This window comes from Bacteroides sp. 41_26 (assembly GCF_949740115.1).
Lineage (GTDB): Bacteria > Bacteroidota > Bacteroidia > Bacteroidales > Bacteroidaceae > Bacteroides > Bacteroides nordii.
In genome coordinates, this window is the sequence record NZ_CATJGZ010000083.1 from 1 (window position 1) to 57,671 (window position 57,671).

At 41.6% G+C, this 57,671-nt stretch carries 36 protein-coding genes and 1 pseudogene (1 of these 37 running past the window's edge); 21 read left to right on the plus strand and 16 right to left on the minus strand.

Annotated features, from left to right (window positions below):
* Both QX565_RS11830 and QX565_RS11835 read left to right on the plus strand, forming a co-directional pair.
* Positions 1-183 (plus strand): annotated as a pseudogene (locus QX565_RS11830) (hypothetical protein); the annotation flags it as partial.
* Positions 184-356: 173 nt separating this feature from the next.
* The gene (locus tag QX565_RS11835; RefSeq protein ID WP_122201236.1) at positions 357-686 is read left to right on the plus strand and encodes a nucleotidyltransferase domain-containing protein; all 330 of its coding nucleotides are present in this window, start codon (positions 357-359) and stop codon (positions 684-686) included.
* On the opposite strand, the gene QX565_RS11840 is transcribed toward QX565_RS11835, so the two are convergent.
* From QX565_RS11840 to QX565_RS11870, 7 genes are all read right to left on the minus strand, one after another.
* Positions 640-1,050, minus strand: coding sequence for a hypothetical protein (locus QX565_RS11840; protein WP_289292852.1), 411 nt, complete (start codon positions 1,048-1,050; stop codon positions 640-642). The genes QX565_RS11835 and QX565_RS11840 overlap by 47 nt on opposite strands.
* Complete coding sequence (locus tag QX565_RS11845) at positions 1,047-1,541, minus strand: N-acetylmuramoyl-L-alanine amidase (RefSeq protein WP_221648353.1); 495 nt, start codon at positions 1,539-1,541, stop codon at positions 1,047-1,049. The genes QX565_RS11840 and QX565_RS11845 overlap by 4 nt, the downstream gene beginning before the upstream one ends.
* Before the next feature lie 63 nt (positions 1,542-1,604).
* Complete coding sequence (locus QX565_RS11850) at positions 1,605-1,976, minus strand: hypothetical protein (protein ID WP_221648352.1); 372 nt, start codon at positions 1,974-1,976, stop codon at positions 1,605-1,607.
* Positions 1,977-2,024: 48 nt separating this feature from the next.
* Positions 2,025-4,292, minus strand: a complete 2,268-nt coding sequence (locus QX565_RS11855) for a hypothetical protein (RefSeq protein WP_289292853.1) — start codon at positions 4,290-4,292, stop codon at positions 2,025-2,027.
* Positions 4,293-4,302: 10 nt separating this feature from the next.
* Positions 4,303-10,209: a leucine-rich repeat domain-containing protein gene (locus QX565_RS11860; protein ID WP_289292854.1), complete on the minus strand. Its 5,907-nt coding sequence runs from the start codon at positions 10,207-10,209 to the stop codon at positions 4,303-4,305.
* A complete protein-coding gene (locus QX565_RS11865; RefSeq protein WP_289292855.1) occupies positions 10,193-12,403 on the minus strand; it encodes a hypothetical protein in 2,211 nt (736 codons plus the stop codon). The genes QX565_RS11860 and QX565_RS11865 overlap by 17 nt, the downstream gene beginning before the upstream one ends.
* Before the next feature lies 1 nt (position 12,404).
* Complete coding sequence (locus QX565_RS11870) at positions 12,405-14,396, minus strand: hypothetical protein (RefSeq protein WP_289292856.1); 1,992 nt, start codon at positions 14,394-14,396, stop codon at positions 12,405-12,407.
* A gap of 265 nt (positions 14,397-14,661) precedes the next feature.
* On the opposite strand from QX565_RS11870, the gene QX565_RS11875 reads away from it, so the two are divergent.
* Positions 14,662-14,862 carry a hypothetical protein gene (locus QX565_RS11875; protein ID WP_221648347.1) on the plus strand — a complete coding sequence of 67 codons (201 nt, stop codon included), beginning with the start codon at positions 14,662-14,664 and terminating at the stop codon, positions 14,860-14,862.
* A 315-nt stretch (positions 14,863-15,177) separates the two neighbouring features.
* Here QX565_RS11875 and QX565_RS11880 read toward each other — a convergent pair whose 3' ends face one another.
* Positions 15,178-15,471, minus strand: coding sequence for a hypothetical protein (locus tag QX565_RS11880; protein WP_007483094.1), 294 nt, complete (start codon positions 15,469-15,471; stop codon positions 15,178-15,180).
* A gap of 14 nt (positions 15,472-15,485) precedes the next feature.
* Positions 15,486-15,950, minus strand: a complete 465-nt coding sequence (locus QX565_RS11885; RefSeq protein WP_251234436.1) for a phage tail tube protein — start codon at positions 15,948-15,950, stop codon at positions 15,486-15,488.
* Positions 15,951-16,196: 246 nt separating this feature from the next.
* Between QX565_RS11885 and QX565_RS11890 the strand changes: the two genes are divergently transcribed.
* From QX565_RS11890 to QX565_RS11950, 12 genes are all read left to right on the plus strand, one after another.
* Entirely contained in the window at positions 16,197-16,616 is a 420-nt protein-coding gene (locus QX565_RS11890) for a hypothetical protein (RefSeq protein WP_007483089.1), read from the plus strand.
* A 676-nt stretch (positions 16,617-17,292) separates the two neighbouring features.
* Positions 17,293-18,006 carry a hypothetical protein gene (locus tag QX565_RS11900; protein ID WP_221648346.1) on the plus strand — a complete coding sequence of 238 codons (714 nt, stop codon included), beginning with the start codon at positions 17,293-17,295 and terminating at the stop codon, positions 18,004-18,006.
* 116 nt (positions 18,007-18,122) lie between these two features.
* Positions 18,123-18,725, plus strand: a complete 603-nt coding sequence (locus QX565_RS11905) for an ORF6N domain-containing protein (RefSeq protein ID WP_122201249.1) — start codon at positions 18,123-18,125, stop codon at positions 18,723-18,725.
* Positions 18,726-19,978: 1,253 nt separating this feature from the next.
* A complete protein-coding gene (locus QX565_RS11910) occupies positions 19,979-20,548 on the plus strand; it encodes an RNA polymerase sigma-70 factor (RefSeq protein WP_289292857.1) in 570 nt (189 codons plus the stop codon).
* 90 nt (positions 20,549-20,638) lie between these two features.
* Positions 20,639-21,607 (plus strand): FecR family protein, encoded by a 969-nt coding sequence (locus tag QX565_RS11915; RefSeq protein WP_122201252.1) that lies wholly within the window; start codon positions 20,639-20,641, stop codon positions 21,605-21,607.
* Between the two features lie 200 nt (positions 21,608-21,807).
* Positions 21,808-23,679, plus strand: a complete 1,872-nt coding sequence (locus QX565_RS11920; RefSeq protein WP_289292858.1) for a DUF4838 domain-containing protein — start codon at positions 21,808-21,810, stop codon at positions 23,677-23,679.
* Entirely contained in the window at positions 23,676-25,553 is a 1,878-nt protein-coding gene (locus QX565_RS11925) for a beta-N-acetylhexosaminidase (RefSeq protein ID WP_289292859.1), read from the plus strand. Before QX565_RS11920 ends, QX565_RS11925 begins: the two co-directional genes overlap by 4 nt.
* Before the next feature lie 156 nt (positions 25,554-25,709).
* The gene (locus QX565_RS11930; RefSeq protein WP_289292860.1) at positions 25,710-29,015 is read left to right on the plus strand and encodes a TonB-dependent receptor; all 3,306 of its coding nucleotides are present in this window, start codon (positions 25,710-25,712) and stop codon (positions 29,013-29,015) included.
* 11 nt (positions 29,016-29,026) lie between these two features.
* Positions 29,027-30,454 carry a RagB/SusD family nutrient uptake outer membrane protein gene (locus QX565_RS11935; RefSeq protein WP_221648342.1) on the plus strand — a complete coding sequence of 476 codons (1,428 nt, stop codon included), beginning with the start codon at positions 29,027-29,029 and terminating at the stop codon, positions 30,452-30,454.
* Between the two features lie 7 nt (positions 30,455-30,461).
* A complete protein-coding gene (locus QX565_RS11940) occupies positions 30,462-30,965 on the plus strand; it encodes a hypothetical protein (protein WP_007483069.1) in 504 nt (167 codons plus the stop codon).
* Between the two features lie 28 nt (positions 30,966-30,993).
* Entirely contained in the window at positions 30,994-33,489 is a 2,496-nt protein-coding gene (locus QX565_RS11945) for a glycosyl hydrolase family 18 protein (RefSeq protein ID WP_221648341.1), read from the plus strand.
* A gap of 278 nt (positions 33,490-33,767) precedes the next feature.
* Positions 33,768-36,200 carry a glycoside hydrolase family 95 protein gene (locus QX565_RS11950; protein ID WP_221648340.1) on the plus strand — a complete coding sequence of 811 codons (2,433 nt, stop codon included), beginning with the start codon at positions 33,768-33,770 and terminating at the stop codon, positions 36,198-36,200.
* On the opposite strand, the gene dacB is transcribed toward QX565_RS11950, so the two are convergent.
* The 3 genes from dacB to QX565_RS11965 form a co-directional block, all read right to left on the minus strand.
* Complete coding sequence (gene dacB, locus QX565_RS11955; protein ID WP_221648339.1) at positions 36,167-37,567, minus strand: D-alanyl-D-alanine carboxypeptidase/D-alanyl-D-alanine endopeptidase; 1,401 nt, start codon at positions 37,565-37,567, stop codon at positions 36,167-36,169. The two genes, QX565_RS11950 and dacB, sit on opposite strands and share 34 nt — an antisense overlap.
* A 16-nt stretch (positions 37,568-37,583) precedes the next feature.
* On the minus strand, positions 37,584-38,927 hold the full coding sequence (gene lpdA, locus QX565_RS11960; RefSeq protein ID WP_221648338.1) for a dihydrolipoyl dehydrogenase: 1,344 nt from the start codon (positions 38,925-38,927) through the stop codon (positions 37,584-37,586).
* Positions 38,928-39,016: 89 nt separating this feature from the next.
* On the minus strand, positions 39,017-39,415 hold the full coding sequence (locus tag QX565_RS11965; protein WP_221648337.1) for a PH domain-containing protein: 399 nt from the start codon (positions 39,413-39,415) through the stop codon (positions 39,017-39,019).
* Positions 39,416-39,521: 106 nt separating this feature from the next.
* On the opposite strand from QX565_RS11965, the gene nadB reads away from it, so the two are divergent.
* Positions 39,522-41,093, plus strand: a complete 1,572-nt coding sequence (gene nadB / locus QX565_RS11970) for an L-aspartate oxidase (RefSeq protein ID WP_221648336.1) — start codon at positions 39,522-39,524, stop codon at positions 41,091-41,093.
* Positions 41,094-41,637: 544 nt separating this feature from the next.
* On the opposite strand, the gene QX565_RS11975 is transcribed toward nadB, so the two are convergent.
* The 4 genes from QX565_RS11975 to QX565_RS11990 all read right to left on the minus strand — a co-directional run bounded on the left by QX565_RS11975 (position 41,638) and on the right by QX565_RS11990 (position 47,444).
* Positions 41,638-43,920 (minus strand): alpha-N-acetylglucosaminidase, encoded by a 2,283-nt coding sequence (locus tag QX565_RS11975; protein ID WP_221648334.1) that lies wholly within the window; start codon positions 43,918-43,920, stop codon positions 41,638-41,640.
* 148 nt (positions 43,921-44,068) lie between these two features.
* Complete coding sequence (locus QX565_RS11980) at positions 44,069-44,935, minus strand: T9SS type A sorting domain-containing protein (protein ID WP_221648333.1); 867 nt, start codon at positions 44,933-44,935, stop codon at positions 44,069-44,071.
* Positions 44,936-44,975: 40 nt separating this feature from the next.
* Positions 44,976-46,211 carry a glycoside hydrolase family 88 protein gene (locus QX565_RS11985; RefSeq protein WP_221648332.1) on the minus strand — a complete coding sequence of 412 codons (1,236 nt, stop codon included), beginning with the start codon at positions 46,209-46,211 and terminating at the stop codon, positions 44,976-44,978.
* A gap of 123 nt (positions 46,212-46,334) precedes the next feature.
* On the minus strand, positions 46,335-47,444 hold the full coding sequence (locus QX565_RS11990) for an alginate lyase family protein (RefSeq protein ID WP_221648331.1): 1,110 nt from the start codon (positions 47,442-47,444) through the stop codon (positions 46,335-46,337).
* Positions 47,445-47,807: 363 nt separating this feature from the next.
* On the opposite strand from QX565_RS11990, the gene QX565_RS11995 reads away from it, so the two are divergent.
* The 5 genes from QX565_RS11995 to QX565_RS12015 form a co-directional block, all read left to right on the plus strand.
* The gene (locus tag QX565_RS11995; RefSeq protein ID WP_221648330.1) at positions 47,808-48,746 is read left to right on the plus strand and encodes a hypothetical protein; all 939 of its coding nucleotides are present in this window, start codon (positions 47,808-47,810) and stop codon (positions 48,744-48,746) included.
* On the plus strand, positions 48,743-51,130 hold the full coding sequence (locus QX565_RS12000; RefSeq protein WP_221648329.1) for a polysaccharide lyase family 8 super-sandwich domain-containing protein: 2,388 nt from the start codon (positions 48,743-48,745) through the stop codon (positions 51,128-51,130). The genes QX565_RS11995 and QX565_RS12000 overlap by 4 nt, the downstream gene beginning before the upstream one ends.
* A 328-nt stretch (positions 51,131-51,458) precedes the next feature.
* A complete protein-coding gene (locus tag QX565_RS12005; protein ID WP_221648328.1) occupies positions 51,459-53,276 on the plus strand; it encodes a glycoside hydrolase family 35 protein in 1,818 nt (605 codons plus the stop codon).
* A 219-nt stretch (positions 53,277-53,495) separates the two neighbouring features.
* The gene (locus QX565_RS12010) at positions 53,496-56,582 is read left to right on the plus strand and encodes a SusC/RagA family TonB-linked outer membrane protein (protein ID WP_221648327.1); all 3,087 of its coding nucleotides are present in this window, start codon (positions 53,496-53,498) and stop codon (positions 56,580-56,582) included.
* Between the two features lie 6 nt (positions 56,583-56,588).
* A protein-coding gene (locus tag QX565_RS12015) for a RagB/SusD family nutrient uptake outer membrane protein (RefSeq protein WP_221648326.1) crosses the window boundary here: on the plus strand, positions 56,589-57,671 show its 5' portion. Its footprint extends 621 nt past the window's final position; 1,083 of the gene's 1,704 nt are visible here — the first part of the coding sequence; it begins with the start codon at positions 56,589-56,591; its stop codon lies off the right edge, out of view.

The following is a 57,671-nucleotide window of genomic DNA, read 5'->3' on the forward strand; positions in this document are numbered from 1 at the left end:
GCACTCGAAAAATACGATCACTCATGGAATGAGTATCGCCAACTGAAAGAAAATAACGGGGATTGTGCCACACTCTATTATGATCAGCACGTTAAATTCAATGTGGGTGGTGATCGTACTAAAATCGGATTTGTAGATGGTATGGGAGCAACCGTTAACAAGTACCGCGCAATGGTAGAATAACAGAGATTCAAATTAACATTATTAACAGAGTCTCTTAACTACCATTGTTAAGCTTACAAAAGTACGTACTTTATGCCTATAAAAGTACGTACTTTTGGTATATAAAGAATACTAATTAACACAGAGTTAAATACGTATCTTTATAATACTCCTGATTAATAAATAAAGTATCTATGAAATACGGATTAGAAGAACAAACCCTACAAACCATCTTTCTTATATTCGGCAAATACCCGGAAGTAGAGGAAGTAATACTCTATGGTTCAAGAGCTAAAGGGAATTTCAAGCCTTTCTCTGACATAGACATCACTTTAAAAGGGAAGATCTCACCAGAGACCTTACTTTCCATCAATTGTGCATTCTCCGAATCCTCACTGCCATATCTGTTTGATATTTCAATATTTAATGATTTAAATAATCAGAATTTGATTGATCATATCAACCGTTGGGGAAAAGTTATTTATACCGCCGCCTCAACCGATATATCAGCCAACCAGCCATAATCAAAGCAAGTCCGATTACAATACCAAAGGCCCATCCTCCAAGCTCCATTTTAATAGACTCCCAACGAGATAACTGCTTCTCAATGGGATAAGGTACACAAATACTATCCGTCCGATTGATATAAGTCGTATCATATACAAGTTTATTTCTATATTCAACATGCCAACGGTCACGAAAAACAGTATCCCCTTTCATAAACATAAAAATACTATCATGTACGTGGATAGAATCACGTAACCAGCGATCGCGATATTCTGTATTTATCTTAACCGTTTCTATCGGAACATATTTAATGCTGCTGCAAGATACCAACCATGCCCCGATGGATAGGAGCATGGTCAGTATATAAATAAACCGTTTCATGGTTTCACAATTGTGTTACGCAAAAAGTTATTAAACTCGCTTCGCACATCGAAGCACGGGCAGCTTTTGATATATTCTCCCGGTTCAACTTCACCACTGTCATCAAGATCAGGAGAAGTATCGCGATGTCCAAGCAACTCAATGATATCATATTCTTTACATAACTTTGCAACCAGATCACGAAGAGAGTTCTTCTGCGCTTCTGTCCGGGTATCTGCCGGACGTCCATTCACATCGAGCCCACCAATGTAGCAGATACCAATACTGTGTTTATTGTATGACACCCCGGAAAATCCTTTTGTATTGCAATGAGCTCCATCAAAAGAGAGTGGGCGTCCGTTCTCTACAGTACCATCAAGATCAATTACAAAGTTATAACCGATCCGGATGAACCCTCTTTGTCTGTGCATATAGTCAATATCTTTTGCACGTAAATCCAGTCCGGTACGTGTGGCCGAACAGTGAATAATAATTGAATCAATTTTATTCATACATTTTTCTTTTATTTATTATAGAAAAGCATAACAGAATTATCAATAAGTATTTTATAGGACTCAATAATCAGAAGGTGGTACACGGTCGGTACATCCACGAACATTACACTTCTTCATTTCAGCCTCTTTAAGACACATCTCTAATTCATGCTTTTCACTAGTCACCTTAAGAGCCTTCTCTTCTGATTTTCTAAGCTCTATATACAAATAGTCCACTTTCTCATCTCTTTTTATTTTTTCAGACATAACGCGTGCTATTTCATCTTTCAACGTATTGATAACGATAAGAAGATTCTGCATTTCCACCCCATCTGCTGAAGCATTCTCTTTTCGGGCATTCGTCCTATGGTTAACAAAGAAATTAACAATCCACTTTATGGCCTCCAAACCTCCTAATGCACCAATTATGGTTAGCCAATCATTCAAGTTCATCCTTACCTGTTTATTATTCCTCTATCTATTAAAAAGAACTGTTCACTATTATGTATTCTCTCCTATTACAGTAAAGAAAAACGCGGACCTCACATGTTTATTGGCAGTGTCGGCGTCATTAAAGAATACACCAAAATTATTCCCATTTAAATAGCTGACAATCGGTGTCACATTATTCTCGGAACTATTCGGCCGATATGGAGTTATCTGTACTGTATAGTTAGCATGCCCCAAATCGTGTATTATCTCATAATCATTTCCGGAAATATTCACACCGAAAGCATAAGCGGCACTAAGTCTGCCACGTCCTTTGCGCCCATATTGGTATTCGACCTCTCCATTATACCCGATTCGTCCGACAAGAATAATGCCGGGAACATCCATCAGATTTCCGGGAGAAACTCTTACTGTTCCGTTGGGAATACTAACAGCTATATTTTTATCACGCGGATCACCTAAGCCCCCTTGTATAGATGAAGGAACTGCGTTGAGAATTACAAGTGTCTTTGCCATATTGCCCGTACTTTTATCTTCCAACCACAATGCCCCCCTCGATCCGGAAGTTCCAGGTAGAACTCCCGTCCCGAGTGCAACATAATAGTTATCATCAGAATATCTTAAGAAACCATTATACACAGACATCTTACCGATTTGAGATCCGTCTTCTATAGTTACATTTTTGAATGTACCTTCGTCAGCGTCAACTTTTCCTTTAAACTTATACTTTTTATTAATCGGATCCAACTCAAAAACAGGCTCATTATCTACAAGAGCAAAAATACCTGTACGTGTAGTTCCATCTGAAGCTGTGATACAATCTTTACCTTGTGCAATACCTGTCAATAAACGAGTTCCACTCTCATCAGTCTCAACTTTGCCGGAAAACATTTTTGGAGTAACAATATAATCACCGCCCAATTCGGTAGCATAGCCATTCCATTTTTCTATCCATGGAAGTAAATTGGCATCAGCGCCAGGATTACCTTGTTCTCCCTGCTGACCATCTAAAACTTTATGTATGGTTGCCAGAGCAATAACTGTATTTACATCATCATACGCTGCTACTGTATAAGACTGTATAGATGAATCTCCGTAATCAATAGAAATTGTATGAAGCGGACCTCCCCCCATCGGAGGAATTACTTCCCAAATTTGACTACCTGCTGAAATTGTAAATCTTCTTACACCACATAATTCTTTCTTCCCAGAAGTTATTTTATAAAGGGAAGCTTTTAATGACTTTCCTTTAGGTACTCCATCTGCTATTGCCGAAATAGATTGAACCGTATTTCCATCCTCATTGAACTCGATTAAGTAAAAAACAGCATCTTCACCCTTATCCCCTTTCAGATTCTCTTTCGCTTCCTCCGAAAGGTTATCCCAGGTCAAAACTACATCCTGCATTGTACATACATACTTCCCCTTCGACTCATCCCATTTCCAAGAAATTGTACCTCCGGCAATGCACCCGGATTTGTCAGCGTTAAATTGTGCAGAGCCATCACCGAACATGGCTGAACCGTCCGGTTTGATCTGATAAACAACGTGGTTATCTACAGTTCCTTTTATCATACCATTCTCACAATAGAATCCTTTCATGTCGCCTTCACCCGGTATGCTTCCTCCCATTCTCATATTAAGGCAGCCCTCAAAGCTTTTCGAGTTTATATTAAAGAGGATATCAATAGCAGGTTGCCCTCCTTCGTCTGCATGTAAATAAATAGCAGATTGCCTGTCTTTGTTTATTCGATTACCAAACTGAATAATTTCATCGCCCGGCTCCGGGATATTCATTTCCCCACTACCAGCAACATACTCAATTCCATCTTTATACTCAAGCGACCCCATAAATTCTGTAGCAGGAATAATAAGAGTAGTGTTATCATTAATAATATCAGTTATTTCTACCCAATAGAATTTCGCCATATTACTAAAATGCTGACAACGGATAATATCATGGGCAACAAATGACATTTCATCCTCAATTGTGATATACCAATTACCATCTTCCTTCAATTCCGCTGTTTTAATCTTACCATTACCCTGTGAGATATTTAATGCACCTTTTATACAACGTATTTTACTAATCAGCATTTCAAACACAATCATTGTCCTTCGAACTACCAGTTCATCCGTTTCTATTCGCCATATGCCGGACACACGTTCCCAGATTTTCCAACCATGCCCGGCAAAGCCGGACACAAAATCTTCTATATACTCCGGGATTAGCTTTCCCGCCTTATTCAATATTTGTTTTCCCGTAGCTTTTGCCGACGAGAGGAAACCGGATACTCCGGTTGATGATAATATAGCCATAATTAATCTTTTATATTTTTTCTGATAATGGATAAATTTTATTTGCATATTGACTCCAGTTGGAAGCTGTTTTATAAACATCCACAGAAGTATCGGGAACATAAAACTTACATGTTGGTTCTATCATCTGAAACGATTTTACAACCATAGGAGGAACAACAGCTCTGATTATTACTTCATTCAAAGGGGAATGCTGAAATTCATAGTTTATTAATTTAATCGAATTTCCGAGGTCTACATTTGTCAGAGAGGTGCACTGCCAGAAGCAATTACTTAGAGTCTCGCATCTGTTCCCTATCCTGACAAAAGATAAACGCTGACAAGTGGAAAAGATACTTGCCCCCAATGTTACGACATTATCTAAAATAACTGTTTCTAATCCTGATTTATAAAATGCTGATCTCTGAACTTCTTCAATATTTTCCAGATTAATGCTATTTAATGCTTCGCATCCATAAAACATACATCCAGATACTATTTTTAATTGCAAAGGAAGTTTTACAGACCGTAATGACAGGCAACCACTAAACACATCCCATGCACCAGTTGTATATCCTATAAATAACTCAAATTCATCAAAAGATTTTATTTCCGTTCGGTCCCTAAAGATCCCATCAAATGAAGAAACAATCTTTATCTGTTCTATTTTCGTACCTATACCGTCTCCATAGTGAGTGGCAATAAGGTTTTGTACAAAACTATCCTTAAACCTAGTATAGTATTCACCCGTTATATTCAATACCAACTTCTTAAACGTATTTTTCAAAGCCTCAATAGAATCTTCATAGCAATTTGCATTGATATTCAACGTACCGTCCAACACCGGATAGTCGTCCTCTCCGGAAAGTCCTTCACTACTCAAACCAGAATAGGAGCCATCCGCCAGTTGTGCCAGTTTATCCAACATCTCCGAACTCTCATAGTTCTCATCAAATCCAACGGCACGTATGCGCTTCAAAGCATGTGCTCCTCCCTGATCATCTTGTGTATTCATTATATCTACAAGCAGCCTCATCGGATCAATGCGTGGACAATCGACCACAAAGAAGTCAGTGATAATCCCTTTACACAAGTCAATTCCCACACCTTCATTGGTCATCAAAGGATAGTTTGCCAGCGTCAGATATTGATTGTATGCACTAAACTCCACCGTACGCAAACCACCACCAGCAGGAAGAATAACTTGTACAAGCGATGTTCCATCCGCATGTACCTCCTGCAAATGTGTACAAGCTGCCAGATTCAACGTACCGGCCAATGTAGATATATTCGACAATAGCAGCCGTTGTAAGGATACGCAATTAGAAATAGTCAACGACGAAATAGAGATGACAATAGGTTCTGTCTTACTACCCAATCGGATATCACGTAACATCTGTCCCTGAATTATCATCGATCCCTGTACATTCTTATTATGCCAGTCACCTATATCCTGCAGATAAGAGGCCCCCTGAATAGCATTCTGCTGATCACCGGACCCGGACAGTTCTATCTCCATTTCACAAACATCACCGGACTTCGTACGTGTCCCCCGGATAATTGACGTACCATTGGCTATTGCCGGATACATATCCATAGCCGGAGTCAACTCATACTTTATGGTATTTCCGGCAGCACGAACAGTGATTGTATCTGTCCCTCCGGCACTGAAAGTCCCAAAACTATATTTAGACATCATATACAAGATGCGCTTGGTTATCCACCTCTGTTCTGCCAGATAATGATCGCCAAGACTCTGTGTGATAGGATCGGTATCATTGGAGTATTTTCCCGCATTATAAGCAAGCTTACCATTCTCATAACAATACTTTGCATCCGCATTATAAGCGTTCTCCGGGAAATATTCCTGTGCATTGTCAAAAAAATACTTCTGATAAAATGCGTAAATCTTCTCCAGGTCATTACCGCTCTTCAAGCCACCAAGTGTTTGCATGGCTGTCATCATTTTGCGCATACTTGTTACCTTCTCATCCGGAAAAGCCAGTTCCATCAGATTAAAGAAGTTGTTTGTCTCACCGTTCCAGATGGAAGCTCCCGTTTTGTCCACATCATGTGTTTCTACACTATATTCTTTGTCCGGCAATCCCCGGTTGGTAGTATCAAAGCGGGTATCAGCATCATCTACACGCCATCTCCACTTCGATGTTTCCGTTCCAAAACAGTAAGGATACGTATTCTTTGCACGCTCATCCGTACCTGCATTAAATTCTACATTATTCATAAAGAACAACGTATCCTCCACATCCCAATACAGCGAAACTTCTTTCCTAAACTTAGCAATACGGGCATTGGCAAAAAGCATATTCAGTTCATCGCCCGTTTTGTTTTCCAGATCGGCAGTTCCCAATCCATACCCTTTATCCACAAGCTGAGAGACAAGATTTATCGTGCCATTACCTATATCGGAAGGAATAAATTTATTTTGTGAGGACTCAAAATAGTACACATTATATAGGTTTACATCCCCTTCTTTGGCTATCCAAAATTCACAAGGCTCATTGCGGTACGTTATCACTTGGGCATTCAGCTCATCCAATGTGCCATTAAAGGGTTTCAGACGTGGAGAACACTGATAAACCATATTATAAGCAGGAATGAATTTAGAGATTTTATCCAGTTCCCCCTCACCGAAGTTCCATGAATTTGCACCATTATACTGCCATGCCTCTTTGTCTTCGTTGTAAAACACGTTGTTATTCCACGGGACGCGAAACAAAGTACACAATGGAGAGTTATCCGATCCTTCAATGCTCAAAAGATCCGGGAACAGATCCGTATCAAATCCAAACGTATATTTATCCCCTTTATCCGGTCCGAAAGTATACAACCCTCTGAATATATAAATCGTTTCGCCCTCATCATTTACCTGTTTTTCAAAGCATACAAATGGAATCTGATAAACGGCCACACGTGCATTTGCATATTTCTCTGTCTTCATCGCCTCATTCAACAAGCCCACTTCCCGATACAGGTCCTCATAGGAATTCACCGAACCGATCTTATGTGAATGCATAGAAGAAGCAAAATTCTTCTTTGCCGTGAACTTCTGCCCTGCAGGAAGAAAAGGCGTCATCTGCCACTTCTTTGCAGAGGTAGTCCCATCGGCATGTGTCACCACAGAATTCACTTTATCAAGCTGATAACGGGTATTCCATATCCAGTACTTCATAGAAGAAGTTCCCTGTCCTTTGGCTGTCACATTACTGATTGACACATTCCAGTCGGGATGATCGTAGAAAAACACCTCCAGTGTACCTACCCGCGAGGTCTGGTCGGCCATAGAAGGAATCGTGTTGTCATATACTATCACATTAAACTGATCTTTCGTATTTTCAAAGTCGATCTCCGAACCATTTGAGTCAAAAATATCATTATTTGCTTTGGCAGCCGTTTTATCATTTATATCGGGCAACCAGTTGATATAGTTGGTCATCACCCCCTGTGAGGTTAATCCGGAGTCGTAAACACGTATTCCATAAATATCCACATCCGCATATTCAGATCCAATAACAATACCGCCACTATGCGCAAAGTAATCATTACTTTCATAGGTAAACTCACGATTCTTCACCCCGTTTACATAGAGAATACACAGATTGAATCCGGAGTTCCCGTATGCATCCGGAAGAATAGTCAGTGCCAGACGTGTACGTTTTCCTTCAAATGTATGCAAGCTCTGTATATCCTCATTTTTGAGTGACTGAGAATGCATAATAATCTCATCGGCATATATATTAAGCCCCACAAAGGAATCTCCCGAAGCAGATGAAATCGTAATAACAGGCTCCGTATAATCCGTCACATTATCAATCCTGTAATCCACTTCAATGGTTTTACCCTTGCGTGCGCACTCTACCTCAAAAGGTTTGTAGTCCATTGTCAGCATAGATCCTGCAAGTAGCCGGAGGGTTTTATTTCCATCCATATCCGTCATCCAACCATCATTACCCCAGTTCAGATTTTTCCAGACTCCGGTTATACCGGAACCATCTACCTCATTGATGATCGACTTATAGTTTTCCTGCCTGTTGGAACGTGTCTTCGGATTCATATAAAACACCGAACCTGCCACAGCAGAATATCCCAAAGAATTGTTCACAGAGAAAGAGATCGGACTTACCAGCTCCGTTTCCCCATCCAGAATATGAGTCACAATTTCAAAATCTGTGTTATCCATCGTTTCAATTTCCATCGGAAAAGAGAAAGTATGTTTAGTCGAATAGGCAATATTATCCTCGGTTGAGGTAAATACAGACATATTATCCTGCTTCACTACAAACTGTGCAGAAGTAGTCACATTATCACCATCGTACATGGCATACTCAAACAGAGTATTCTCGGACCAGTTGATAGCTTTGACCAATGCATTATTCACTGCCACCAACTTGACTTGTTCGCCCGGAACAGCACAAATTACATTGAAAGACAGCGTCTTCGTCTTTATACTCCCATCAGAATTTGACACATAAGCAGATATCCGGAACACTCCGGTCTTTCCGGGATGAGGAATGGCATAATTGTAAGCAGTTTCCACATATACACTTGTACCTAAAGCCACCTCATAAGATTCATTATAATCTGTACCGGATATATTTACATACAGAGTTTTAGATACATTGCCACCAATATAAAGAGGAAGTGTCACGTTGCCGGTGTAAGCTGTCCACCATTTAAAGTTACCGGCATCAACAGACAATGAAGTGAGCTGAACCGTGTACACAAATGCCGGTGTAGTAACCTCCGTCACTGTTCCCGTCACTTTAATCATCACATTATTAACTCCGGAAGTCAAAAACTCAGCTACATCAATAGTAGTTGGAACTGCAGAATTAACAGATAGCTGTTTGACCACTGCATATTCATCACTATTACTGCTCTTCACTGATATCAGACACACTCCACGTTCTCCCGTATCTTCATAAGCTTCACCGGAGTCATAGCGCTCCTGAGAAACAAAGGTGAACTTCAAAAGGCAAGGTTCCCCTTTACTTGCCGAGATATTCTTGCTATCAAGGTTATTCGTAATACGTACATTACGTTGTATCCCGGTAGAGCCTCCTCCGCCTAACTCTTTCTTTTCCCAGGCAGTTCCTGTCCACTTATATAGTGCATCCTCATTAAATACATAACATACGCATCCTTTGAGCAGATAAGAGGTATTAAGTGCATCTCTTTCGGAAGTTGTATTAACGGGAATCCAGCCGCTACGTATCAATCTCTCTACAGCCCACTCTTTCGTACCGGCTTTACGAACCAGAATATCATCCGTATCCGAAAATGCATCGGCAGTATCGTCTACATTGCGTAACCCGCCAAGCGTGGTGGCTCCGTCACTTGCCGGAACTTCTATCAATGCAACAGAAAGGGGCTGTGAATCATCATCACTCTCTTCGATGATATTGGCTGACATACCCATGTTACTCTCTTCTATTAATCCATCAGATAGTACAGAATGAAATTGCGATGCTGTCTTTGATGAACGTACAATAATTCCTCCGTTAAGTTCCAATAAATAATCAGTACCATCTGCCTGATCTTTACGTAAAAATCGTTCATTAACCGGACTATCTATATCCAAATCATATGCTATATCCGCATAGGCTGCTTTATTAGCATGAGCGGCTTCATCAGAATAAGCAGCAGCATCAGAATAGCCAGCTTTTACTTTCTCATCAATATTCACTACCTCCCCACTATCATCATCAAGAACAGAAGTCTTCAAATGCAAATAATTATCATCATCAATAGATATCTTATCCAATGTTAACAAATTTTCATGAGTATGTCCATCTCCTGATACCGAAGAAGTGTTCATATTAACGTTAACACTTCCACCACTAATTCCGACTTTTTGTAACCTTTTACTCCGTGCTTTTGCTTCTCTGGTTACTGTTAGAACATTATATTGTTTTTTCATAATCTATCCCCTCAAAATAATCTGGTTCTACCTGTACTAATTTCACTTCACTTTCTTCAGTTATTACATGCTGCACATCACTAACTATCATATAATTACCCGGCTCACTAAGATCTGTATACAATCCAAAATCATTAAGTAATCGAACCGTACCGGTCAACATATTCATTCGATGACTGTATTGGCTGTATACAGTTCCCATGAGTAACTTTTCTATATAATCTGTAACTCCTGCACGGCTAAATTTTACTACAGGATTATAATCTTCTTTCCGTAACAGTATCCCCAATCCACACACCTTCAAATCTCCACTATTTCCTAAAAAGGTGTCTATATCCAAGTCCTCTTTTGCAGAAGTATTTACCCATGAGGAATATTCTATATCCTTAGTTTCAATTTCTTTGCCATAACCATCAACTATATCCAAAGTAGGTGTTTTATAAAGCAACCAACGAACTTTTTCTGCAAAGCCATCAAATACCGGATGCTGTGCTATATCACTATTAGAGTAGCCCGATGAACCTTGATTAAATATTCCTGTACCTATTTCTACTTCTATCGTGCCTTGTACATTTTTCGGTATAGAGATATATTCACCTGCCCCCATTATATCGTATAAATGACATAAAGAAAAATGTGGATATTGTACACATTGATGGTTTTCCATCCATCCTCCCGGATATTCAGCCTTAGTCAATTTATCTTCACGCGGAGGAGTATAATAAGAGAGTACAGCATACGGTCTATTAGGTTTATTAGTTTCCGGATAATCTCCATCTACCCAACGTTGGTTACCACCATAAGAAACGCCAATTTCCTTATCATAAGAAACATTTGCATAATGTTTCATTACAATTCCCTCTGCATTTCTTATACGCATTCTAAAAGGAATATGTACACATCTGATTTTACTTCGCATATTTTCATAATCCCCTTGCTCATTATAATCTCCGGATGTTTCAAATGGATTATAACGGACATCAAGTAATACTCCCATCTTAAGTCGCAACAAACGTTGCCTTTTCTTACCGTAAGATACTGATGAAAGAACATTAGGAACATCTATTTTTTTATCTATTTTTATCAACGTTTCATAATTAGTGAATAGTGAATTATTCACTATCGTATTATACAGACCATATTGATTAGCTCTAATTTTTACAATCCAGGCCACTCCTTCACCTTCATAATTGGAGAAAACCGGATCTATTTTGAAAAGCATCGCATATTTATGTATAAAAAGCCCCTTTGGTGCCGGTACAGATTGAAAAAGATCCATATAGAAACCTTCCGAAGCATTCATAAGGTCATCACTACCCACAGAATAATCCGTACGCACAAGCAGATCAGTAGCAAAAGGAGATAAACCCTCTGTTATGACTTCTTGCTTCATAAGTTCTGTCTTATCATACGGACTAAAAGATACCTTCGCACTTTTATATACAGCATCTACTCCAAGCACAGCATCCTTTCCTTCCCAATGTATTAATTCCGGTTCAAAGGTATCTTGTATAGCATTCAAATCATATATAAACACATCTCCGGATCGCTGTATCATCCTCATTGCAAATGGCCTCAATGTTTCATCCAATACGGTTCTCCATGTCATTGGCTCTCCATCTTCATCATAAAAATTACCACAGTTAATACAAGTATGAGAAAGAAGAGTTTCTGATGAAGTATCTCCTGCTCGAGAAGTAGAAATATATTGTTGTATACCCCGGATATTTATAAAAGAATTATGTAATGCTTTCTGAAAAAGCTCTAAAAGAGTCAGAAATCCGTCCTCTTGAAATTTCAATCGGTCTAATACAGCAAAATCACTAAATGTTAATGTAACCTCATACTCCTTTTCATAGGAAAAAGGTTCTTCATAAAGTTCCGTATCCAGTGTTCCACTCCAATAAAGTGTATTGTCACGATATACATCCATGCGGATACTACCCGTATCAACAGTATACAGGTCTTTATACTGTCTATCTACCCGGCTTACAACAGTTAAAGTAGCCTTACTACTTTGAACCGGCTCTAATTTGTCTGTTTCTCCCCACTCTATTACCAATGGATCATCTGCCGGAAAATCCAAACGCCCGATAGTTGCATATTTTTCCTCGGCATCCTGCCATATCTCAGCTCGCCATAAAACACCAGCTATACTGAAGAATTCACCTTTATATCTAAGATATTTTTCCATATTATTTTGTACGTTGATTAATCCTATCTACTTTATTCAATATTCCACGAAGAACCCGTCCGTCTATTACAAACTCAACTTCCCCCCCTATACCTCCGGCAGGTTGTAACATATTACGCAATCGATTGAGCGGAGCCACTACTTCCGGATTATTTTGTGCTCCGGAATATTCGCCAAAAAGCCCGAGAGTAGGACCATAAGCTAAACCGCCTGCCGCAAATTTTGGAATAGAAGCCAATGCAGCCAAAACACTAGCAACAGCGGCAATGGCTAAGATCGGTCCAACAAATGGAATACTAGCCATAGCCGATGCTGCACCCGTACCTGCCGCTGCTGTATTTGCTGCAACCTGTGTCCCTTGTGCTGTACATAATGCCAAAATTTGTGGTATAGCCGCTCCTATCGCTTGAACACAATTGGCTCCCCAATCAAGCCATTGCCCGGCTGCCCCTCCAATAAGATCACCAATACTTCCCATGGCTGTACCCATAGATCCCAGCCCATCAATCATATTAGCATTTCTCTCTCCCATTTCATCCACTGCCATATTCCACCTCTCCATATTGGAAAGTGGTTTTTCCATATTTGGCACCTCCGGCTCCGGCAATTTCATATCCTTAAACCCTTCTTGTGTCAACATGGAAGATCTCATTCCCGGATTGTCTTTTATGGAATCATTCTGTAAGCGCTCTACCATCCCACTAATACTACCCCCTACAGGTGTAAAATCTATCGGAATAGATATCTCACCATACTCTTTTTTGAAGGTTTCTCTTTCAATCCAGTCTTCTGCACCTGCTATTTGTTTTTTCAGGCTATCAATTTTCAACTGAATATCTATAGAAGCCGTACCAACTGTAGTATTTGACAAACTTTTTTCCAATTCGGAAAGTTCCTTTTTCATAGCCGCAATACTTCCTTTAGCAGGAGTATCCGACTCTGAAGAGAAGACTGATTTTGGTTTCTCTGTTATCGTATTCGTATCAGGTTTTTGAAGTGGACAGCCTAAAACCGCATTTATCCGTTTCACTTCTTTTTCATAATCCTTTCGGGCAGACTGCATACTATATATATAAAGCGTAATCGGATTGTCAACATAAGAAGAAACCTGGCCGGCGATTCCATAACTCTGTACAACTGTTTTATTCAACTTACGGACAAATTGCATCCATCGTTCCGGAATTTCTTTATCTCCTCTCCGAATACTGGCAGCTATACCCTCAAATACCCGGTTACCAGTCTCTTCACCATATTCTTCCGTAAGTACCTGACGCATTTTTGTGAGATTCTGACCTTCTTTATCAGCCAATGCATCTCCTGCCGAGGATAAAGCACGTTCGCTGGCACGGGCACGGGCTGTTTCAAGAATAGCTGTACTCAGTTTACTATAGGCTACACGTGCAGTGTCTACATTGGTTATCTCTATTCCCAACTGACTTAGATAATCTCCATACTTTTCCTGAATTTTATCTTTTGCTCGTTTCCATTCATTTGTTCCTTCCTTAGCTTTATACAAACTACCAAAAAGTGTATCCAAAGAATTCTGCTCCGTAGATACCTCTTTATTCATGTCGGTCATTGCTTCATCTAAGCGCTTCTGTGCTTTTGCTGTTTCGCTATTACCTAATGCTAATTTGTATATTGCAATTCCAAGAGTTGCAGCAGCGGCAGCAGCTATAAGATAAGGACTGGAAGCTATGGCAATATTCATGGCTTTCGTTGCACCGGTAGTGGTGGCGATGGCAGCACGCGCTGTCAACATCTGCATCTGATAGATGTATAAAGCACGTTGACCTAAAGTCATAACATTATTAAAACCCGCTTGAATTAAAGTAGTAAGTTTAGTGACTTTTGTCAATTTAGATAAAACAGCAATAGTCGAATTAATTAAAGGAATATACCCTGCTATCAATCCAATATATGGTGACATAGCACCACCAAAATCAATCATTTTAACCTTCAGTCCTTCAACTTCAGATCGAAATTGTTTCAACTTATTCGATGTGTTATCAACGCTAGTTGAGAAAAATAGCATTCCATTTGTTGTATCAATTAAAATATTACTTACACTTGCCATTAATGTAAAGGATTGAATAGTCTCTTGAATATAGGAACGATTTGCTTCAGTAACATTTTTCAATGTTTTTTGAAATTCGCCTAATATAGATATACTATCCTTCATATTCTCTTTTATTGTAAGATATATTTGGTATTCAGCATTATTATTCATATTTTTGTCATATAAATTATTTAATAATATGGAAGTTCTTATAATTATCGTACTAGTATTATTTATTGGTTATTGCAATTATAGTTTTCGTAAAGAAACTATTGCAGACGGTATAGAAAAAGCCCAAAAACGAGAAAATGAAAAGAAAAAGAAAGAAGATGAAGAATTAAAACAGCGTCTACGCGATGAAGATAAATACGATGGTAACTACCACAAGCGCCATTCATAATATCTCATCTATCCCATAATTTTGCAATCTCGTCAAACCGATCTTTCGTACTAATAGATTCTTCCTTTTCATCTTGTGGTTGATTTTCCCATGAAAACCTACAAATATCAGTAGGAAGTAACTTTCTCTTACTATGAGGTTGCAACATACAGCAAGCTAAAAAGCGGGTTTGTTCCCATGACTCCCGTTCTAATCGTTGTTCCTTTTCTTGCCAGACTTTATAAGCTATAGAAAATTCAGATGGGGTACACCGGCTAAAGTCGTTCATACTCATTCCCATGCACCCCATTGCAATGCCCAACAGTTCCTCTGCTGTTACGCTTTCATCTTCTTTTTTTTTGAGCCTTCAGCACCTTCCGATAAGTTTTCCTGGAACTGTGCAAAGTCCTCCAGATTAATGCCATCGGCAAAGTGATCAAACTCCATGTCAAATGCTATTCCATCGGCACGACAAGCACTACGTACACAACAAAACATAAATAGAGTCAGCAGTTCGAGCTCAGCACCGATGTCATTTACATCCTTGCCGGTTTGACGTTTAAAGTCAATCATAGCACCCATAGTCATGCGACTGGGATACTCTTTTCCGTAAAGTTTCACTTTGTGCATATCTGTGTGAAGATTTACTTTTCAGCAGGTATTAGTTTCAATTCTACCTGACCACTGTTTTCCATTGAAATAGTGTAGCTGGCATCATCATCACCTGGATCTTGTTCTTCGAGACTGGTGATAATGAAATTTCCTTCACGATATTTCGTAGCCTCTTCACCACGCAACGCATAGCGCACTTTCACAGCTTTGCCTGCTTCCCACAATTCGAACAACTTATCGTATCCCAACTCATCACCATAAAACTTAAAACCTTCGGCACTAATACTGACAGACAGGCCACTGACAGACTTCTCTTTCCACATACCGGGATTGTCGGCTTTCGCTTTTTCAGTAAGAGTAGGTTTCACAGCCCGTTCCTTTGTTTCTGCACTGTTAGTAATTGTACACGTTTTACTGTGTCCCAGTGGAGTGAATGTGTTTTCGCCGGTTACAATGCCCACAAGCATATCACTTCCATGTTGATATCCAGTTTCCATAATTTAAAAAATTAAATTTGTTAATAATTTACCGTTTTATCATTAAAACGAACAGAAACAGTAACGGCTACCTGTACTGTCCGTATCGCTTCGATGATGCAAACATAACGGGGTAAAATTTCAAAAACAAATAACAGTGTAATGGTTACACAAAAGTATGTAACTGTTACACTGTTATTTCTCTTATTAGCGATTAATAGGCACCTTTACAGTGAAATATTAAAAACAATTTAAACATAAATTATTATGAGAAAAAAACTTTTCGAGACAGTGACAGACTGTCTAAAGACACTAACCGATTCGGAAACAGGAAAAAAAGTAGTGAAACACATTGATCTTTGGCAGACTTCCATTACCGAATCCGGTAACGAAGCCTCATTTCCAACACCAGCTGTATTTATTGAATTCCTACCAGCTACCTGGAAAACACTTTGTGGAAACAAACAAACGTGTGAAGTGCAGTTACGCCTGCACATAATAGAATATACCGCAGAAAACGACACACAAGTTGCATTACATGGATTTGAACTGGCAGACAGGATCGCCAGTTTACTAACTGAATGGCAATTGGAAAACCGAAGTAGATTCCTGCGAACAGAAAGCCTGACAAATCATGAAAGTGAAAAGGTGAAAGATTGTATGGAAACATTCAAGTTAACAATCTAATAAGTTGTTTCAACTAATCGTGCATTAAAAACAGACACTACTATTATTAATTTTCAGAATATTCATAAAATGAAAAAAAAATGCACAGGCTTCAGCTATATTAATAAAGTCAGAGATGTTAACAATATATATGACACATATGCACGATCGGGGTTATCAAACAGAGAAATCCTGAGACGATACATTTGGCCAAAGCATCTAATTTCAGAAAAAACGTTCTACAACTACTTGAACGCTTATGCGGATCCTAATTTTTTGGAAAGGCTAAAAGAAATGGAACATTCACTATCTATTAAATAATACTTCCCACAACTCAGATATAGATAGCATCACCCAATTAATAGAAGTTCATATGAGCTGCCTACAACAACTTGAATGAACTTCTATTTTCATAAATTTTTAGTGTGGTTACCTCACCTGATAATTAAGAAACACAAAAATATTAAGGAACATCCTAACGAAACCTATTCAAACATTTATAAAAAAGTTTGTACATTGTTGTATTTTTTATTACATTTGCACAATATTAATCAAAACACACAAACTTATGAAACAATCCTCATTATTCCTTATCAATTACTCTCACTTCTTGTTCCAAAGATTAGAATGATACAGTAAACAACTACAATAGTTTAAAGAAACAGGAATAAATATCAAACTTATTAACATGCAAACAATGAAAAAGATTTTATTATTAATGATGACTACATTGGCGATAGCCGGATGCAGTAATGAAGAACAGGACAACCTCGTTCCAGAAGAAGTAACAGTAAACATTGATTATGATTTTTGGGAAAGTGGAAGCATGTCAAGATCCGGAGCAGATCTATACACTAACTTCTATAATAAATATGTAAAAACCAAGTTATTGACTCCGACAACTTATTCATTATCCCTAAGTACAAAAGATACGCCTAAACCAACAACTATTAATGGGTATTGGGGAAATAAGGATGGAATTAGATTAGTAGAGGGAACCTATAATATATATGGTACATCTATTCCTACAAGTTCTGAAGCGTCTATTGATACGCTGTCTATGTCATTTAATGAAAAAGTTACGATAACAAAAGAAACTACTTCAATAACATTGACAGCTAAACACTCATCATTCATGCTGATATTTGACGCAAGCAATACCACATCAATAGAATACTCAGGATATCTTGGTAATATACACAGCACTTGTAGCCTTAATAAAAAAGATGAAATCTATTACATATTTCTAAGTAAGGACATTGAAGCATCCGATCAAATTGTTGTAACAAGAAAAAACAAAAAGAAAGTTATTATTAATCTTTATGGATTATCTTTCGAAAAAGGAAAATACTATTACTTTAATGACGTGACAAACTCATTTGATATACCACCAATGACTGAAGGGAACTAATTAATCGAGGTTCAAGGTTGATTTCGATAAGTTGAAACATTCTTACTCACCCCTGATCAAAGTAAATATCTGAGACGAATGAATAAAAATCTCTGATCAATAATAAGTGGTAATAAATGGAACTACAAGTAATTCAAAGTAAGATCTACGAGATACGAGGAAGTAGAGTTATGTTAGACTTTGATCTAGCAAAATTGTATAGTACAGAAACGAGTTTATTAAAACGTGCTGTCAGACGAAACATGGAACGTTTTCCGGAAGATTTTATGTTTCAATTAACGAAAGAAGAAGCTAATAGTCTGTATTCCAGTGGGGTATTCCAAGCTGGCACACCCCAATATAACTTTAGTGCCTATGCTCCTTTTGCTTTTACAGAACAAGGTGTAGCTATGCTAAGTAGCGTATTAAGATCTCCCATTGCTGTAAAGGTGAACATTAATATCATGCGCGCATTTGTTAGTGTTCGACAATTCGTCTTAACCAATGAAAGTAATACCAAAGAGATAGAGTACCTTAAACATCGTATTGAGGAACTGGAACATCAAGGAGTGAAAGCATTTGCTATGATAGAAAGGCTGGGAGAAGAAACGTTAGAAGCCATCAATGATTTATCTGAGGATAACCGTAAAGAATTCGATAACGTTTACCTTGCACTCTCACAGTTGGCAGACAAGAAGAAACAATCTAAACCTCGTAATCCTATTGGTTTTAGGAAGTAATTCTATAATTGACCAATAGAAATAAAACAAATTTTACAAATCAATGAATATGAGAATTAGAAACAATAGCCAGAGGTATATTGTTCTTTCATGAATAGGTAAAGGAAACGAATTAAAATAAAAAGACACTGAAAGACATACACCACTTCATCTACTTTACAAGGCCACGAACTTGCAACAGACTGATAATCAACACTTATAAGATTGTACACTTTTGTTATACAAGAATGTACAATCTTATATGACAAGAGTGTACAATATTGCATGGTAAAAGTGTACAATCTTATAGTTCGTTGGCTATTTAGGTTAAAAACGGAATTCGAATGGACTGATGAGCCGGTATTGGTGGCATTGAATGCAATATCGTGATGGGACTAATAAAGGTTTCGAAAAATGTAGTTATCCTGTCTTTTTGTTCCTATATGGCTGATTTTCATGACACCCTTATTCTAATTATTACTGCAATTAGAGAATAAAATGCATAATAATATCAATTATTATGCGTATTCTATCGCATAATCTTTCTTTAGTTGGATAATCATGCACATTTATTCGGCGTGTTATCCTAATTTTCCCGGTATGATAAATTCGGTTCCTCTACGAGAAACAACTCAAACCTCGTAGAGAAACGACTCGAGACTCTACGAGAAAAAATAAAACTGCCTAAAAAGACGTTTTCAGACGCTAACTGATGGCTAAATTCACTCCAATCTTAACTATTAAAAGTATATCAAAGAATTTCATAAAGTTGAATTATGTAATAAATATCAAAAAAACAAGATGTTTTTGTCATGCAATTCTCCAAAAAAACATACAATAGGAATAATAGAAGCCAGAAATGCCGAAGATTTTTATTACTTGCAAGAAACCTTCCCTTAATTAGAGGATTCTAAAGGATCAGGAATGTCACTTTGTCAAATTGTAAGTAAGTATGTACTTTGAATAGACACGAACTAATTATTATTTTTCAGACATAAGAACAAAAGAACACATTTTCTGTATAACCTCCATAAACAGCTTATTTGTTCTTATGTTCTTATGTCTAATCTCCATCTATACTGATAGGATAAAACTATCCTAAATATGTTGCCAGTCTGGACAAATTTAACATAGAAAATGAGGTAACCGACAGTATACACCTGTATCAATTCGATTTTTTAATGCGAGCAACATTATAATTCTCAATCGAATTTATTTCCTTTATAATATATTTCCATAACTTTGGCCCGTACTATCAAAAACACTCTCTGTATATGGATAAAAAATACATTATAGGCTTACAGAAGGGCTCATACTCCGATTTTAATAAATTATATGACCTTTATGCAGATAGATTGTATGGCTTTGCTTACAACCTGACACATTCGTCGGAGATGGCAGAGGAAATTGTGCAGGAAGTCTTTTTAAAAATCTGGCAGATGCGGGAACACTTATCTCCCGAATATTCTTTTCGTTCTTTTCTCTTCACGATTGCCAAAAATAAGTTTCTGAACGATTTGAGAAACCGGCTCACCTTGCTTTCTTATGACGAATACATAACTCAACTGGATGATGCGGCGGAAAGAGGAGAAAACTCCACAGAAAGTGAGTTTAACTTCAATGAGTTGAATGAACAGGTCCTCCAGTCCAAAGATAAACTGAGTAAGCGGCAAAAGATGATATTCGAAATGAGTAAAGAAGAAGGATTGTCAAATCAGGAAATTGCTTTGAAACTTGGTATCTCCGAACAATCTGTCAGAAATCAATTAAGTAGCGCACTCAAAGTACTTAGAGAAGAACTCATTAAAATCGGCTTTTCTTTCGCTCTCTTTTTTATGAGTTAGTGATAAACCTAAAAAAAGTTAATAACAAAGGATACATATGTTACATGATTCGTATTTCTGTGTATCACTTATAAACGGACAGGATTGATTATGGAGAAACAGAATAATATACTTGAAAAATATATTCGCGGCAGCATCAGCGAAGAAGAATATAATGAATTGCAACAGCAGATTCAGAATGATTCTGATAACAGTGTCGGGGATATGCTAAATGAGTGTTGGCAAAAAGACCTGAATATCCACGTTATGCCCCGGGCTGCGAAAGAACGGACCCGGAGACTGGTTAACGAAAAGATAAAGAAGGATATGAGACGCGTCTGGTTCAAACGGGCGTCGACCATTGCAGCTTCTATTCTGGTACCCGTATTAATCATCTCTACGGTTTATTTCTATAAGGAAATGGACCATTACAAGCAGATACCCAATATCGTATCTGTCAACAAAGGACAACGAGCCGGTATTACACTGCCTGATGGAACAATTGTTCATTTGAACAGTGAATCTAAACTGACTTATACTCCGGACTTTAATGGTAAGTTGCGAGAGGTGGTTCTGGAAGGAGAAGCCTTTTTTGAGGTCACTCCCAATAAGGAGAAGCCTTTCATTGTGAAAACGTCCGTTTTCGATGTAGAGGTATTGGGAACTTCTTTTAATGTCTCGGTTTACAATGATGAGAATATTGTAGAAACCGCACTTATGGAAGGAAAAGTGAAACTGACGATGCAGGGCTGTCCGTCTAAGCCTGTTTATCTGACGCCTTCACAGAAGTTTATCTATTCCAGAAGCGATCGGCAAGGTACTATCTCCATCATGGAGGGAGATACCGAACTGGCCTGGAAACAAGGTATACTTGCATTCAATGCAGAACCGTTGGAAGAGGTTTTCCGGAAAATAGAACGCTGGTACGGAGTAACGATGCACTACGACAAAGAAAGTTTAGTGAACGACAACTTCACAGGACAATTCAAGATGATTTCCATCCAGGAAATGATGAATATATTGCGCATGCACTATAACCTGAAATTTAAAATAGAGAATAATGACATATACATAATCTAAAAACAAAAAAGCATATGAAAAATACCGATTAAAAAAATCCTTTCGTCCTCCACCGTTCCGTCCTTTTTTTAAGAAGCTGATAAAAATAATCAAAACAGTTTCTTAATATCCAAATTCATTTTAATCAATTCAATTGACAGGGAGCCTTCTCAGGGTGGCTCCAAGCCATTGCTATGCCCTTTTTTAAACAAAAAATGCTTATGAAGAAAATAATAATGTATATCGCCTTACTGATGTTGCCGATCCTTTGTTCAGCGCGGAAAGCCTTTGTGATAGAAGAAGGCCGAACCGTGATACTGACGGGTAAACATGCTTCATCACCGGCACTGCTTGCAGCACACGAACTGCAATATTTCGTAAAACAATCATTGGGGATACACGTACCCATAGTGAATGAATTACCATCGAAACCCACCGGGATTATCTATGTGGGTAACAGTGAATATACGGATAAAATACACTTTGAACCACAGGAATATCTGATACAAATCACTCCGGAAACAATCGTTCTGATGGGACAGGACGAAAACTCTGACAGTGATGGGGGACGCGATAACAACGGTATAACACCCTCAAAAGACCGGTTAAAAATTAACTACTCAAAGCTGACAGGTAATTCATCGGCCAACGTAGAGTTGACGCTGCCGTCTATTTATGATGCACAAGGAACTTGTTATGCTGTATATGACTTCGTTGAGAACTATCTGGGTGTCCGTTTCTATGGTCCGGCTCCGCTAAATGTGATTGTCCCCAAACAGAAGCAACTGAAACTGGCTCCAACCCGAGTGATGCGTTCTCCTGCAATCAAATACAGAGACAGTAGCTATTCTTTTGATTGGCCGATGATGAAAGAACAATATTTTGAAGCTACGCCGGAGATGACCCAGCTATTCCTCAGAAGAATCCGGTTCGGCGGAGAGAAATGGGCTGCCAATCATGCTTTCACAGCTTATCAGGACCGTTTCCTTCAAAAGAACCCGGATCGTCCGGAACTCTTCGAAGGTTACCATCCCGAATATTTTGCCGTCGGACGTACCGGAGGACCTCACGAACGCCAGTTCTGTTATACCAATCAGGCATTTATCAAACAGGTGGCCAAAGATGCCTGCGACTATTTTGACGGGCAGCCCCTGAAAGGTGAACAAATAGCTTTAGGAGACTATTTTGCAGTGGTTCCGCTTGACAATGCCAACTGGTGCCAATGTGAAGAATGCAGCCGGCAACTGGCTATTGATAAAGATAATATCCGGGGAGAACACTTCAATTGCGGTACTGCCACCCATTACCTGTGGACCTTCGTCAACAATGTGGCTAAAGAGGTAAAGAAAACGCATCCCGGAAAAAAGATAGCCGCCCTCGCCTATCATGTATATGCTTATCTGCCTGAGGATATAGAACTGGAAGATAACATATCGGTAGCCCCCTGCCTTCACCCACGCAACTATTGGGCACCAAAGATGAAAGAGAATGAAACTGATTTCTACAAAGACTGGATTGAAGAAAGCAGGAAGAGCCATCGCCCCGTCTATCTGTGGAATTACCTGTGTTTCCCAACCGAACGCGGACTGGTACAGGGGTTCAACGTATTTCCCGGATTCAGTATCCACCAGGTGGCCGAAGAAACAAAAATGTACGCCCGGGATGGTGTACGAGGCATATTCCTTTGTGGAATAGGAGAGCAGTTTGATTTCTATGCCACCATGAAACTCTATGATAATCCGACATTAGACATAGACCACCTGCTAAATGAATTCTTCACCTCTTATTTTGGTAAAGCAGCCCGCCCCATGCGCAACTTCTATGACAAAATAGAACAGGTATACAGTGATTCCAAAAATTATCCGTTGGACATTCAGACTAAAGATGCACAGTTTCACCAGACAGAAGCAATAGCATGGGAATACCTCGGAACAGACCGGGTAATGAAGGAACTGGAAGGGTATATCCGTAAAGCACAATCGCTGGCAGATAGTCCGGCAGAAAAAGCACGCGTGGATTCATGGGTGAAAGGAGTCTGGGAATATATGCAAACAGGTAAAGCCAAATACATATCTAAAAAAGCAAAAGAATGAAACTTATCAATCTCTTTCTGTTCCTCTTCCTGCTGGGATGCGTAAGTTGCAAAAGCCCGGAAGAGAACATACCCAACGAGTCTATACAGATTATTCCTCTGCCAAACTCGTATGAACTCAAACCGGGCAGTTTCTGTATGACCGGACAAACAACGATCGGAATAGATACTTCTGACCCGGCAATGGTAGCCCTGGCAGAATACTTCAACGAAAAGACAAGTGATGCTACCGGATTCTCTTTACCGATTGGTGACTCCGGAACAATCGTCTTTCAATTAGGCGATTATAAAGAGTTGGGAGAGGAGGGATATCAGTTGTCCGTATCCTCCGGGAAACTCGTGCTGAGTGCATACAGGCATCATGGTATATTCAACGGCATACAATCTGTTCTTCAACTACTCCCTCCGGAAATAAAATCGAAAACAGTACAGCCACAGAAAACATGGTACATCAATTGTGTGGAAATCACCGATAAACCTCAGTTCGCATGGCGCGGGCTGATGCTTGACGTCAGCCGGCACTTCTTTACCAAACAGGAAGTGAAGCGGTTCATAGACCAAATGGCAGAATACAAATATAATGTGTTTCACTGGCATCTGACCGATGATCAGGGGTGGAGACTTGAAATAAAATCACTGCCTGAACTGACCAATATCGGTGCATGGAGAGCTCCCCGGGTAGGTAACTGGTGGGAGAGAGAACCCCAACTTTCTACCGACTCTTTGAGCTATGGAGGGTTTTATACTCCGGAAGACATCCGGGAGGTCGTAGACTATGCCCGGAAACGCTATATTACGATAGTGCCCGAAATAGATATACCCGGACACAGTATGGCTGCTCTATCGGCATATCCGGAAATCTCTTGTACGGGTGGCCCTTTTCATGTGAATGTAGGAAATACATTTTATACAAAAGTAGAAAATTCCTTGTGTGCAGGCAATGAACGGACGTTTGAAGTTCTTGATTCTGTATTCTCTGAAGTTGCCCGTCTTTTTCCTTCCCCATATATACATATCGGAGGCGATGAATGTTATAAAGGCTTTTGGGAGAAATGTCCCAAATGCCGGATGCGAAAACAAAAAGAACATCTGAAAAATTCGGAAGAACTGCAAAGCTACTTTATAAAACGGGTGGCCGACATGGTTCAGAAAAAAGGGAAACAAATTATCGGATGGGATGAGATACTGGAAGGTGGCTTAGCTCCGGAAGCAATTGTAATGTCATGGAGAGGTATAAAGGGAGGTGCGGAAGCTGCCCGCCAAGGACACTCGGTTATTATGACTCCGAGCGATCATTGTTACCTGGATTTCTATCAGGGAGACCCGGCTGTTGAACCGAATACTTATGCTATGCTTCGCCTGCAGGATTGCTACAAATATCAGCTTATCCCCGACAGCATAAATCCGTCTTTAGTAATGGGCGGACAAGGAAACCTTTGGACAGAATCCGTACCTCACTACCGTCAGGTGGAATACATGGTCTGGCCCCGTGCTTTAGCTATATCCGAGACATTATGGACCGATGCCCGGCTACGTAACTGGAAATTCTTTGTCCACAGAGTAGAACAACAATTTGAACGCTTCGACCAATCCGGAGTTAACTATGCCCGTAGCATTTATGATCCGATCATCTGTCCGCACCGGGATAAAAAGAACGAACTGAAAATAGAACTGAAGACAGAAGTAGAAGGCCTAAGCCTGTTCTATACATTCGACAATACAATCCCCGATGTCTACTCCAATATGTATACAGATACACTTTCTGTTCCTAAAAATGCATCGATGCTTCGCGTAGCCACTTACAAGGGACAGGTACAAGCAGGCAGACAGGTTGATGTTACAATCGAGGAGCTGAAAAAGAGAGTGACGGAATAAAAAGTAATATGTTATAAAACATAAAAAAAGAGATGTTACAAATAAAGCCAATCGGTGTACTACTTACAGAACGGACAAGGACAAAGAAAAACGAGACATCTGACTAACAAGTAAAAACACCTGAAAATCACTTATGATAAAATACTTAAAATCATTATGAGTACAAGAAAATTTCGCATAATACTGCTTCTATTGTTAATGACCGGATTCGTATCCGCCATTAATGCCCAGGAGCAAAAAATCTCTCTCTCACTTAACAATGCCACATTGAAGCAGTTCTTTAATGAGATAGAACACAAAACCGATTACTCTTTCTCTTACCGTGAAGGAGTATTGGATAACCGGAAGGATATAACGGTTTCTGTACAAAACAAAGACCTGTTGGAAGTCCTCAAAACGGTACTCACTCCAAGAGGATTAAGCTTTAGCATACAATCCAAATCAGTAGTCATCATTCCACAGCAACAGGTAGCCGCAAGCAAACCGGTTATCATCAAAGGAAAAGTTACAGATACTACCAACGAACCACTTGTAGGAGTTACCATCCGGGTTAAAAATGGTAATGAAGGTACAACGACCGATATGGAGGGTAACTACTCAATCCAGCTGAAAAACAAGAATTCCGAACTTCAGTTCTCTTACATCGGTTACAAACAAAAGGATATAAGAGTAAAGGACAAAACGGTAGTCAATGTACAGCTGGATGAAGATAGCCATATGCTGAATGAAGTAGTGGCTATCGGCTACGGTGTGATGAGAAAAAGAGACCTGACGGGTTCTGTAGCCCGCATCGGAGAAAAGGATATAAACAATGTTCCTACAATCCGTCTGGATCAGGCACTGACCGGTAAAGTATCGGGCGTACACGTCACTAACACTTCCGGTGAACCGGGTGCAGCTACCAATATCCTGATTCGTGGTGGTAACTCTATTTCGGCAAGTAATCAGCCTTTGTATGTTGTAGACGGATTTATCGGTGCAGGCGACCTGAACCTGATTGACCCCAATGACATAGAATCAATAGAGATTCTGAAAGACGCCGCAGCTACTTCTATTTATGGTGCCAGAGGTGCCAATGGTGTTGTTATCATTACGACTAAAAGAGGAACTGAAGGTGGCAACAATGTTACAGTGAATGCCTACGTCGGTATCCAGCATGTTGCCAAACGGTTGGAAATGCTCAATGCACGTGAATATGCCGAAATGCTGAATCAACAGGATGTGGCTGCCGGACAAGAACCTTCTATTGAGAATCCCAGTATCTATGAAAAAGGTACTGACTGGCAGGAGGAAATACTCCAAATGGCTCTGATGCAGAATTATCAGGTAGCAGCTTCGGGAGGAAGTAAAGATACCCGTTACTATTTATCATTGAGTATGTTCGATCAGGAGGGTGTCATCAAAAGATCCGGAATCAGACGTTATCAGACCCGCCTCAACTTGGACAAAAAGATAGGTGATAAGATAAATATCGGGGCTAATTTCCAATTTTCCCACTCGTCCAGAAAACCCAATCTGGTAAGTTTGGGAGGATTTGATTACCAAAGCTCGGCTCTGGCAACTCCTCCGACCATGCCTATTTATAATGAGGACGGTTCGTATGCTGCAGACAGCCCTTCACGTGTGGTAAGCAACAAGATTGACAACGTAGTAGCACAGCTTAACCTGCGTAAGAAAGAAGAATTATCGACCACTGTCTATGCAGGTATATTTGCAGACTGGGAAGCCATAAAAGGATTGAAGTTCAAAACTTCTTTAGGATTGAACGCCAGTACCAGTAAAACAAATGAATACAAACCCGGTTCACTCCCAACCATGATGCAGAATAAAACCAAAGGTGAAGCGTGGATCAATCAGGGAGAAGGTTATTCTATCTTATGGGAAAACACAGCCAACTATATGAAAGAGATAGCCGAAGGACACCACCTGACTGTTTTGGGAGGATATACTTTACAATTCGGACGTAACGAAGGGCTAAGCCTGTACGGGAAAAACTTCACCAATGACTTGTTGGACTGGAACAACCTCTCTGATGCAGAAACCAAAACCCGCCAGATAGGCAGCTCTGCTTCCGAATGGGCCATCATTTCGTATCTGGGACGTATCAACTACTCTATTCACGATCGTTACCTGCTCTCGCTTGTAGGCAGATACGATGGTTCATCCCGTTTAGGCAAAGATAACCAGTTTGCTTTCTTCCCTTCCGTAGCTTTGGGATGGAGACTCTCGGAAGAGAAATTCATGAAGCGCTTTTCCAAACTGAATAACCTGAAACTGAGATTCAGTTATGGTCTTTCCGGAAATCAGGATATTGCACTGTACCAGACATTACCGTTGATGAAACAACAAAATGTGATGCTGGGCGACATTCCGCAAATCGGATACATCCCCGATCGTCTGGGTAATGACAAACTGAAATGGGAGACAACGGCCCAGTTCGATTTTGGTGTGGAGGCTTCTTTCTTCAATTCACGTTTGAATATAGAACTTGACTTTTATTCTAAAAGAACCAAAGATCTTTTACTGGATGTGGAATTCCCCTATATCTCAGGATTCAAGAATGGTTTCATGAATGTAGGTAAAATCTCAAACCAGGGAGTAGAGCTTATGATTCGTACTACCAATATCGCTACAAAAGATTTCACATGGTCTACCGAATTTAATATCTCTACAAATAAAAATAAAGTCTTAGCAATGGGACCGGATAAAGATTTTGAATATACTTTCCGTCCGGGTTTGGGTACACATCCTTACTCCTGGTTAAAGGTAGGACAGCCCGTCGGAGTATTCTATGGCTATATTATGGATGGCATTTACCGCTCACGTGCACAGATTGAAGCCGGTAATGAGCCAAACGCTTCACTCGGACAAAAGATCTACCGGGATATTAATGGGGATGGCGTGGTTTCCATTGAAGACCAGACAACCATCGGCGACCCGAATCCCGATTTCTTTGGAGGTATCAACAATACGTTCACTTACAAGAATTTCACTCTAAGTGTATTTTTACAGGGAACGTATGGAAATGACATACTTGCAGGAGGTGACTTCCTGTATGCCACAGTCGACCCCCGGTTTGTAAATCAGTACAAACGGGTAAAGAATTTCTGGTCACTCGACAATCCCAACGGAAATTATCCTAAACTCTATTCCAATGACGAATACCAGCCTTCTACCTACATGATTCATGATGGTTCACATCTGAAAATAAAGAGTATCAGCTTGTATTACAACTTCCCGGTTAAGAGCTGGAAAAAGAATAAGACGATTCAGGAACTGCAATGTTACGTTACCGGTACCAACCTGTTCACGTTCACCTCATACAAAGGATACGATCCGGAGGTAAATACCGGAACGGAAGGCGGTTATAAGGTCTATTCGGCCAACGTGCTACGGGGTATGGACTTTACCGCTTATCCCTCAGCGAGAACTTATACTTTTGGCTTTAAAATCACATTATAATGAAAAGAATCATGAAAAAACTAAAGATAATGGCACTGTGCATCCTGACTGCTACTTGCAGCTCGTGCCTGGACATGCTCGATAAAACACCTATATCACAACTCAGCGTCGGTAAACTGTTTGAAACGGCAGATGGGGCGGAAGCTGCCGTATCCGGATGTTACAGTTTCCTCAATGGAACAGGATATTACAGTCAGGACAGATGGTGCTTTGCCTTTGAAGGTACCGATATATCCGGTAGTGCAGGTGGCTCAGCCAATTATCAATGGACTTCCGGTGAAAACCGGTGGAGTGACTGGTGGCTCACCACTTATCAGGCAATCGGCGCTTGTAACACAACCATAAGCCGCATAAAGAAATCAACCTTTGATGAGAGCCGCCGTACTTCGCTGCTGGCAGAAGCTCGTTTTCTACGTGCTTTCTACTATTATCATGCATTGACTTACTGGGGAGGCGTGCCCTTATTGAAAGATGAAATAACCTCGCTGGATCAGGTAAAGAATATAAAGAGAGCCACACGGGAAGAACTTTCAAATTTCATCATTGATGAACTCACTGAAGTATCGGACATCTTAGAGAAAAGCCCTGCCATCGTAGCAAGAGCCAGTAAAGGAACCGCACTTACCCTGTTGGCAAAAATGTACTTACTGCAAGAACAATGGGAAAATGCAGCAAAGACCTGTGAGCAAATCATGGGCTTGAACAAATATAAACTGTTCGACAACTATAGCGACATCTTCTCACAGGCATTCGAGAACCAGCAGGAACACATCTTCTCTATTCAGTTCAATGCCGATTATACCGACTTCTCGGCCCGTATGCTGTGGTATCTGGGTCCAAGCAAAGAAGAATGGGACAAGTTCAATGGTTTGGGAGGAAGTTCAGCCCCTACTTCCTTCTATGATAAATACGATGAATGGGACCTGCGCCTTGAACACAATCTGGCCAAGACCTGGCGGGGACAGGCTTTTAAAGACAGCCGTATCGCCATCATTAAATACTGGGACAGGACCGGTAAACAAATGCTTGACCACGACGGACTGAACTTCCCCGTATTCCGCTATGCAGACGTTCTTCTCATGTATGCCGAAGCATTAAACGAATGGAAAGGAGGACCTACCCAAGAGGCTTATGACGCAATCAATGAAATTCGCGAACGGGCAGGGGTAGATGAAATAGAAGAATTGGATTACAAACAATTTCAATCTTTTATCCGTGACGAACGTGCCCGTGAATTATGCTATGAGGGGCATCGCCGATTCGATCTTGTGCGTTGGGGAATACTTGTAGAGACGGTAAAAAGAGTCAGTAAAGAGATTAACTCAAAGGGAGGTGAATACATTAGTGAAGCCCATAACCTTTGCCCTATCCCTCAGACAGAGATTATAAAGAACTCAAATTTGGAACAGAATCCAGGATATGAAACTACTAAAAAATAAAAGCGATATGAAATCAACATTCAAGCTACTTCTGCTTTTAATGACTCTCTCATTCATTGCTTGTGACAAGAACGAAGATGACTTCTCAAAAAAAGACAGTTATCTGTATGTATGGAACATACGCACATGGAATGTGGGTACGGAAAGTAAACTTTCTGATATAAAAGTAACCTATTTCTTCAAAGGGGATACCACCCGGATACAGAATATTAACTTCTGGGTAATCAAAGAAAAAAGTACCCTCTATGCCGAAGAGGCCATGAAACATACCGACAGGGCTTTTCAGGTAACGTATCCTCAGAAAGATCCTAACCAGAAAGAGTTCAAGAACCAATGTTCTTTCCGCTTCAGTGAAGGATTCAATGTAGATTATGACGGTGATCCGATTGTACCGGGAGGAAAATACAGACTGGTAGTAAAAGCCATTGCTACCGACAACAAAGTGGTAGACAGCCCTACCACCGAATCGGGGGTATTCGAGATATACGACCCTAACAGTCCTGAAGAATAAACTTTGTTTAATTTAAAATAGATACCAAATGAAAAAGAATTTGTTTTTATGCCTGCTGTTTTTGTTAGGCATTCTCAATGTATCTGCCCAGACGACAGGTAACAAAGGTTTCAAGTTGAACGTAAATGCCGGAGATGCTTATCTGGATTGCGGAGATATCACACAGCTCAACAAAGCCGGAGCTTACACCATAGAGGCATGGGTGAATATAACCCTGGATGAGCTGGCCGATCGTTTCATTATCTTCAAAAAAGAGCAACCCGACGAGCGTAACCGTATTAAGGTACAGGTAGAAAAAAATGGACAGATCTACGTTATGCAGGCTAACGGAGATGGTGCTTATGCACAAACATCTGCCGGATGCTATCCGAAAAGTGGCTGGCACCATGTGGCTTTAGTTTATGACGGAACAAAATCAAGCACCGACGAAGGAGTTATCATTCTCTATATCGACGGTATCCGCCAGTCTTTCTCTAATGCTTTCTTCAAACCTACCACAGGTGACATTGACGCGCCATTCGTATTGGGTGGTGCTTCTCTTGCCTGCTACGATGAAGTCAGAGTATGGAACAAGTCTCTCAGCCTTGAAACCATATCTAAATGGAAAAGCTATAAAGTGCTCGATACACACCCGGATAAAGCCAACTTAGTGGCCTATTATGATTTCCAGAATGTAACAGATACCAATGTTCCCGATTTACAGGGTGCTTATCCGGCTACTTTTAAAGCAACGGAAGCTGAAGTAAAAAACATCGACCTGAAGATCTTTGAAGAAGTAGGCGAAATGACTATCGAAAGCAGTATGGTTTCTCAGAAGACAGGTAATGCCTATGCGAAAGAAGACAACATTGAATTGCTTACTCTGAAAGTAAACACCGTTGGTGCAGGCGAACTGTCACTTACCGGACTGGACTTCTCGCTGAACGGTACAACCAAGCTGACTGATATTGCTACTATCAATGTGTACTATGCCGGTGACAAAGCACAGATCACAGACGAATCACTCACAATGAACTACCAGGCACTTCGCCCGGGTACCGGTAAACTGGAGTTACGTGATGGAGATAATGCAGGTAAACAACCACTTAGTGTAGGAAATAACTTCTTTATCGTAGCCATCCGGTTGAAACCGACAGCCACTGACGGAAATAAACTGGACGGGCAAATCACCAAACTGTACTTCAGTAACGGGAAAGATGTAGTTCCTGAATCTTCTGACCCGGATGGTGATATGACAATCCGCCAAATCAACAAGCTCGACGCAGCAGCCTATACACAGAAGTGTACTGACTATAACAATAAGATAGTATTCGGCTGGTTCCCCTGGTTCAGTGTTACCACTATTGACAAAGTAGACTGGAAAGGCCTCACTCATATTGCTCCTATTGGTTTTGAAATCGACAAGGGAGGTTATACCCCCACTTTCGAAGATAAAGGTATCGACCTGAAATGGCCCTGGATTGACTTTATTAACGCAGCGCACAAAAATGGTGTGAAAGTATTGGCTGCCATCACCGGTAATGTTCGTGACGGTGGAAATACAGCTTTCTATGTAGATCTGTTTGGCGATTCACAAAAGATGCGTGCTGCAGCCGTTGCCATAGCTAAGTTTGTTGACAAATACAACCTGGATGGTATTAATATGGATATTGAAGAGTTTTACAACTCCGTCCCCAATCACGGTGCAAAATATAATGAACTGGCTAAATATATAAAAGAAGAGCTCGACAAAATCAATCCGGATTTCGAACTTTCTATTGCTACCTATCCGGGAAATGAAAGCAATGAATGGGATTTCAAAGGAATGCTCAAAAGTGCCGACTACCTTACTATCATGATGTACAACATCGGACAAACATTCACTTGCCCGCTGAACGATGCACAAAGAAGAATCAAGCAGTTCTGGCTGGATATCGACATTCCTGCATCTGACATTGTTATCGCATGGCCCTACTATGGCAATATCTACAAGAACGGATCAAAATTCGGAACAGCTACTTTAGGTGATGTACCCAAGTATGCCAAAGACAATGATATCACTTGGGATGACGCAGCAAAATGTAATGTTTATAAGTATACCGAAGACGGTGCCAATATGGTGGCTTATGCCGAGGATCTTCAGAGCCTCCGCTTAAAATATGACTATACTACCAAAGGCGGCTTCAAAGGTATTGGTATCTGGGCATTGGGTCAGGATGCAGGTATGGAAGACCAGGCATACGGATTGATTCGCGAATTCTACGATTCTACCTATCAAGGAACAGGAATCAGCAAGAACCAGTCCAATGGTAACATATCCGTTTATCCTGCTGCTGTAGAAGATGAACTGTTCATCAACTTAAAAGACAATGACGGAGCCAATGTTACAGTTACTGTTTACAATATGATGGGACAGGCATTGAAAAACATAAATTTAGCTTCCGGCGTACGGTCTGTTCACCTTAACAGCCTTTCTACCGGTTGCTATATAGTGAAAATTCAATGTGAATCAGAAGTGGCAAGCTTTAGAGTTGTAAAGAAGTAAACCTTTCCGCTCTTTTTGGCAGATATTAAAACTCACCACAGAGTAACACAGAGTTCCACAGAGTTTAAATCTTTATTGAAACGCAGATGAACGCAGATTTTCGCAAAGGAAAACAAATATATGATAAAGAACTACAGTCTTTTAATCTGTGTTCATCTGCGATCATCCGCGTTTCATCAGATAAATACTACTCTGTGAAACTCTGTGTTACTCTGTGGTGAAAAGACTTCTGATACACCCGCTTTTTCTTCGGTAGATTTCCAGTAAATACAGATATTATGAGGTACAAAATTCTTCTGCTACTCCCGATAATGGCTTTTCTTGCCACCTTACCAATACGCCTGTATGCAACTAATGAATGCTTATCCCCCAATGAGACATTATGGTTTCGCTATCCGGCCCAAAGCTGGTCCGAACAGGCTTTACATATCGGCAATGGTTATATGGGTGCCTCTTTTTACGGGGAGGTAGAGAAGGAACGTTTTGATATCGCTGAAAAAACATTCTGGGCAGGAGGTCCTCATGCTGCCTCCGATTTTAATTACGGAATAATCAAAGGAGGTAAGGACAAGATAGCCACTATCCGGCAGTTAATAGTAGAGCGCCGGTTTGCTGAAGCCGATTCCCTCTCCCGTATCTACATGACCGGAGATTATACTAACTATGGCTATTTTTCAATGGTAGGTAATCTGTGGATTGACTTTGGCAAAAACAAACAGCCCGTACAAAATTACCTGCGCGGTATCGATCTATCCACATCCCGTGGTTTCGTTGAATATACACAGGGAGGTGTACAGTTTAACCGTGAGTATTTCTGCAGTTATCCTGATAAATTGATGGCACTTCATTTTACGGCCGATAAAGCAGGAAAGATTAGTTTCTCTCTTTCCCATTCACTCGTCTATCAGCCCGAAGAGATCATAGAAAGTGAGAATGGACTTACTTTCAATGGGATCATCCGGGAAAATGGATTAGGCTATACCATCCGTATTAAAATTGTTCAGCAAGGCGGAAGTGTCAAAGTAGCCCATCAACGGATTGTAGTAGAAAAAGCCAATGAAGCCACTGTATTCTATGCGGTCGACACTGAATATGCTCCTGTATACCCCCTATATAAAGGAGAGAACCCGCAACAAAATACCGGGAAGGTAATAACAAAAGCCATTACAAAAGGCTACGAGACAGTCAAAAACACACATATATCCGATTATCAGACGTTGTACAATCGGGTCAGATTCACTCTTACCGGAGACACGGCTTCCGAACAACTTCCAACCAATGTACGTGTGAAACAATTGCAGGAAGGATTTACCGACGACGCCTCTCTGAAAGTTTTAGGGTTCAACCTCAGCCGTTACCTGCTGATAAGTGCCTCCCGCCCCGGCACACTACCTTCTACCCTGCAAGGTGTATGGAATACCTTTGAAAAGGCTCCGTGGAACGGAAATTTCCAAAGCAACATCAATCTCCAGGAGATGTATTGGGGATGCGGACCGACCCAATTACCGGAATGTGAAGAGGCTTATCTGGAATGGATTGAAGGTCTGGTAGAACCCGGACGGCAAACAGCCCGCGAATATTACGGGACGAAAGGTTGGGTGAGCCATTCTACCGGAAATATATGGGGGCACACCGTTCCCGGTGATGATATCCTGTGGGGACTCTATCCTTCAGGAGCTGCCTGGCATTGCAGGCACTTGTGGGAACATTATGCTTTCAACGGAGATAAAGAGTATCTCAGAACAAAAGGATATCCTATTATGAAAGAAGCTGCCGAATTCTGGCTGGAAAACATGGTAGAATATCAGGGATATTTCATTATTGCCCCTTCCGTATCAGCAGAACACGGCATTGAAATGAAAAACGGTTCTCCGGTAGAATATTCTACCACAAACGGCGAGCAAACGGAAGGAAGACTTTTTACCATGCCCGCCTACCAGGATATAGAAATGGTATATGATCTATATACCCACGTAATTAAAGCAGCAGAATGCCTGAACACAGATTCTGTATTCCGCCAGAAGCTGCTCATTGCTAAAAATAAGCTACTACCCTTGAAGATAGGACGCTATGGACAATTGCAGGAATGGATAGATGATGTGGACAACCCACACGATCATCATCGCCACCTTGCCCACCTTTATGCTTTGTATCCGGGAAATAGGATATCATACACCCAAACACCTGCATTGGCCCAGGCTGTCCGGAAATCTTTAGAGATGAGGGGTAAAGGTAAATTTGGCGACAGATGGCCTTACACGGGAGGCAACTGGTCTATGGCATGGCGTACCGCTTTATGGGCCAGACTCTACGATGGCAATCAGGCTATCGGAACTTTCAACCGGATGATTAAAGAAAGTGGTTACGAAAACATGATGTCCAATCAATCGGGAAATATGCAGGTAGACGCTACAATGGCTACTTCTGGGCTTTTTGCTGAGATGTTATTACAATCTCACGAAGGCTTTATACACCTCTTGCCTGCCCTGCCTACCGAATGGCCGGAAGGCAAAATCGAAGGATTGATGGCAAGAAACGGCTATCAGGTAACGATTGAGTGGAAATATGGGAGACTGACAAAGGCAGAAATTGTAATCCCACAAGAGATGGACAGACCGACAGTAAAAATACAAGGCGTTCCTTTGTCAGAGACAGACGGCAGAGTGAGCTTTATTCCCTACTCACAAAGCACCTCACACACTTTATTCTGAAACTCTCTTGCTTTGGCTGCCGAAAGTACATTCTGATTCATAATGGCAAAGGCTATTTCATGCCCGTTAGCAGCCTTCAGATAGCCTGCTAAGGCGTTAATTGCTGTATAGGAACCTGTCTTGGCATGAACATTCTTACAGGCTTTTCCTTGCTGCATTCTATACTTCAATGTTCCGTCTACTCCGGCAATGGGAAGAGCCTTGTAGAGTTTCTGAAACACATCCGTACGGGAATAGGCAAATTTAAGGAAATCGACCAAAAGGGCAGGAGAGAGGTAGTCATAGTTGGATAGTCCACACCCATCGGCTATCTTATAATGGTCGGGATTGTGTCCCAGCTGCTTTATCATCTTCTTTATCTCAGCAATGCCCTCTTTGGCCGAGACATACTTCTTCCCGGTAGCTTGTACCCCCAGACGACAAAGCAAAGCCTCTGCACTCAGGTTATCGCTTTCCTTCATTATCTGGGTAACTACCTCCTGTACAGAGCACTCCGAACGCGCCATGCAAACGGATGAACTATCGGGAGTAAAAACAGAAAAGGCATAGTTTAGAGGTACCTCAATGCCTTTGTTGCGGAGCTTTTCAAGAAAAGCATGCATAAAGAAGTCCTGTGAAGAGAACACATTAATATCTGCGCTACGCCTCCCCTCTACATTGCCTGTGACCGTGATATTGTTCTTATTTTCAAGCCATCCCCTGGTTACGGTAAACTTCCCGGCAGAGGGAGTACGTGTCCGGGTTGCATTGCTGAGACTGTAATAAGAGGACTCCGGATAGCAGGAAACCCGTGCCGTATCGCCCTGAACTGCACCCGGAGCAGCTGTTACCGTCACCATTCCTTTGTGATACATCAACGGAGAAAGATAAGGCTGATAAGCTTCCGGCGTATCATCCCATGCCCATCCGCTCCCCCAATAGAGGGAGTCTTTCATGGAAATATCTCCATAGATCCTCCCATCGATAACGGAGAAAGGAGAAGTAATGATGGCATCTACCAGCGTATCCATACTAAGTTCATCAAATTCGGGATCAAAACCTCCTACTACATACAAATCTCCACGCAAAGTATCATGCTCTATGACTCCATTGTACCAGACCTCGGTACGAAACGGCTCGTCGGCATCCGAACGGGAAAGGGCAGTAATAGCAGTCAGCAGCTTCATAGTCGATGCCGGGCGCGAAAGTTTAGTATCCCGATACGTATAAAGCGGCTTCTTATCAGTAAGATCATAAACAGATATACCGACTTCAGATCCCTCAGGCAAGGTTTTCAACAATGAGTTGATACGGGAAGAGAGAACCTCCTGCCCCCATAAAACCGGAAGGCAGGAGAATAAAATAAGGGATAGGAAAATTCTTTGCATACGTTTAGTTTCTTAATCACAGGGCTTCCCTGAATATTTCGGCTACTGTGGGGTGGGGGAATACAATCTTCTTCCACTCCGTAGTTGTCAGTTTTAACTCCACTGCCATGCCGGCAAGGGTGATAATCTCGGAAGCAGGATTACCAAGTACATGGGCACCCAGGATCGTTTTATCCTCACCGATCAATAGTTTGCACATGCCGTTTACGCCTTCATTCTCAGCAACAAAACGGCCTGAATACGCCATGGGCAATTTAACAATGTGATGAGGAATACCTTTTGCCAGCAGACTTTCTTCGGTATGCCCCACTCCGGCAATCTCCGGATTGGTATATACTACACCGGGGATAGCACGATAACTCATCACATCGTCCCTACCAAGAATGGTATGTACAGCTACTTCTGCTTCGCGAACCGCCGTATGGGCAAGCAGCGAAAAGCCTGTAAGGTCGCCACAGACATATACACCCGGTTCGGAGGTCTGCATTTTAGAATTAACGGCAACGTTCCCACGTTCCGTCAATACCAGTTTCAGATTTTCGAGTCCGAAACCTTTGGTGACAGGACGACGGCCTACACTCATCAGTAGCTTTTCTGCAATCACACTACCGGAGCCTTCGGCATTCTCATAAGAGACTACAGTTCCTGTTTCATTTTTCGACAGAGAAATAACCTTCGTGCTCAGGAGGAATCGGATACCTCGTTTCGCATATTCGGCACGAAGCAAGGCAGAAAGCTCTTTATCCATTCCGTTCAGTATCTCATCCAGCATTTCTATCACTGTCACCTGTACGCCAAGGCTATTGAAGAAGGAAGCAAACTCCATTCCAATAACACCACCGCCAACGATAGCCAATGAAGCAGGTAATTCTTTGTTATCAAGCGCATCGCGATGCGTCCAGTAATTCACCGTATCAATACCTGCGATAGGAGGAATAAAGGTTTCAGAGCCGGTACAGAGTATCAGATTCTCGCATTCGTAAGTCTCTTCACCACAACGAACCGTATTCTTATCCACAATCTGAGCCATGCCCTGTACAATCGTTACATTGTTGGAAGTAAGTTTACCTTTCACTCCCAATACCAATTTACGCACTACTTTACTCTTACGGGCAATTATCTTCGACAAATCAAAAGAGACCTCCGGCACGGTTACAGCATATTTGGAAGCATGTTTCGCTCCGTCATACGTCTTTGCCGAATAGAGCAAAGTCTTGGTAGGAATACATCCTTCATTAAGACAGACTCCACCTAAATTCTGCTTTTCAAAAAGCAAAACACTCAGTCCGGCTTTGCCGGCTGTTTCGGCAGCTGTGTAGCCCGCAGGACCGCCGCCAATGATAATTACCTGGTATTTCATATGATTCGAATTAGTAATAAGTGATGAATGATAAGTGATGAATGGCTGCGCAATTATACTGCATAGTACTAATCACTTATCACTGATCACTAACCGTTATTTTTTATCTTCTCCAGCAACTCTACAAATTCCCGCTCTTTGACCGGCATCACCGATACATATTTATCTTTACCGTATTCAATCAATACATATTCGGTTACCGAGAAACGGCCGAACTTCATTGAATGATGCTTTTGCACAGAGATAATATCTTTGACAGGAATTGTCTTCTTACGTGTAAAGCGACCGTAAGAAAGAATAAGTTCACTTTGTGACGTAACGGTATAGGTGGTGTGAATTACCTGTTCGATCACCACAATGAGCAACAGCATCATAAAAACGGCAAGCAGAATATACTTACACCACAGGAAGCCAAACGCGTTTGCTCCCAGTACCACCAGAAGAAAATATTGATACCAGGCAATGCGGGCATGGAAAACTCGGTTCATTTTGTCAGATTTTTGCTGCCAAGTTAGCAATTTTATGAATTAATGGCAACGAAAAGTACAATGAAAACAGTTATTTTGTAGTTTTGCGGTAATAAACATTTAGATTATGGTTAAAAAGTTCGATTTCCTCGTCATCGGTTCCGGCATTGCCGGAATGAGCTTCGCTTTGAAAGTGGCGCATAAAGGAAAAGTAGCCCTTATCTGTAAGAGCGGTTTGGAAGAGGCAAACACTTATTTTGCACAGGGAGGAGTGGCCTCCGTTACGAATCTCCTGGTAGATAATTTCGATAAGCATATTGAAGACACAATGATTGCCGGTGACTGGATCAGTGACCGTGCTGCCGTAGAAAAAGTTGTACGGGAGGCTCCGGCACAAATCGAAGCACTTATCAACTGGGGAGTGGAATTCGATAAAAACGAAGAGGGAGAATTCGACCTGCACCGGGAAGGAGGACATTCGGAGTTCCGTATTCTTCATCACAAAGATAATACCGGAGCTGAGATTCAGGACAGTCTTATCAAGGCTGTGCAACGCCATCCCAACATTACAGTAATCGAAAATCACTTTGCGATTGAGATATTAACCCAGCATCATCTTGGGGTGACCGTTACACGTCAGACACCGGACATCAAATGTTACGGCGCTTATATTCTCGACCCGAAAACCGGAAAGGTAGATACATACCTGGCAAAGGTTACACTCATGGCAACCGGTGGAGTAGGAGCTGTGTACCAGACAACTACCAATCCGTTGGTAGCTACCGGAGACGGTATTGCTATGGTATACCGTGCCAAGGGAACGGTGAAAGATATGGAATTCGTACAGTTTCATCCTACAGCGCTTTATCATCCGGGCGACCGTCCTTCTTTCCTCATTACCGAAGCCATGCGTGGCTACGGTGCCGTACTCCGTACGATGGACGGTAAAGAGTTCATGCAGAAATATGACCCCCGTCTTTCATTGGCTCCACGCGATATCGTAGCACGTGCCATTGACAACGAAATGAAAAACCGGGGTGATGACCATGTCTATCTCGACGTCACTCACAAAGATCCCGAAGAGACCCGGAAGCACTTCCCGAACATTTATGAGAAATGCCTCAGCTTAGGTATTGACATTACAAAAGATTATATTCCGGTTGCTCCGGCCGCCCATTATCTCTGTGGAGGTATCCTGGTAGATCTCAACGCCCAGTCGTCTATCGAACGGCTTTATGCGGTGGGCGAATGCTCTTGTACAGGCTTGCATGGTGGCAATCGCTTAGCTTCAAACTCTCTGATCGAAGCCGTTGTGTATGCCGACGCAGCTGCCAAACATACGCTGGAAGTAGTAGACCAATATGATTATAATCCGGATATCCCGGAATGGAATGACGAGGGTACCCGCTCGCCCGAAGAGATGGTATTGATTACCCAAAGCATGAAAGAGGTGAACCAGATTATGAGTACCTATGTAGGCATTGTTCGGAGTGACCTTCGCCTGAAGCGTGCGTGGGACCGGCTGGATATTCTTTATGAAGAAACAGAAAGCCTCTTCAAACGCAGTGTAGCATCTAAGGAAATTTGCGAGTTGCGTAACATGATTAACGTGGGATATCTCATCATGCGTCAGGCGATGGAGCGGAAAGAGAGCCGCGGATTACATTATACAATCGATTATCCGCATGCAAAGAAATAGTTTCGTTTTGACACTTTGAATATTCTACCGCTCAGGAATACGCTATTTCCGCAGCTAAATCCGGTGTCATGAAATAAAAGAAACAGAGAGGCATTTGTCAAAATCAATAAGCCATTATTGAACGGACAAATGCCTCTTTTTATCACCCAATATAGGGAGTTTACGCCTATACGATCGCTATCTGGCTATAAACTACTCCGTTTTATCATTTCCATTTCCCCGGCATAAAGGAAGCTAATAACTCCCGGAAGTATCTCTTTTGCACCTGAAACATCTTCCCCGGTGAGGAAGAAAGAGCCCGGCTCCGGGGAGGGAAGTGTTCGGCTCCGGGGAACCTCTCCTTCCCCGGAGCCGAACAAACAATTTCGCTCCGGGAAAAAAGTACTTTTTTACCGAAAAAGCGCATTTTTATTCCTATAACAGAGGCATTTCTGCATATTATTACGAATAAAGATACGCTCTTTTTTCTATTCCATCCGTTTTATCTTAAGAGCCTGTTAGCATAATACACAATTTGCTATCTTTTTGCTCCAAAAACTCACAATTATTCTTCTCCTAAATTTTCATAAGTCCTTTCTCCCGAAGATTTCTCCGTAACCTTCACCCCTCCGGCATAATACTCCTGAGAGAGTTTGAGATACTTATCAAACAGGCGTTTAACCATAGCAACCTCATCGCCTTCGGCAACCGGAGTACGCGCCTTGCCGTAACTATCGACATAAGCAAGCTCCCACTCAGCCAGGCCGTTATAGAAATCATTGGCACGGAAAGCCTCCCGGCCATAAATCTGCGGTAAACCGGCTTCTTCATAAGAAGTACCTGCATCAAGATGCTGTTGCAGCATGGCATAGAACTTCTGCCAGCGCGGGAGATAATAACCATTGATCAGCCCCGACCACTCCCGCCAGGAATAGTCAAAGATACGCGGATCACCGTCAGCTCCCCAGATAGTAACCAAAGAAGTGGCGTCACGTTCCATCAGATTCTTCTCCTCTTCGGTGTCTCCCCAGCTACGGGCCTCTGTCAGCCAACGGTCAAAACTGTACTCGCTGCGGGTACGAAGCAGCTGGTCCATATCAGCTAACATCTCAAGGAACCGCCCGGAATGAAGCGTAAAAGCACGCTGGTCTTTCTTCCTGAAGGCTTCTGCCGCCTGACGGTGAATAAGCTGGCCAAGATTAGTCATCAGCTGCCGCTGCACATCTACAATATCGAAACGGTAGGGACGGGAAGCGGATAGCTTATCTATATCTTTCAGCAGCAGACTCTGGGCACGAATCACCAAAGCCGGATCGTAAGGTATTTCAAGAGCGGCATTCGGACCGGACTTCTTTACGTCCAATGCAGGGCGGGCAGCCACGATTGAACTCTTCTCCGTACCATTTGTACCCGGACGATACGGCCCATCGAGCAGCAGCATCCATGCTTCCTGTGCTGCCGGCGAAGAGGCCCCATAACGGCGGGTAGCATACTGTTTCAGCCAGGCTTGCAAATCAATGCTATCGGCATGGCAGGGCATTTCAAAAGCTAATTCATAATATACCGGATTCTGCTCAATGGCTTCCATAAACAGCCCCGAACCACAAACTGCGGGATTCAACCGTTTGGCCTTACTGTATTGATTGGAAGCAAGAAGCTTCAAATCGCCGTGCATATTGATGCGTCCGCCGAAATTATGTAAGTTACCCACTACCGTAGAATATCCCCAGAACAGGGCTTTTGAGGTACTTTTACCGTTCAGGTCAAGAATCAGCAAAGCATCTTTCGGAACAGCTTTAACAATATCTTCACGCAGGCTCCACGACTGCATGGCCCAAGTGCTATGCGGGTCGAAGTCACGGAAAAGGTGGTGAATTCTTTCTCCCACCGCTCTCAGATATTCGGGAGTATCTACCGGAGGAGCACTTTCATGGAATGGATCGGCAGCATAGACTCCGTGTGCACCAAACAACCGGGCCTGTTCTTCGAGGAAAACACGCCCCATACGGGTAAACAACGAATCGGTAGGATCCAACTGAGCAGCCCCTTTGAAACCACACCAGGAACGTTGCTGGTTGATATTCGCTGTGGGGTACTTCTCTTTCAGCTCACGCGGAACGTAACCGGAGAAGCCTTGCTGAATGGGTTGCATGCCCAATTCCAGTTGCCGTGCAATGATCTTTTTGCCCAATGCAGCATGTTTATCGATCACGGACTTCGGAAGGGGGCCACCATAACTCTGAAGGTTTTGCATCCACTGCCAGGCGGCATGTCCGGGACCGGCGAGGAAAGCACGTGCCTCCCCATCTGTGAAGTTGAAGTGCAACAAGGTATTGTACCACACAGCATCCAGACCGATAGTAAAAAGGGGCATGTTAATGGAGTTCATCGCCATAAAGTCCAGCTCCTTTTGCCAGCGTTCCCAGTTCCACCAGGCAGCAGTGTAGCTCACGGTACAATAGTTCATATACACACGGTAACGACCGTTGATTGTACGGCGTTCCTTTTGAAGGGGCTGAGGAAGTTTCTTCGGAAGCTGAAGTTGATTGCCAAACCAGGAGACGTGCGCCTGGCAGGTATACTTTAAATACCAATTAAAGGCGGTAGCCAGAGCTACGGACGTGTTACCGCGAAGGATGATTTGTTTGCCGTTACCATCTACTTCGTATACATCAGAACCGTCATCGGGAGCAATTAATTCCAAACGGTATTGCGAAGAGTAACCGGGGGTAACCCGCTCTATCAGATCATAAACGGCCCGGATACGTTTGTCTTTACCCGAAACGGATAAGGAACAGACAAAAAGTAACAAAAGAAGAGTAGTTTTGCTTTTAGTAATTAAATTCATAGTATTCCAAAATTAAAATAACGCATCTTTATTCTCGTAACACACAGCACTACTGCCTGTTATTACGGAACAAAGATGCGCTTTCTTTTCTAATTATCCCAATCTTATCTCAATACCCTGCTATTATTATAGCTTCTTTTAAAGAATTTTATTTAACTACTACCTTACGGGTTACCTCTCCATCGGCTGTCTGCAACTTTACAAGATAAAGTCCGCTGCCAAGGCATATGTTATCAGTTCCACCATTTGCAGCTTTCTGAGCAACTACCGAACCTACTGTATTGAATACGGTAACCATTCCTTCGGCACCTTCAAAAGAGATACCATTATCGTTAGAGTAAACATTGAAAGCATCCTTTGCATTTACATTGATGATACCTACACCTTCGGGAATTTCACCAAATCCTACTTCCAGATCATCAATATACCGAACACCGTTACTTCTGAGCTGAATATCGAATGAAGTAAGGTCCAATTTGGCAAGTTCTACATAAATACCATATTGTTTCCATTCGGTAGTAAGCTCCACATAAGGCACATTGTCCCAGCTTCCTCCGTTTGACGGATTATATAACTGACCAGTACCAATATGCATTTTAGTTCCATCTACATCGCTTTTTGCCCAAAATGTATAATAGAAATCATCTCCTTTATCAATAAAGAACGGATCAGCAATGTAATCTTCTGCATAGACACTTGTCACCTGTGATACACCTACGTGCCAGCTAAACCAGGTAGACACAATACCTGTAGTAATAATCTTACAAGCCTTATCAGCTTCCCCATTACGGTTCTCTGCTTTTTCAAAGGTTACTTCTACCTTATTAGTACCCGAAGTCCAGTTGTTATTAGAAGGAGATACCCAGCCGGCAGGTCTTACACCTATCACGTTTTCTTCTGAATCTTTGATGTCCACCCAACTGTCAAAACTGGTATTATACCCATCTACAAAATACTGTGCACTCATGTTTGCACTTACGAATAATAATGCTACTGCGTAAAATAATTTTCTCATACGAATTGATTTAAAAAGTTAATAATTATGTTATTGAAGTTTACTTCTTATTGTCGTAATGGCCATACCGGTTCAGAGCTTCCAGAAAGTAGTAATCGGCATAAACCAATGGGACATCAATTTCTTGATTGTGAGGGATACTACCCACACTATGCATCAGGATAAAGTTATTGTTAGTGCCCGGAACCGCCCGGTAAGCCGGTGAAGAGAGTGATTTAAGTATCTTAACTGCTGCATCGTAATATGTCTTTTCATTCGGTACATACGTAGCCAGTTCCAGAAAAGCAGAAGCAGCAATGGCCGCCGCCGATGCATCACGGGGAACTACTTTAAAGCGGTTAGGGTCATAGGCCCAATCGGGAACATACCCTTCCTGTCCGGCATTAAAGTCCCAGTAAGGAACCCCGTCTTCGGGAAGATTCGGATGGTTAAGCCAATAGTCTGCCGTATGTATGGCTATTTCGAGGAATTTCGGATTCTGCGTTTCACGATAAGCCATTGTGTAACCATATATAGCCCATGCCTGTCCGCGTGCCCATGCCGAATTATCAGAGAACCCCTGACAAGTGGCCTGATGAAGAACCTTACCTGTCAATGTATCATAATCTACTACGTGATAATTGCTATAATCTTTGCGTAACTGATTCTTCGCAGTTGTCTCCGCATGGGTGGTTGCTATCTTGGCATATCTTGTATCACCTGTCACTTTAGAAGCAAAATAGAGTAACTCCAGGTTCATCATATTATCAATAATCACCGGATAGAACCATTCATCTTTTCCATTCCAGGCTTTCCGGTAATTCCATGATTTTATACACCCTGTCACTTCACTGAAACGGGTAGTCAGAGAATTGGCAGCTTCTATAATCACATCTTTATATTCTTCTTTACCTGTAAGCCGATACCCGTTACCAAAACTGCAATAGATAAGAAAACCAATGTCATGATGACTTGTCAGCTTTTTCATCGGCTCCAGAGCCTCGGTCCATTTGATAGCACTCTGTTTCCAGCTCTCTTCCCGGTTGTGTTCATAGATATACCATAAACATCCCGGATAGAACCCTTCCGTCCAGTCATTCTTCGGAGTAGCAATCAACTTTCCGTCTTTACCCGTAGTACGTGGATACACAGTAGGTTCGGGAACCGCTTTGAGTTGATTGCTCAAATGTTGTTCGGCAACTAAAAAATCGTCATCAATGAGTGCTTTCTTTTTATCTGTTTGTACACAAGACATACAAAGAGAACAACTCAGCAGTAATAGTCCAATAATTCGCATATAGGTTAATGATTTCGTTATGTATTTTTTCTTTAGTAGTCAAGTAGTTATCACTTCGTTAGTAGTAAGTAGCAGATAGCATTCTACTTAACTACTTTGACTACTTACTACTTAACTACTATTTTACTGTTCTCCAGTGCCATAATACCAGCGCAGGTTACTAAGTGTCAGTCGCCAGGTATAAAATGGGTTACCACCACGATACTTCTCAACAGCACGGATAAGATCATGATCCATTTCAAAAATCTCATCAGCAGCATACATGGTGCCACCGGGGTTATAAGGTTTGTTATAGTCACTACGTTTCTTATCGGGCGCCCATTCTGTTTCTACGAATTCCAAATGTGGATTCTTTGCCGGATCAAGCAGGTATGGTTTCCAGAAATCAACACTCTTCTTTATTGAAGCTCCCCAGTTAACATCCCGTGCATAAAATTCATCGGCCGCTTCATAACCCTCATAACAGGCTATTGCATGACAGATTTCAGCAAAAAACAATAAGTCGTAAGCATGATAAGCAAAAGCATCACGTCCTAACAAGTCGGTAGTAGTACCATTGGGATAGAGATTGTTCTTTACCCAGTTGGAATACCTATTTCTGAAATAAGTAGTCACAATTGTTTCATCATTCAACGCTGAACCATAATAGTAAAACTGCTGTAAAAGACAAGTTCCCCAGTTATTTTCCCGCAAATCATTGTCTTTGATAAATACATTGACACGTTTCCTGAACCAACTGTCTATCTCTTCTCTATCTTCCTGTGAAATCACATTACGAATGATACTATATCCTTCTACAGCCGGAGTATAAACACTCTCATGAATATTTGATTTGGACACAGCTACATTTACTTTTCCCCAAGCTTTCAGATATTCAACCGCTTTATTCAGGAATTTCTCTTCCTGAGAGAACGCATAGACAACGCAAAGCTGGTAGATGGCATTCATCTCATCTTTAATCTCTATATTAGCAGGATTGTTGGAAGTTGAGACCGCAGTAGTAGTTTTCCTATCATTGTTTACAATACTTTCCGCCGGGTTTCTCATCTGTTTAATGTATGCGCTTTTAGGAGGATTATTGCCTTTCTTCTCAATATCTTCTTTCATCTTATCATAATGATAACGGGTCATCATCAGATTTGGAAACATCAAATCTACATTATCCGTAGATTGGGCTTTTACGGCAAGCGAACTGCCTACCAATAGAAACAGGAGTAAAATGTGCTTTTTCATCGTCTATTATATTAATGTAACCAATGTGGAATAGTTGTTGTCAACTGATCACAGGAGCAAATGTAGGGAGGATACTGCAAACATAGGTTGATGTATTGTATCAGCAGTAGTATCGAATTATCTTTCGGACAATATAAACCTATAATACGGATAAAAATGCCCGTATACGGCCATATACACAGAAAACAAAGAATAGGTTTCATGCAGACAAAAACAAAGGAATACTCAAGGCAATATAATCCCCATTTCGTCCAACGGACAATAAAATCATCTATTTCGGACGATAGACAACATCTCATTTTCACAACATCCTCTACTTTTGTAAGTAGTAAAACAAAATCAGCCTCACAAATTGATTAAATTATGAAAAACAAGATCATTACCTCTGTGCTGTTAGCAGCATCTATCTCTTTCTCCGGTAACATGTCCGCACAAGAACTTTTCCGGGCAGACTTTGAAACCTACGAAACAACTCCTTATTTCTTCCGTTTCGGCAATAAAGGAAAGTTAGGCGATTACAAACCCAAGTCACGCTGGATGTATTCGCATGAAGTAATAGATAATCCGGTGCCCTCTGCCGAAAGTAACAATTCGGCCAAAGTATTACGTTACTCCTCCATGGAAGCACGCGACTACGGACTAAAGTTCCTGTTTGATACCCCCATTGGCATTGATGACTTAAAAGTAGTAGAATTTACAATCTATCAACCACTCAATGTGATTGGTAAGGATACAGATGACTTTGAAGATCCGGCTGAAAAACAAGATATTTGCATCAAGCTGCTTTCTAAGTTTAATACTACGAATGATTTCAGACAAGACGAAGGTATACTCCTTAACAAATCTGTCTACGATTTTACTACTGAAGGGCAGTGGATCACCTATACATTCAAGTTCAATAAAGCAGCTTACTCCAGCCAGATAAGTAAATTCACGAACGGAGTATTGGGAATAGCCATATTGCCTACTTACAATTCAAATGTCACGCTGTATGAAGACGAACAACATGTTTGTTATATCGACAATATCATAGTTAACCCTGTACCTACCGGTATCAACAACCAGAATACCGAAAAACTGATGATCAACTACAGTAACGGACAACTCATTATTTGCGGCACAGAAAACGGCCCTGCCCGTGTGACGGTTTATGACACAAACGGATGTTCGGTAACAACATCAGAAGTCACCGTAGAAAACGGAAAAGCTTCACTAATTTTGCCGCTTGATAATAATAAGGTATATTTGGTAAATGTAGTAACACAAAATCAGAGTTATCGCCAAAAGATCAGTAAACTATGAAACGCATACAAACCTGTTTGATACTAATCGGACTGCTATGTATCAGTAACCTGTACGCAACAGATAATGAAAAGACAGAAACAATCCGTCGGCTAAGACAGGAGTTTACAAAACATATCAACGGGACTCCTGTAACCGCCTATACATTGCAAGAGTCTCTGGCTCTGATTGACGCGGAAGGCCGTTTTACAGACAAACGTGCAGAAGAAGAGCTAATTATCCGTAATAATTATGCTGCCGGAACTAACATGGCTCACTGTATCCAGATTAATAATCTGACACGGGACTGCTTTGAACGGTTACAGGTCATAGCAGAATCCTATCGCGGGAAGAAGAATCTTGATCCTCAGGATAACGGGGTACAAACCCTTTTACGTGGCATCGCCTTTTACGGCAAAATGGAAAATGAACGTAACAATGATGCTCCCGGGCGCTTTCATGCTTCCTGCTTTGCCACTCCACGGGCAGCCGTAAAAATCTACTTTGCGCTGCTTGACCTGATGGATAGAATCGAAACGGGTGAAGTAAAAGACTCAACAGCCCTTCTGGCACATCAAAAGCTATTTGACGTGGGTTTTCAATCATGGACACAACCCTACAGACACGATGAAACAGACAAAAACGTGGTAAGCGTAGAGAGATTTCGCAAGCACGTCTGGTGGGTAGGAGGCAATGCACTCGATTATCGTCCGGTATTGGAGGCAGCTGTCATGATGAGTTCGGTTCCTATGATAGACGTACTTGCCGAAGTAGCCATCCGTTCGCTCTCTGTCGTGTCACAAACCACTTATGACGAGGCTTTCTGGACAGAAGGCACCACTGCCGATGGGGCCGGATGGGGACATGGAAAGCAATGTCTCGTTTGGGGATATCCTATAGATGGACTGAAGGGAACGTTCCGTATACTAAAATACCTGCAAGGATCTCCGTGGGCCAAACAACTCTCGCGGGAGAATGTGGAAGTAGTACTCAACTATATCCGTTGCTCTGCCTTTTATCATCATAAAGGCATCATTCCACCACTTGTAGACCGGGGAAATATGACACGCAAAAATAACCGCCGGGGGAATGTACCTTCACATATCCTGGCCAGAACATTACTGGCCGACTGGCATTCGTCACTCACTCCTGAAGAGGTTAATGAACTGAAACTGTTTGTTGATGAATCCTCCCGACAGGATGTACAAATGGCCTCCGCACCCGATGGATACTATCACGGTACCCGTTATTTCTATAACAATGACGACCTGATAAAGAAAACAAATGATTACTATCTCTTTATCAATATGGGATCTGTCCGGGTAGACGGATTGGAGAGTGCTTATCCCGGTGCAGCAGGCTATAATCTCTATAGTGCCGATGGAGTCACTCTTTTCCAACACGATGGAAGTGAGTACCGTAATATCACAGGAGCCATGAAACTTACGGCTTGGCCGGGGGTCACTACACGCCAGACTCCTACAGAACTAAACCCAATCGAAAACTGGAGTGGATATACCAGTTCTTATGACTTCGCTGCCGGAGCAACTGATGGTAAAGGAGATTTTGCAACTGGTTTCATCTATCAGAAAATCAATGCAAAGATGAAAGGAAACCCGGATGCCTCTGAAGCCAAAGATGTAAACAAAGACATATACGGTGTACGGGCTTACAAAAGCTACTTTATGTTTGACGATGTATTCCTTGCCCTGGGAGCCGGAATCACCAACCTCTCCCCGGAGAAAGAAGGGAATATCACTACTACGATTGAACAGACTTATAGCCCGGTTGCTCCTGAAATGGTAAAGAAGGGGAAAATCAATTGGATACGCCACGAAGGTTTCACCTACGGAGTAATTCCCCAGCAGACTTCAGGTGAAGTGAAATGGAACCGCGAAGAGCGTATCACCGACTGGCAAAGACTTTGCAAAGCCAACACAGAACCGGAAACAACAGTACCGGTATTCCAGATGGAAATCGTACACGGACGGGAAATAAAAGATGCTACCTATGCTTATGTAGTAGATTGTAAAGGCGAATTCCCCCAAAAGATACCTGCCATACTGGCTAACAACACCCATCTGCAAGCAGCTGAAAACCCGAAAGGAACAAAGTTAGGAGCCGTTTATTTCGATACCTCCGTTACAGCAAAAGGTAAATTCGGGACATTCAGGGTATCTTCGCCCGCAGCCTTGTTTGCGGAGAAAAAAGATGGGAAACTCATTCTCACAGTTACAGATGCTTTGATGAAAAAGGGGCTGAACAGCCTGACTGTATATACCTCTGTACCCGTCAGAGGTGAAGGAGTCAGCAAACAGTCTAAGAATATCTATGAAATAAAGATTCCCCTACCGGCAGGAGCACATTGCGGACAACCTGCTACGGTAACATTAGAATTACTCTGACAACTCTATGAATCAACCTGTATGAAACAAACGCACTTTTAAGTGGATTCATTTTCCGCCTTCTGCTCCGGTTTATACACTACTATAAATCAGGGGCAGAAATGCGGAAATTGATATAATGTGAAATCTAACTAAGTAGTATTTCAAATTTAGTTCATACTATGACAGTGTTTTATTGAAACGCAAATGATCGCAGATTTTCGCAGATTAAATAGCTGCGCTATACTTGAGCGATAATATGCTTTGCGTGAATCTGCGAGTTTCTGCGTTTCAATAATAATATCATATAATTTCGAACGATTACTTACCATTAATAAACTATCATTTTATGAAAAAGAAGCTTTTAACTTTTTTAATGGCACTGGCTCTATTAACAGGCGGCGGTGCATTGGTTCAGGCACAGACAAAAGGTACACATTCTTTCCGTCTGGGCGATAATCAATTCTGGCTGGATGATAAACCGTTCCAGATTATCTCCGGTGAGATCCATCCGTCACGTATCCCCGCAGAATATTGGAAACAACGAATACAAATGATCAAGGCAATGGGATGTAATACCGTAGCTTGCTATATCATGTGGAACTATCATGAAAGTGAACCGGGTGTATTCGATTTTCAGACAGGCAATAAAGATCTGGAGAAATTTATCCGGACTGTGCAGGAAGAAGATATGTTCCTTTTATTCCGTCCCGGACCTTATGTTTGCGGTGAATGGGATTTCGGTGGATTACCTGCTTATCTGCTATCTACACCGGATCTGAAAATCCGTTGCATGGATCCACGGTATACTGCTGCTGTGGAGCGTTATGCTACTGCAATAGCCCCTATTATCAAAAAGTACGAAGTTACCAATGGCGGTCCTATCATCATGGTACAAGTGGAAAACGAATACGGAAGCTATGGCAATGACCGTACATATATGAAGTGGATTCATGATCTTTGGAGAGACAAAGGTATTGAAGTCCCATTCTACACAGCTGACGGAGCTACTCCTTATATGCTCGAAGCAGGAACACTTCCCGGTGTAGCCATCGGTCTTGACCCGGCTGCTTCAAAGGCAGAATTCGATGAAGCCCTGAAAGTACATCCCGATGCCAGTGTATTCTGTTCCGAGCTTTATCCCGGATGGCTTACTCACTGGCGTGAAAACTGGCAACACCCGTCTATCGAAAAGATTACAACGGATGTGAAATGGCTGCTTGATAATGGCAAATCGTTCAACTACTACGTGATACACGGTGGAACAAACTTTGGATTCTGGGCAGGAGCCAATTCCCCCCAGCCTGGTATTTACCAACCGGATGTGACCAGCTATGACTATGATGCTCCTATCAATGAAATGGGACAGGCTACCCCCAAATATATGGCGTTACGTGAATTGACCCAGAAGTACAGTAAAAAGAAACTTGCTCCGATTCCTGCTCCGATCCCTGTCATTACATTCTCTGCAACAAAAACACAGAAATATGCAAGCATCTGGGATAACCTTCCTGCTGCTAAACCAATTGTTCAACCACTTCCGATGGAAATGATGAATCAATATGAAGGAATGATATTGTATCGTACGAAACTGATTGGTCATAAGAGCGGTACACTCCGTGTAGATGAAGTACACGATTACGCTACTGTCTTTCTAAACGGACGCTACATCGGAAGTATCGACCGTACACTGGGGCAACACTCCATTGACCTTCCGGTTTCCAATGTAGAAAATCCGGTACTTGATATCCTGGTAGAGAGTATGGGACGCATTAACTTTGCCGCACAGATGATTGACCGTAAAGGTATCACCGACCGTGTTACTCTGAACGGAATGACATTAATGAATTGGGACGCATTTAATATCCCCATGTCTACAGAATATGTATCAAAACTGAAACAAACCGACACTGTGCGTCCGGGTATGTTCTTCAAAGCCACTGTACAACTGGATAAAACCGGAGATTGCTACATCGACATGAAAGACTTCACAAAAGGACTTGTTTATGTCAACGGACACAACCTGGGACGCTTCTGGAATGTGGGTCCTCAGTACCGTCTGTATTGTCCGGGAGTCTGGTTGAAAGAGGGTGCAAACGAAATCATCGTCTTTGACATGCATCAGACAGAACCAGGGGTAATAAAAGGAGTAGAAACACTGGAATAAAACTACAAAAACCAGGATGTACCCTGTATAAACTGGTACATTTTGTCTGTAATAGGGGGCATTTTTGTCCGAATACACTATTGTAGCATTCACCAATACACAGAGTGCAGCCTGGTTCAAATCAAATGCATTTTATTTGCACTACCGGAATGGGAGATAAACGTTATGTCTCTACACCGCTAATTTATCAAATAATTAATTTTTTAATCTTAAAAAACTATGAACACAGAAACGTTACATTTTAAATTTCTAAAAGTGTTTTGCTGTGTATTGCTACTGCAACTGGGATGGAGCCATGCGCTCGGATCTGTGACAGAAGCAAATCAGACCCGCCATATACAGGGTGTGATCACTGATAGTCAGGGAGAAACTTTACCTGGCGTAAACGTGCTGGTAAAGGGTACATCTATCGGAGCTATTTCCGATATCGATGGTAAATTCACTTTGCAGGTACCGTCACCCAAATCTGTATTGATCATCTCCTATATAGGATATGAAACATATGAAGTGATTGTGGGTAACAAAACATCGTTTAACATTGTACTGGAAGACCAGATGAATGCATTGGACGAAGTAGTGGTAGTGGCCTACGGATCACAAAAGAAACAAACGGTAACCGGCGCCGTAAGTATGATGAAAAGCAGTGAATTGGTAGCCGCTCCGGTAGCCAACGTTACCAACGCACTGGTTGGTAAATTGCCGGGAGTAATTACTCAACAACCAGGTGGACGTCCCGGTGAGGATGCTGCCACTATCCTGATTCGTGGTAAGTCTACTTTCAACGATGCCTCTCCTCTTATTATCATTGACGGTGTAGAACAGGAATCATTTTCACAACTTGATGCAAATGAAATTGAAAGCCTTTCCGTACTGAAAGACGCTTCGTCTACTGCCGTATATGGTATCCGTGGTGCAAACGGTGTTATCCTGATCACTACCAAAAGAGGCAAAGAAGGAAAGCCGAAAATTTCAGTCACCGCCAACTGGGGATTACAACGCCCTACACAGATTCCCGAATTCCTGGGTTCATACGAACACCTGGTACTTCGTAAAAAAGCATGGGAGAATGATGGAAAAGATCCGTTGCAACAAGACAACGGACTGCTTACAGACGAATCACTGGAAGGTTTCCGATTGGGAGAAGATCCCTATCGTTATCCGGATGTAAACTGGTATGACGAAATGGTAAACAAAAGAGGTGCCCTTCAACAACAGTATAATATCAACATTTCCGGAGGTACCAAAGCAGTGAGGTATTTTATCTCACTGGGATACTTAAATCAGGGTGGTATGTTCAAATATACCGACCTGCAGAAAGACTACAATCCTCAGGTGTACTATCGCCGTTTCAACTTCCGCTCAAACATCGATTTAAATATCAATAAGTATCAGACCTTATCTGCCAATATTTCCGGACGTTCGGGTGAAATGAATGGATTCAAAGGTGCATCAGGCAGTTATTTTCAGGGATTGATCGCCAAAGAACCCTGGAGACATCCTATCTATAACCCGGATGGTTCTATTGCCGCTGTGCAAGGTTCGGGTAATCCGCTTACCAGCATTGCATATAGTGGATATGAAAACTCAAAGACTAACTATTACGACATTGTAGGAACTTTGCACAATGACCTGAGCTTTATCACAAACGGCTTGTCATTTGATATGAGTATATCATTCAATAACAATTTCGGCTCAACAAAAAAATATACGGATGGTATTGATACTTATTATTATGAGCCTAACACAGGACGTTATGACCAATTAGGTGAAGATTCGCCCTTCCGCTTTAGTGAAGATAAAAAGACCGATCCAATGCGACGTACCAACTTACAGCTGAAGGTAGGTTACGGACGTAGTTTCGGTAAACATAATATCAATTCCATATTGGTTTACAACCAACAGAAAACAACAAGCGGAAGTAGTATACCAAGTGCATTGATGGGATATGCCGCCCGCGTAGAATATGGCTTTGCTGATAAATATCTGGGTGAAGTCAGTCTGGGATACAATGGATCAGAAAACTTTGCCAAAGGTCATCGCTTCGGATTCTTCCCATCCGGTTCATTGGGATATGTGATCTCCGAAGAAGCATTTATGGAGAAAGTGAAAAAAGTTATCCCTTATTTAAAGGTAAGAGGTTCGGTAGGTCTGGTTGGTAACGACAAATCAAAAGACCGTTTCCTCTATATGGGTGAGTTTTCCGGACAAGGTATATACGCAGGAGGAGGAACTCCCAGTTTCGGTTTCGGTACAACCAATCCTTCAACCAACGGAGGTATCTATGAAAAAAGAAACGAAAATAAACTGTTGACCTGGGAAACGGCTTTGAAAGGTAATATCGGTCTGGAAGCCCGCTTATTCTCAAATGATCTACTCAGCTTTACAGTAGACGTTTTTAAAGAACACCGTAAAGACATCCTTCTTCAAGGACGTTCTACCCCGCAAATTATTGGCTTATCCAGTCCTTACCTCAACATAGGTGAAGTGAAGAACTGGGGATATGAATTTGAACTCTCTCACCGTCATCATATCGGAAAAGTAGACTACTATATTCGTGGTAACTACAGTTTCGCACGCAACGAAGTTATTAACTATGATGACCCGGCAGGAACACCTGATTATCAAAAAATAGCCGGATTCAGAATTGACCAGTTCAGAGGATATCAGGTACTCGGATTTTTCCAGAATGCAGAAGATATTAAAAGTTCACCAGATCAGACAACTCTGGGAGGCCCTATCATTCCGGGTGACCTGAAGTATTGGGACCGTAACGGAGATGGCTCTCTGACAGATGCAGATAAAGTAGCTATCGGCTATTCACGTATACCTGAAATCATGTACTCAATCACTCCGGGTATTATCTGGAAAGGTTTGGAAGTATCGGTTCAGTTCCAGGGAGCCGCTCACGCTTCCGTATTGTTTGCCGGAAATGCCGGTTATGAATTCGGTGGTGGTGCAGGAGGAGGACAGGTTTCAGAAATTCACAAGAACTACTGGACTCCCGATAATCCTAACGCAGCGTATCCGTCACTACACATGGCAGCAAAACACAGCAACAAAAACATCAACTCATTCCATTTGAAATCTGCCGATTACATTCGCTTGAAGAACGTGCAGATTACCTACTCGTTCCCTTCCAAAATCTATCGTAAACTGGGAATGACAGGACTGAAAGTTTATTTGAACGGAAGCAACCTCTATACATGGTCCAAGATTGATAACTTCGACCCGGAAACCGTAAATAACAGTGGAGAGGTTTATCCGCAACAAAGTGTCTATAATTTTGGTGTAAACATTAACTTTTAATCAATTATGAAGAAATTATTTATCATATATGTTATAGCGGCTTCTATAGGCCTCTCTTCCTGTACAGGATTATTTGGAGAAGGTCAGCTGGACATGGCTCCGGTAGAAGACATCAATGAGGATAAGATATTTTCGGACTATGCCATGTTCCGTCAATATGCAGATCAGACTTATTCTTATATGCCCGGTCATCTGGGACGTTTATGGAATTCATTGGTTTCCTCTATGGGGGATGAATCACGTAATAAAGGAGGATGTACCGCCATCTTCAACAACGGGGCATGGGACGGTACCCAAATGGAATCAAGCAACAAAATGTTTGATGCCAATAATGAGATTTCAACTATGTGGCAGAATATGTACATTGGTATCCGTAAAACCAATAAAATTATCGAAAACATAGACAGAATACCTAATTTCCCATCACAGGAAATCAAAGATCGTTGTCTGGGAGAAGCTTACTTCCTGCGTGCTTTCTTCTACTTCGAACTGATCAAACGTTGGGGAGGAGTACCTATCATTGATCATACACTGACTTTGAACAAAGATAATCTGGACTTACCACGCGACACCTATGAAAAATGTGTTGAGTTTATCGTAGGGGATTGTAATACGGCTGCCGGCCTGCTGCCCTCAAAGTATGCCGATGCTGACAACGGCCGCGCTTCTGTAGGAGCGGCAAAAGCACTGAAATCAAGAGTACTGTTGTATGCTGCCCGACCATTACACAATCCTTCCAATGATATAACAAAATGGGAAAAAGCAGCCAAAGCAGCCAAAGATGTAATCGACCTGAAACTCTATACGCTTTATCCCGATTATGTGAACATGTTTTTCCAGCCGGTTTGCAGCGAAATCATCATGAATCGTCCGCGTATCAAAATGAACTTTGAACAGGGACATACCAACGGAAGTACATTCTGGACTCGTTTCATTGCTACACAAGGATATGACGGATGGGCAGGAGAATGGGTAACTCAAAATATGGTTGACATGTTTGAAGACTCTAAAGGCTATCCAATTACGAATTCTAAGATTTACAAAGACGAAGATCCATATGCAAACAGAGACCCCCGTCTGGATATGTGC

What these genes read in the sequence shown, in the direction of transcription:
- QX565_RS11835 (WP_122201236.1), top strand. Translation starts at nt 357, where the DNA reads ATGAAATACGGATTAGAAGAACAAACCCTACAAACCATCTTTCTTATA.
- QX565_RS11840 (WP_289292852.1), bottom strand. Translation starts at nt 1,050, where the DNA reads ATGAAACGGTTTATTTATATACTGACCATGCTCCTATCCATCGGGGCA.
- QX565_RS11845 (WP_221648353.1), bottom strand. Translation starts at nt 1,541, where the DNA reads ATGAATAAAATTGATTCAATTATTATTCACTGTTCGGCCACACGTACC.
- QX565_RS11850 (WP_221648352.1), bottom strand. Translation starts at nt 1,976, where the DNA reads ATGAACTTGAATGATTGGCTAACCATAATTGGTGCATTAGGAGGTTTG.
- QX565_RS11855 (WP_289292853.1), bottom strand. Translation starts at nt 4,292, where the DNA reads ATGGCTATATTATCATCAACCGGAGTATCCGGTTTCCTCTCGTCGGCA.
- QX565_RS11860 (WP_289292854.1), bottom strand. Translation starts at nt 10,209, where the DNA reads ATGAAAAAACAATATAATGTTCTAACAGTAACCAGAGAAGCAAAAGCA.
- QX565_RS11865 (WP_289292855.1), bottom strand. Translation starts at nt 12,403, where the DNA reads ATGGAAAAATATCTTAGATATAAAGGTGAATTCTTCAGTATAGCTGGT.
- QX565_RS11875 (WP_221648347.1), top strand. Translation starts at nt 14,662, where the DNA reads ATGGAAGTTCTTATAATTATCGTACTAGTATTATTTATTGGTTATTGC.
- QX565_RS11880 (WP_007483094.1), bottom strand. Translation starts at nt 15,471, where the DNA reads ATGCACAAAGTGAAACTTTACGGAAAAGAGTATCCCAGTCGCATGACT.
- QX565_RS11885 (WP_251234436.1), bottom strand. Translation starts at nt 15,950, where the DNA reads ATGGAAACTGGATATCAACATGGAAGTGATATGCTTGTGGGCATTGTA.
- QX565_RS11890 (WP_007483089.1), top strand. Translation starts at nt 16,197, where the DNA reads ATGAGAAAAAAACTTTTCGAGACAGTGACAGACTGTCTAAAGACACTA.
- QX565_RS11900 (WP_221648346.1), top strand. Translation starts at nt 17,293, where the DNA reads ATGAAAAAGATTTTATTATTAATGATGACTACATTGGCGATAGCCGGA.
- QX565_RS11905 (WP_122201249.1), top strand. Translation starts at nt 18,123, where the DNA reads ATGGAACTACAAGTAATTCAAAGTAAGATCTACGAGATACGAGGAAGT.
- QX565_RS11910 (WP_289292857.1), top strand. Translation starts at nt 19,979, where the DNA reads ATGGATAAAAAATACATTATAGGCTTACAGAAGGGCTCATACTCCGAT.
- QX565_RS11915 (WP_122201252.1), top strand. Translation starts at nt 20,639, where the DNA reads ATGGAGAAACAGAATAATATACTTGAAAAATATATTCGCGGCAGCATC.
- QX565_RS11920 (WP_289292858.1), top strand. Translation starts at nt 21,808, where the DNA reads ATGAAGAAAATAATAATGTATATCGCCTTACTGATGTTGCCGATCCTT.
- QX565_RS11925 (WP_289292859.1), top strand. Translation starts at nt 23,676, where the DNA reads ATGAAACTTATCAATCTCTTTCTGTTCCTCTTCCTGCTGGGATGCGTA.
- QX565_RS11930 (WP_289292860.1), top strand. Translation starts at nt 25,710, where the DNA reads ATGAGTACAAGAAAATTTCGCATAATACTGCTTCTATTGTTAATGACC.
- QX565_RS11935 (WP_221648342.1), top strand. Translation starts at nt 29,027, where the DNA reads ATGAAAAAACTAAAGATAATGGCACTGTGCATCCTGACTGCTACTTGC.
- QX565_RS11940 (WP_007483069.1), top strand. Translation starts at nt 30,462, where the DNA reads ATGAAATCAACATTCAAGCTACTTCTGCTTTTAATGACTCTCTCATTC.
- QX565_RS11945 (WP_221648341.1), top strand. Translation starts at nt 30,994, where the DNA reads ATGAAAAAGAATTTGTTTTTATGCCTGCTGTTTTTGTTAGGCATTCTC.
- QX565_RS11950 (WP_221648340.1), top strand. Translation starts at nt 33,768, where the DNA reads ATGAGGTACAAAATTCTTCTGCTACTCCCGATAATGGCTTTTCTTGCC.
- dacB (WP_221648339.1), bottom strand. Translation starts at nt 37,567, where the DNA reads ATGCAAAGAATTTTCCTATCCCTTATTTTATTCTCCTGCCTTCCGGTT.
- lpdA (WP_221648338.1), bottom strand. Translation starts at nt 38,927, where the DNA reads ATGAAATACCAGGTAATTATCATTGGCGGCGGTCCTGCGGGCTACACA.
- QX565_RS11965 (WP_221648337.1), bottom strand. Translation starts at nt 39,415, where the DNA reads ATGAACCGAGTTTTCCATGCCCGCATTGCCTGGTATCAATATTTTCTT.
- nadB (WP_221648336.1), top strand. Translation starts at nt 39,522, where the DNA reads ATGGTTAAAAAGTTCGATTTCCTCGTCATCGGTTCCGGCATTGCCGGA.
- QX565_RS11975 (WP_221648334.1), bottom strand. Translation starts at nt 43,920, where the DNA reads ATGAATTTAATTACTAAAAGCAAAACTACTCTTCTTTTGTTACTTTTT.
- QX565_RS11980 (WP_221648333.1), bottom strand. Translation starts at nt 44,935, where the DNA reads ATGAGAAAATTATTTTACGCAGTAGCATTATTATTCGTAAGTGCAAAC.
- QX565_RS11985 (WP_221648332.1), bottom strand. Translation starts at nt 46,211, where the DNA reads ATGCGAATTATTGGACTATTACTGCTGAGTTGTTCTCTTTGTATGTCT.
- QX565_RS11990 (WP_221648331.1), bottom strand. Translation starts at nt 47,444, where the DNA reads ATGAAAAAGCACATTTTACTCCTGTTTCTATTGGTAGGCAGTTCGCTT.
- QX565_RS11995 (WP_221648330.1), top strand. Translation starts at nt 47,808, where the DNA reads ATGAAAAACAAGATCATTACCTCTGTGCTGTTAGCAGCATCTATCTCT.
- QX565_RS12000 (WP_221648329.1), top strand. Translation starts at nt 48,743, where the DNA reads ATGAAACGCATACAAACCTGTTTGATACTAATCGGACTGCTATGTATC.
- QX565_RS12005 (WP_221648328.1), top strand. Translation starts at nt 51,459, where the DNA reads ATGAAAAAGAAGCTTTTAACTTTTTTAATGGCACTGGCTCTATTAACA.
- QX565_RS12010 (WP_221648327.1), top strand. Translation starts at nt 53,496, where the DNA reads ATGAACACAGAAACGTTACATTTTAAATTTCTAAAAGTGTTTTGCTGT.